Source organism: Coprobacter tertius (genome assembly GCF_024330105.1).
GTDB lineage: Bacteria > Bacteroidota > Bacteroidia > Bacteroidales > Coprobacteraceae > Coprobacter > Coprobacter tertius.
On sequence record NZ_JANDHW010000004.1, the window covers coordinates 57672 to 115342 of the forward strand.

Sequence of the window (57671 nt, forward strand, 5' to 3'; positions counted from 1 at the left end):
ATCTAAGATACAAGAATCGTTGAGAATGACCAAGGCAGACGCAATACTCATCAATGATAACGCTAATCTGTTTTATACTTCGGGCCGTGTATTCAGCGGTTATACTTATGTTTCCGCACGAGGTGAAATATATTTCTTCGTACGGCGTCCCGTAGGACTAAAAGGTGATAATGTTATTTATATTCGCAAACCCGAGGATATCCCCTCGGAAATGCAAAAACACGGAATCCCCTTACCCGAAAAACTCCTGCTCGAGGATGATTCCCTTACTTATAACGAAAGGCTAAGATTATCGGCTATTTTCCCAAACGCCGCAATCTCGAACGGTACCCCTCTAATAAGAAATGTAAGGACACTAAAAACTCCTTATGAACTAAAGCTTATAAGAGAATCGGGAACTAAACATGCGATGATGTATCACCGAATCCCGATGACCTACAAAGAAGGTATGTCAGACACCGAATTTTCAATAGAACTGGAACGATTGGCCAGACTACACGGTTCACTGGGAATTTTTCGTATTTTCGGATCCAGCATGGAAATTTACATGGGAAGTCTCATTGCCGGCGATAATGCCGACGTACCTTCACCTTACGATTTTGCCATGGGAGGTGCCGGTAACAGTACCTCACTTCCTGTCGGAAGCAGCGGTATGCTGATACGTCCCGGAATGACGGTAATGGTAGATATGGGTGGTAATTTCACCGGATATATGAGCGATATGACTCGCGTATTTTCATTGGGAGAAATTCCAGAGCTGGCACTAAATGCACATCAGGTAGCTTTAAATATAGAAAAAACCATAGCCGGAAAAGCAAAACCGGGTGTAGCGGCTAAAGACTTATATAATCTTGCCGTAGAAATGGCTGAACAGGCAGGGCTCTCTGAATATTTTATGGGACACCGCCAACAAGCAGGTTTTATAGGACATGGTATCGGTATAGAAATTAACGAACGACCGGTATTGGCTCCGCGTTCTAAAGATATCCTTCAGGAAAATATGGTATTTGCACTCGAGCCTAAATTTGTCATACCGCATGTAGGAGCAGTCGGGGTAGAAAATACATTTATCGTTACCCGAAACGGAGTAGAAAAAGTAACAAATTGTACCGAAGAAATCGTATCATTAGACTAAATAATCGATAAAAAATAACAGATTCAAAATATAACCGGTAATTTTCCTTATCGGCGAAAATAATTACCTTTGCCAGTTGAAAATACAAAAAATGTCTATGATACTCGATGAGAATTTACTGAAGAAGCATCTGAGAAATCCTATTTTTACACTTGTCTCCGAAACGGCCGATTCGATAAACAGGCCATGTTATGTAATCGGAGGATATGTAAGGGACATTTTTCTGAAACGAAACTCTAAAGATATCGATATCGTCACGGTTGGAAGCGGGATCGAATTGGCTTCGGCCATTGCAGAGCGCCTTGGGAAAAAAGCCTATTTATCGGTTTTTAAAAATTTCGGTACGGCCCAAATAAAATATAAAAATACAGAAGTAGAATTCGTAGGAGCCCGCAAAGAATCATATACACATGATTCTCGAAAACCGGTTGTAGAAAACGGATCCTTATGCGATGACCAGAATAGACGCGATTTTACAATAAACGCTTTAGCTATTTGTCTGAATAAAGATAAATTCGGAGAACTGATCGATCCCTTTCAAGGTATTGAAGATCTGCAAAATAAAATAATACGTACCCCTCTCGACCCGGATATTACCTTTAGCGACGACCCTCTGCGAATGATGCGAGCAATTCGCTTTGCAACCCAATTACAATTCTCGATCGAAGAAAAAACTTTCGATGCTATTTCAAGAAACAAAGAACGTATAAAAATTATCTCGAAAGAACGTATCATCGACGAACTTAATAAAATCATGCTTTCTGTCAAACCTTCGACCGGTTTTTTATTATTGGAAAAAACCGGTTTACTGGCACTGATATTCCCAGAGTTACATGCGCTAAAAGGGGTAGAATCTGTTGAAGGACGCGGACATAAAGATAATTTTTATCATACCCTTACCGTTATCGATAATGTAGCGTCAAAAAGCGATAATTTATGGCTTCGCTGGGCAGCTCTATTTCATGATATAGCCAAACCTGTAACAAAACGATACGACGAAAAACTCGGTTGGACATTTTACAATCATAACTTTATCGGCATGAAAATGCTACCTGGTATTTTCCGGAGGTTAAAGTTACCGCTAAACGATAAACTGAAATATGTACAGAAAATTGTGGAATTACACATGAGACCTATCGTTTTAGCAGAAGAAGAAGTTACTGACTCTGCCGTAAGAAGGCTTTTATTCGATGCCGGAGACAATATCGATGACCTTATGCTATTATGCGAAGCGGATATAACTTCTAAAAATCCGGAAAAAGTCAAGCGTTTTCTCACAAATTTCGCCCAAGTACGTAAAAAACTTAAAGAAATAGAAGAAAAAGATCGTATTCGTAATATGCAACCGCCTATAAGCGGAGAAGAAATCATGCAAATTTTCGCCCTTCCTCCCTGTCGTAAAGTCGGAGAAATAAAAAGTGCTATTAAAGATGCCATTCTCGATGGAATAATTCCTAACGAAAGAGAAGCTGCTTTGCGGTATATGATCAAAACAGCCGAAAGTATGGGATTGACTCTTAAAAATAATAGGAATTTATAAGATCCCGACATTACCCATAAATAGAAACGCATATCTATCGAGTTCTTCTTAAAGGCATCTGTTGCGATAATCTAAGACAACTGACCACCGCTGCCACAACGGCAAAAACAGCCCCTAATAACAGACTTGCGGATGTACCGCCCTGATGAGGGAAAAAGCTGAACAACAGTGCGACTAACGTCGCTCCCGAAGTCTGGCCCAACAACCGGGCCGTACCCATCATTCCACTGGCACCCCCGCTACGCTCGGTCGGTGCTGAAGACATAATAGTACTATTATTAGGAGTTTGAAACAAACCGAAGCCAGCACCGCATACAAGCATTCTCCATATAATATCCATATCGGAGGGGGACGAAACCGTAGCCAATAAATACAACCCGGTAGCGAATATCAACATACCGATGCATCCGAGAATACCGGCATGCATACGCTCGACCAAATATCCCGCCAAAGGAGCCGTAAACAGAGTCGCAACAGGCCAGGGAGTAAGAAGCAGCCCGGTTGCAACATCACTGCGCCCCAATGTATTTTGTAAAAAAAACGGCAAGGCAACCATTGCCAGCATTTGTGCTGTAAACGAACAGATCGATGTAATGATAGAAAGTGTAAAAATAGGTATTTTCAATAAATCGATCGGTAACAGGGGAATTTCAAGCTTCAATTGACGACGGATATAATAAGTTCCTACTATCGCCAGAAAAAATAGTTGTATCATCAGAAAATCTATTCTCTCATGGTGAGCAATACCTTCCATCGAATAGATCAATAATCCGAAAGTAAGCGCATTAGCAACCGCACTCGGAATATCAAACCGGTGAGCATGCCTTATTTCTCTTTTCGGTAAAAAAATAAGTCCCATAATAAGCGCCAATATCGCTACCGGAATATTTATAATAAAAAGCCAATGCCATGAAGCAAACGACAGGATTGCACTGGCAACTGAAGGCCCTGCAACAGCCGATACTGCAACAACCATCGCATTGATCCCCATCCCGCGTCCTAAATATTTTCGCGGATATATCATCCGCAACTGCGCGATATTGACACTTGCAATCGCCGATGCTCCAACTCCTTGCAAGACACGTGCGGTCGTCAACATCCAAAAAGTTGTAGACAGAGCACATATCAATGAAGTTACACAAAAAAGAGCCACTCCGGAAAGAAAAACAACCCGGTATCCGTAAATATCACCTAACGAAGAAAAGGAAAGCAAAGAAACTGTAATCGCCAACTGATATGCATTCATTACCCAGATCGTCGTAGAAGGAGAAGTCCCGAATTCGTGTGATAAAGTCGGTAAAACGATATTTACAATATTGGCATCGAGGACAGACATAACCAAAGCAATAGAAGCCGCAATTACAGCCCATAATCGTTTACGCCCCGGTAAACCATCATTTTCCTCTATTTTTATAACCGGATTTTTAAACATCTCGTGCGATTTATAAAAATCTGTGCAAAATTACCTTTTTTCAATCAATCCGGTATGTGATATGTGGTAAAAAAGTCCCCTAAAAGTGAAATTATATAAATAAAAAAATGTCAGAATAATATCTAATCTAAAAAGGCTCTTCATTACTCAATTATCATCCGAAATTATAAAATAAAAACCGACTTTTTCAAGCCGGTATTATCTTTAAATATATAGTAAAATCAAGCTCCCAGAACACGCTTTAACGTATTCACCTGATTATTCCACAATTCTATACTATCCTGTTTCTCCCCCTCTTCAGCAAAATCGGTGATTTCAAGAACAACATTTCCCGTAAGTTCAGCCACATTAATACGAAATTCAAAATATGTTTTCGTATCTTCATCATCCAACCAGTGAAAACGTATAAAGTTACCAACTCTGAATGTCGTTTGCATGGCCTGCTGAGGTGTCTTATTCCAGTAAAATGTATATAATTTTCCGTCAGCGACAACATCGTCGGCAAACCAATCGGCAAGCCCGTTAACAGTTCCGATATAAGTCCATAGTACCGAAGGAGATACATTATTTAAACTATATTCAACGATGTATTTTTCCTTTTTCATTCGTACAGATTTATAAGATTTATGTTCGTTTATGTAAAATCAAAAATTTATCGGCGGCTAATATATGTATTAAATTTATATCTTACATATCTTTATTTCATTTTTTAAAGCTCTAATTAGTTTTTTACGCTACAAAGCTTTGAGAAAAGAATTTACAATTCTGTATTATAGATCATTATCAAACAAGAAATAAAAACCGATATAAATTTATGTCCAAACGTTGCATTATTTAAAAAAGTATTATATCTTTGCACCGCATTTAAAACGATGGCGGGATAGCTCAGTTGGTTAGAGCGTCGGATTCATAACCCGGAGGTCACGAGTTCAACTCTCGTTCCCGCTACATAAAAGAAGAAATAATCAAAAGATTATTTCTTCTTTTTTATTATTGTGTTGTTGACATATTCTAATGAGGGTAAACAGTAAACATATCCTTATATAAAAAACGAAATCAAAGTTCTTTTTCCTCATCCGGTTCAGAACCCCCAAAAACGGCTGAACGCTTATAACTTCAAATATAATTGCCATATACTCCTTTACATAACAATTTGTACCCAAAGGATTATATGGCAATTAAAATTATCGATAAAAATCCGGTTATCTATAAAATATACAATTTATTATTCTCTTTCTTTGAGTATGAAACAGATAACTCCCGAATTTACCAATTCCTCATGCGTTATAAATCGGGAGGGTAATAGTTTGTTCCCTACTTGTACCTTATCGATATATATCGAATTCGGTGTCGGACGCACGATTTTTATCTCTATTTTGTCTTTCTTATAATAACGCGAATCCAAATGTATTGTTATTTTATCGAATGTCGGAGAAGTAATCGTATAACGTGGTAGCCCCGGACAATCGGGATAGAAACCCATCATACTGAAAACCGCCCAAGCAGACATTGTTCCGGTATCGTCGTTACCCGGAATTCCATCCGGCGTATTTTTGAAGTATTTTTTCAACAAACGATTTACCTCCCTATCGGTACGCCACCCCTCATCTTTAAATTGTGAGAACAAATACGGATATGCGATATCCGGTTCATTTGCGGGATCATACAGGTTTTCATCGAAGACCTTCTGCAATTTATTTACAAATGCCTTTTTACCTCCCATAAGTTTGGCAAGTCCAGGAATATCATGTGGAACATAAAATGTATAATTCCAAGCATTTCCTTCATGGAAACCGGGCGACGGTTCGAAATTTTCGCCTTCTTTCGGATCGAATGGTGAATAAAATTTTCCATCGGGCAATATAGGACGTAGGGTCCCGAATTTCTTATCGTAATAATGTTTATAGCCTAAAGAACGTTTATAAAATAAAACGGAATCGTCTTTTTTCCCCAAGTCAGCAGCCAGTCGCGACAAAGCAAAATCGGCAATATAATATTCGAGCGCATGCGATACCGAATTATCGTATTTCTCGGTAAGAGGAACATATCCTTTACTCATATAATCGTCATTATCAGGACGCATCAGATTCTCTTTTCCGGGAAGAGTCGCTGATTTATACATCGCCTCATAAGCAGTATTAATATCAAAATCACGCAAACCTCTCAACCATGTATCGGCAATAACCGGTATAGAAGGATCTCCTTCCATGGTGAGTGTTTCTCTCCCGTACAATTCCCATTTGGGTAACCAACCGTGCTCCTTATACATATCTATCATCGATCTTACCATATCGATCTGTTTCTCTGGATAAACCAGCGACAACAGCTGATGAACATTCCGGTAAGTATCCCAAAGTGAAAATACAGTATAACGATTGCCTTTTGTCGTTTTAATTTCTGCACTTTCCATCGCCGGATATTGCCCGTTTACATCCTGTAATGTATTAGGATGTATCAAGAGATGGTATAATCCGGTGTAGAAAATAGTTTTTTCATCTTCGGTCCCCCCTGTAACATCGATGCGAGATAGTTGCTTGTCCCACTCCAACATGGCTTTATAACGAACGTTTTCAAAATCGAAACCCGGTTGTTCTTTATCGAGGTTCTCCCGAGCATTCTCGATACTTACAAAAGAAACCCCTATTTGCACCTCTATCTGTTCATCCTTCTTTGTTTGATAAGTAAAAAAAGCCCCTACATCATCCCCCGCAATCTCTTTTGCATACCGGGTATAAATTTTATAACGACCGTTATCGGGATCCCACTGAGCTTCAGTTCCTGTCATCGCCCTTTGTTTTTTCCAGTATCCCAATTGCAGAGGTGTCTTATTCACACGCATTACAAAGTAAATTGGGAAAACGGCTTGCGGATTATAACAGAATGTTCCGAGTAATTTTACGCCTTCAATTTCCCGGTCATTCACTCGTCGCAACATAGCCCCGCTTTCATTGGTCAACCCCTCCCCTAAATTCATTAATATATGACTTTCTCCTTTCGGAAAAGTGAAACGGGCAATCGATGTACGACGAGTAGCCGAAACTTCTGTCTGAATATTATAATTTGTCAAATGATTAGAATAATAACCCGGCTCGGCTTTCTCATCGTTATATGCACTACCATACTTTTTATAATCTACCTCAAGGGTTCCAGAAATAGGCATAAGTAATAAACTTCCTAAATCGGGACATCCTACACCACTGAGATTTACATGAGAATAACCGGTAAAATATTTGTTATAGTATTCATACGGAGTAGACCACCATCGAGCATCTTTATCAAATTTATTAGTTTCAGAACCCATTACATTAAACGGAACGACAGACATCATACCATTAGGCAAAACGGCACCCGGATTTGTAGTACCGAAGTTTGTAGTACCGATAAACGGATTTACATAATGAAATCCCGATATCCCGATGTCCGAATCATTCCAAAAATCATCTGTTTCCTGCGCAACCAATAAAAAGGGACACAACAAAATCATCAAAAAAAACACAATTACTACTCTTCTCATATTGTAAATTATATATATGAATTTTCTTTTGTGAATTTCACAATTTCAGGAATATAACCGAATACCAACCCGGTAACCGTATCGGCACATCCGTAATAAACGGCAATTCTTCCCGTTTTCTCATCATGTAGAGCCGCACAAGGGAAAGTTACATTCGGGACATCACCCACACATTCATATATTTTCTGCGGAGAGATCAAATAAGGACCCGAACGGTATTTCACTTTCCAGGGTTCGTCAAGATCGAGCAATGCCGAACCAAAACTATAAACAAACCCATTACAAGAGTTCAGTACTCCATGATAAATAAGCAACCATCCTTCCGGTGTTTCTATGGGAGTGGGACCGGCTCCTATTTTAGTACATTGCCAGGCACTTTTCTCAAAAGGGGCCGGCGACATAACATGACGATGACGTCCCCAATAACACATATCCGGCGTTTCGCTGTAAAATATGTCACCAAACGGTGTATGACCGTTATCACTCGGACGACTCAGCATGGCAAATTTACCGTTTATTTTCCGTGGAAACAAAACTCCGTTACGATTAAATGGAATAAACGCATTCTCGAGCTGATGAAATGTTTCGAAATCGGTTGTCCAAGCTACCCCTATCGTAGGTCCGTGATAGCCATTACACCAAGTCACATAATATCGTCCTTCGATAAAACAAACACGAGGATCATATCCGTATACCCACTCTCCGATCTCAGGATCGTCACAACAAAATTTCAACGGTTGAGGGTTAATATTCCAATCGATACCGTTCTTACTAAAACCTACGTGCAGACGCATACGCCGGTTAGTATCATCACAACGAAATACTCCGGCAAAAACACCGTTAAACCTCACGACAGCACTATTGAAAATACTGTTAGATGTCGGCAATAAATTACGGGGAATAATAGGATTAGCCGAATAACGCCACATAACCTCTTTACATCCCTCAGGCCGCTCTTCCCACGGCATATTCATATTCTGACTCATAGCTTTATTATTTTTAGCAAATTGAATTATAATGTTATTTCATGCATTTTTTTTAGTAATCTCATCGTAAGTAAAAGGGACAAAATAGGTTATTAGAAAAGATGGTATAGTCGCAACCAATACAAAGATGAAAAATATCTTATACCCCAAAAGATCACTTATATACCCGCTGGCCATTCCCGGCAACATAACCCCGAGGTTCATTATCCCCGATGCAAATGCGTAATGAGCCATCTGGTGTTTTCCGGGAGCGATTTGCTGCATCATAAATAATGTAAGACCAACAAACCCGAAACCATACCCGAAATATTCGAAAACTATGCCGCTTCCGATAATCCATTCGGAAGAAGGCTGAAACATTGCGAAGAAAGTATAAACCATAAATGGAAAATTAAAAACACAACACAGAGAAAATAATGTTTTCTTTAATCCGAAATGGGAAATATAATAGCCTGCCAAAAGCGATCCCAATACAAATGCCGCAGCTCCAAACGTACCGTAATATAAGCCGATCTGTTGTTCGGTTAATCCTAATCCGCCCTCTCCCCGTGACGCTTTTAAAAATAAAGGCACAACCTTCATGACAAAACCTTCGGCAAAACGGTAGAGGATAATAAAAAAAACATAATAGATAATATGTTTTTTTCTAAAGAACTCTTTTATCACTTTCCATAAAGCCGCCAGTGTCTCTATTACCGTTTGGGTCCTCTGATGAGTTCCTCCTCCTGAAGGCAACATTTTGATATGGTACAAACCGAGTAATATCATCGTCGCTCCGATTATCATCATTATTATCATCCATGCCTTAACGTTCGCGTCATGATTTGCTGTCGCAGAAGAATCTGCCCCTCCTCCATAATGATTTATCAGAAAACCGGCCAAATACACTAAAAAACCCGTACCCACAATCTTCGCAATATTGTAAAAAGCACCTTGCCAGCCGATATATTTAGCCTGTTGCGATTTCGACAGCTCATTCATATACACGCCATCGCACGCAATATCATGAGTCGCTCCACTAAACGCTATTACTGCCAATAATACAATAGAAACAGCAAAATAATGAGGAAGATGCAATGAAAGTGCGACCAGACCAAATACAACGCCTGTTATAACTTGAGTGATAACGACAAAGAATTTTTTTGTTTTATACATTTCAAGGAAAGGACTCCACAAGGGTTTCAATGTCCAGGGCAGTATAATTAAAGAAGTCCAAAATGTAATTTGCGCATCGGAGGTACCGAGCCCTTTAAACATAAGTACCGTCACCATATTTAGTATAACAAACGGCAACCCCATTGCAAAATACGAAGAAGGAACCCAACTTACAGGGTTTCGTTTCAATTTATTCAATTTCATGAAAAATAACGATTGATCAAATTTTATTTATCCGTTCCCCATTCCGAGGGTTTATCTCCCATCTCCAAAACCAGAGTTCCTCCGTTTTCTATATCACGATGGCTAAAGAAGGGAATATCCAGCTCGGCCCCGTTCAAAAAAGCCTGCTGTACATATTTATTTTTCGCCGAATTATTATGTGTCCTTACCGTAAAGATTTTGCCTCCGGGTAAATGTATTTTCACCTCATCGAACAGAGGGCGGCCAATCGAATAAGTAGGATCACCCGGACAAACCTGATAAAAACCGATAGAATTAAGAATAAACCAAGCCGACATCTGCCCACAGTCTTCATTTCCTGACAGCCCATCGGGTTTTGCCGAATACTGACTTACAAAAACACTATCCACCAATTGCTGAGTTTTCCATGGATAACCTACATAATTATACAAGTGTATTATATGATGACTCGGTTCATTCCCATGCGCATACTGACCTATCAGTCCCGATATATCGGCTGATACCAAATTCCCGTCGATCTCGGAGCTGACCATAAATAATGAATCGAGTTTTCCGATAAATGCATCACGTCCTCCCATGAGTTTTACCAACCCGGGAATATCCTGTGGAACAAACCAGGTCCATTGCCAAGCAGTACCTTCACAATAATCGTCGTTACGATGATTCGACGATCGGGGATTGAAAGGTGTACGCCATTTGCCCTTATCGTCTAATCCTCTCATAAACCGAGTAGAAGGATCGAAATATTTTTTATACGCTTTAGAGAATTCATCGTATTTTTTATAATTAGTACTATCTCCCAACTGACCGGCTAACTGAGCGATACACCAATCATCATATGCATATTCCAAACCTTTAGCAACCGACTCATCCTCGAGATTACAAGGAATATACCCCTGTTTGTTTTTATAATATTTTGCCTTAGGCATAAGAAAAGGCAAGACCGGCTTAGGACAATGAATACCCGCCGTGTCATAAACAGCAGCACGCAAACACGCCTGATATGCTTTATACACATCAAAATCACGATATCCTTTCATATACGAATCCAAAATGAGCGATGCAGCATGATAGCCGATCATCGTTCCGGTATAATTCGAGGCCAAATCCCACATGGGGTAAATACCGCCTTCTTCCGACTTTTTGATCAGCGAGCGAATAAATGCTTCATTCCTTGCCGGGTCTATAATTGTCAGTAAAGGATGTAAAGCTCTGAAAGTATCCCACAGAGAGAAAACCGTATAAACCGGTTCTTCGGGTAACGTTTTATGTATTTTCAAATCCATCCCTAAATAACGGCCATCTACATCGGTAAAGAGATTCGGAGCTATAGCTGCATGATACATAGAGGTATAAAATATAGTCTTTTGCACACTGTCTTGTGTAGAAACTTCTATTTTAGAAAGGTAATTATTCCATTCTTTTTTAGCATCGGCCCTCACTTTGTCGAAATCCCAACCGGGGATTTCCGTTTCCACATTCTTTCGGGCTCCCTCACAATCTACAGCAGATATACCGATTTTCACCAAAACTTCTTCTGAATTTTTCGTCGTAAAACTCAATAAAACTTTCGAGCGCGCTTCCTTTTTATCTTTTCCGGGAACATATACCGAATCATTAAAGACCTCAAAAGTAAACGGTTTCGAAAACTTTGCATAAAAATTTATATATTGGTCGAAAGCCCAATAAGCAGTCTTTTTATGCCCTTGAATTTCTGTATCGCTAATAACTTCGATCTCCATATCTTCATTTTTCTGTCCCTGAAGACTATAATCAAGATCGACAATGAAGCCCGAATTATCACTCTTTGGAAACGTATATCGATGGATAGCCGAGCGTTTCGAAGAGGTAATTTCAGCCTTTACTCCGTATCGATCTAAAAAAACAGAATAATACCCGGGAATCGCTACTTCATTTTTATGGGAAAACCGAGAAGCATATGTCTTTTGCTGACTATTATCCGGTTCAGGATCTATGTGTTTCTCCCCTACGGTCGGCATCAGCAATATATCCCCGTAATCTCCGCAACCTGTTCCGCTTAAATGCGTATGGGAAAATCCGTTTATCGTAGTATCGGAATAATGATACCCCGAACAAGCATCCCACTGGTAAATACGTGTATCGGGACTAGGCTGTATCATACCGTAAGGTACTACGGCACCCGGGAAAGTATGTCCGTGCCCACCGGTACCGATAAAAGGATCTACATAACGAGAGTAATCGGAAGTGTATTTTTCCGTAGTATTACATGCGATTAATAATAATGCCTGAAGAGGCATCAATTTCAATAAAATGTGTTTCATAAAAAGATTATTGGCCTATATTCCAAGGCATAAAAAACATACTACCCAACTGTGTTATCAATTTAATAACCAGTATCAAATTCATCCAAAATCAATTGATAATTTTCCCGCACATGCCTAAAACCAAATTCATCAATATCGGGAAATCTTTTTCAGTCAAAAACTTTATGTTCGTATCACAATCAAAATAATTGTAATACCATTTATTCGCTATTAAATAATAACCGTTTTTACTATAATAATGCGATTTAAAAATACTACATCATTACATAACCCATCGTATTTTTATTATTTTTCATGAATAATTATAAAATATATACATATTATTTATTTCGATTAAAAATGAGATCAACAACAATAAAAAACGTCCTGCATATGATATGCAGGACGTTATAAAAGTATCGACCGTAAATTATTTTATTGTCTTTATTTTACCATACATAGGCGCTTGCGAAGAATTGAGAATAATCTGATATAAATAGATACCGGATAATCCGCTTTCTCCCTGTATAAATTGCAACCATTTTGCATAGGTCATAGATCCAGAATAAACGACACTTCCGTTTATATTATAAATATATACCCTGTTACCGGGAAATTCATCCAGTTTCCTGAAATCGGCATCATCGGTAACCGTTCCGTCGATTCCCAATATTTCAGTAGAAACCACATCGCTGTACTCAGACTCAGCTTCTCCTCCAAGTGCTTTCACCCGATAATAACGAGTCGCGTCTTCTTCCAAAGGATTAGTATCAAGATAGCTCATTTGGTTTGCATTCAATTTGGCTAATTCACCAAAACCCTCTGCAGCCTTTGTCGAAGACTCTACGACATAAGCATCATTAACAATCGAATAATCGCTCCATTGCAATAAAAGACCGTCGGTTTCTTCGGTCAGTTTAAGGCCAACCGGAGCCGTAGGGATATTTTTCAAAGTGCCTCTAAGCTCCCATTCAGATAAAGTTATCTTATTACCGAGACGAAGTTTAGAAATCGACAATTTAAATTTATTATAAGCAGCATCACCTACAGTAACATCATAACTTTTTTCCTCATATGCTTTACTGAAAATTTGACCACTTTGTGTATCCACTACTTTCCATTGTTCTCCATCTTCCGAAACCGACAATGTCCAATCAGCCGGAGGAGTAAGAGTTCCGCTACCACAGGTAAGGGAATATCCGCTAAGAATTACCGGTTTAACGGAAGAAAAAAAAATATCGAATGTTTCTCCTTCGCTAGTCCGAGTAGCCTCGTAAAAAGTCTTTTCATTTTTATCGAAAAGGTTTTCTACTCCGTTTTCGGCACTATTAGCATCGATCGAAGCAGAACCGGCTCCCCCTTCCATTACATTACCATCTGGATCTTTATAGTCGAATGGACATTCAGCCTGAGCTTTTGTCAACTGAAATTCCCATTCATCTTTCCAACCAAAAGCAACGGTAGCCTGACTTTTCAGATTTACTCCTGCAGCGGCACTGTAACAATGAATAAATTCACCCATATTCATATCACGAGTATAATCTCCGTTTTTCTGAGGAATCAGTTTCTTCATGTAAACAAAAAAATCGGCCAGTAATTTACTCCCCCCATACTGAGAATAAATAGGATAATAGAAATCACGGAACCAGTATATTCCGGGAGCCGGGGTAGAGCTATCGTTATTTTCCATCTGCATTTTTTTCCAACGCTCGGCCTGATCAGTAAGCCCACAACCTACATATACGTCATAATTAAATATTTCGGCATATTTACTATCTCCCCATACCACACGTTCGGGAGAACCATGTACATGCAACGATGCTCCTTCCATGATATGACCTATTTCATGTACCGGTAAATCGAGGTTATTACCGCCATAACTCTGCCATGCTTCATTGGTTCCGGCACCTGTACCTAAGTCAAGGATATTTTTATAATGATGGTCGGCACGACTCCAGGTAGAAGGATGTCCTCCGGAATACTTGCCGGCGTGAAAATATACTTCGAGACGCGGGTCACTATAATCCCCATAAACTTTTTTACAGTATCGCCAGATATCACCGAATACTTCTTTCGGCCAGGTAATCGACTTATCCATATCGTCGTCATAATAAATAGCAATGTCATCATCGTAATACTGTAATCTTAAAGTAGCTCTATGAACATCCCAGTCTTCATTTATAGTTTCCGCAGGAATGTTATTCATTGTCGTAGCATCTGTCGAAACCCAGTCAGACGAACCGATATCGTTTACCGCTTTAATACGGAAATAATAATGGGTTTCAGGAGTCAAACAAACAGCGCGATACCGAGTATTATCCCGATCGACGGTGGTAGACCAATCCCATGTTGCATTATCGGTCGACCGTTCGATAACAAAATAGTCTTCATTATCCGAAGCATCACTCCATGTTAAAATGATTTGATTACTCGAAGGCATAATCTGAACTTCTCCGTTACTACTCATTTCACTCAAGAATTTAAAATTTGAGGGAGTAGCAGGAACCGCGTCATTACGGGTAATTTCGCAATCAGCATACAATGTAAATTCCGCCATCTGCGTCATCGAACCACCGTTATTGCTTTTAATATTCAAACGATAATATTTATACGACTTCGTATTTGAGATAGCATAATGCAGTTTTGCCTTGCGCCCCGGGAATGCAATATAATTTCTCGAATCTAATTCGCTCCAAGTAGAATTATCATTTGAACCTTCCAAAACCCAATTTTTAGGATCACGTTCAGAAGCATCATTCCCCGATACAATAGAATACTGAGTTACAACGGCACCTTGAGGAAACTCATATTTTACCCAACCCGAATTTTTATTAAACAAATATTTCGTATCTACAGAACCATCAATCAGTTTAGAAGTATTTTCATTATTATTCAACCCGGCATATTGAGAGGTGATTTTTCCAGATACATCTGCCGTAATAGCACTCAAATTCGGTAACTTCAATGTTGCGACACCAACTGCATCCGAAGTTTCGGAAATACCGCCTTTACGACCTACAACACGATATAAGTATGGTGCAGAAGCACTTACTGTTTCATCGATATAAAATTCTGTTCCAGCCGGCACGATAGCGACTCTTTGGAATGTGGTTCCATCGCTCGAACGTTGTACCCAATACTCAGTCGCATCTTCGCTTCCAGTCCAGATAAGTTTAACACTATTCGGCGTAAAAGACCGTCCCTTTACACCCGTCGGAGCTGCGGCATCCGCAACCCCGTGAAACATCAGACATCCGAGAGCTATAACTCCGAATTTCCGATACGTATGTCTATTAAATTTCATAGAGCATCATTTAAAAGGTTAATATTTGTGGTTTTATCATACATACTCAAATCATCCGATTTACTACCGGACTAACATCATAAAAAAGAATCAGTATATTAGATGAGGATATCGAAAACAGAAGCACTTTAAAAAAATTTTAGATTATTTCTACGCTCTCAAACCATAATCTTACATATATAACTGAATTCTACAACAAATATACGGTATTTTTTATAATATCAAATTTTGGAAAAGATAAATCTTTCAAATTAAAACTATCAATAGTACTCTTGAAAGACATTTTAAAATAAAGGTGGCACAATTTTTATCATGCCACCCCATTAAAAACAACAAATGATCGGACTTACTAATTTGCCCCGATTTCCCAACCGGTATTTTGTACAAGCATAGAATTTATACTCAGTTCATCTTTCGGAATCGGGAATAAATAATGTTTTTTATTAAATACCCGTTTTTCGAATACGATATTATTAAAGAATAAAGGCGGATCATTATTTATATCCAAACCATGCATCTCGCCGCCTTCTCCACCTTTGTGATATGCAGGATAAACCCAATCGTCACCTGTAGCCATATCGGCAACGCACCAACGACGCACATCGAAGTAACGATGATTTTCAAAGGCCAACTCGATCGTACGTTCCCTCCTGATGCGATTACGTAATTCATCCTGATCTTTCGATATGGTTATACGCTCAAACCCATTGGCATCTGTACCTTCTCCATATTCAGGAATACCTGCACGTTCCCGGATATAATTAACATATTTGATGGCTTCATCCACATCACCACATTCATTCAACGCTTCGGCATAATTAAGGTAAATCTCCGCCAAACGCATCAGAATACATGCCCTGTCTCCAGATGTACTCCAATCTCCCAAAGGAGCTCCTTTACGTACCAAATAACCGGTAACTGAATAGTTATTCTGTCCTACGGCTTTTCCCGAATTACCATTATAATATAATGTCGTCGTTATTTCTTCAGGATCTGTTTTTAACCACACAGAATTATTAAAGGTTACATCGGCATAAAAACGCGGTTCTCGCTCAACCCACTGATTCAAAGTATTCACTTTAGCAAACACCCGTGAAGGAACAACCGGATCGGTGTACTTTTTACGAGACATAGATATTCCATTAATATATTCTTGATCTTCGGTTATACGTAATCCGTTTTTAGTATAATAAAGATCGACCATTTCTTGCGTCATCGACTTTCCGCAACCACCGCTATATCCCGGAGAGGGGGCACCGTTATGAAACGGAGTCAGGTCATACTGAAAAATAGATGTAGCATTATACAATCGATAAAATATAATCTCGGGATTATACAGATTATCTCCCCGAACAACTTCCCGATACGACATATATGCATCTATTTTCTTTCCCGATCCCGGCTGGTAATCTTTGCCATCGGTATCGATCCGATACAAGTCATAAACCGAAGGAACATATTCTTTAATAAAATCCCGCATTGCATCTCTTGCTATTTCCCATTTTTTCTGACTTTTTTCTTTGGGAAACAAATACTTGCCATCGTGATTTTTCATATTAGCGTACACATCGCTACCGCCATTATACAAAGGGCTGGCAGCATATAACAGAACCTGAGTACGCACAGCTAAAGCAATAGGTCTTGTAATACGTCCCAATGAATTATTATCGGCTACAACAGGAAGATCATCAGCAGCCATTTTCAATTGTTTCTCTATAAAATCAATGCATTCCTCCACACTGTTGCGCGGCAATTGCACTTCGCCAAATGTAGCATCGGGAGAGATTACCTTATCTCCTAAAATAACGACAGGACCATATATTTTAAATAAATTAAAATAATACATAGCTCTTAATGCCCGTGCTTCGGCTTTACGATACTGACGAGTAAGAGGAGGCATTTCTTTACATTTGTCCACATTTTCTATAAATATGCTGGCTCTCGAAATTCCTTTATAATATTCATCCCAAAATCTTTTGCATAAATCATGAGCGGGTTCGAGTCCTCCGCTATTTAAAACCTGAGATGCTACAAATCCCCACACATATTCGGCTTCACTCGATCCACCGGTCCACGCCCCCGAAGTATTAGCCCCCATACGTTGATTAAATTCGTCGGGAACGAATGAATATACGTTTGCAAGAAACTGTTCAGTCAACGTATTACTTTTAAATGTTGTCTCTAACGTAAGGTCGTCATTCGGAATCGTATCGAAAAAATCACTACAGGCGACCAGCGACATGACAGTTAAAGGTATTATCAGATATTTCTTAAATCGTTTCATTTATGATATATGTTTTTTTTAAGATTAGAAATTAAAGTTCAATCCGATAGAATAACTACTGATATTAGGATATGCTCCTCCGTTCGAAGTATTTAACTCGGGATCCCACAATTTAAATGGAGAAAAAGTAAACAGATTACTTCCCATTACATAAATACGAGCATTTTTTATCATAATCTTTTCCATCCATTTACGAGGTAAATTATATGAAATAGAAAGTTGTTTGAAACGTAAATAACTAATATCTTTTACCCACCAAGTACTGGGCTTAAAATTATTCACATTATGAGCATCACCTCCTCCCCATGCCAAACGAGGATAAAAAACATTCTGATTAGTAGGATCATCGGCAGACCATCGATCGGTTATATTCGAATATAGATTTCCTATACCGCCGTCACCGATAAAAGGTTGTATACTTTTACCGCTTAAAAGGACATCGGCACCGTGAGTTCCCTGAAATAAAGCCCCAATCGCAAAATTACCGATTTGTATATCTACTCCGAACCCATATACCAGATTAGGAACGCGTCCTCGCCCAATCTTGGTCACATCATTCTGATCTATGGCACCGTCATTATTCAAATCGGCATATTTTATATCCCCTATTCTCGAGGTTTCTCCGGGCTCTGACTCCCCGAACTGACGGGCATGTTGCTTTATTTCTTCCTCACTCGTAAAAAGACCTTCCGCAACATAACCGTATCTCGCCAATACATTACGCCCTCTTTTCTCCATCCAAGGATAAGGCTGTGTCGGCTGATCATCTTCGATAATTTTATCTTCATTTAAAGAAAGATTAGCACGAGCCGTAATTGCGACATTCTTAGCCAAACGTTGCGTATAATCCATAGATATTTCAACACCTTTATTGTCTACTACACCCAAATTGGCCCACGGCATCGAACTTAATCCGACAAACCCGGGAACAGCCGCACGCTCGAGAAATATCCCCGTACGATGCTCTTTATAAAAATCGAAAATAAAAGATAACTGATCGTTCAGGAACTTGAGATCGATACCTAAATCCTGTTTTCTCGAAACCGACCAGCGTATATCAGTACCGTAATCGGTTATGGCGATACCTTCCATCACTTTCTTTTCATTTCCGAAAGCATATCCGGTTTGTCCCGATTTTACGATTGTCAGATAACCGAAACGACGATTTCCGGCAACATCACTTCCCACCAAACCATTTGTGTATCTTACTTTCAGAAATGAGACATAAGGTTTTATCACTTTCCAGAAAGGTTCTTCAGATACAGCCCAGCCAGCTCCGAAGGCAGGGAAAAAGCCATACCTGTTTTTCGGTGAAAAATTTTCAGAAGCGTTATAACCGGCATTGAACTCCAAAAAATACCTGTCGAGAAAAGCATAAGTTACGCGCCCCGATATACCTCTGTTCTTATACGGTATAGCGGCGATAAAATCACCGGCATTCGCATCACGGTATGTTTTCAGATTAAATAAGAATAACGCTCCTACCCGATGATTCTTAGCAAAAACACGATCATAATTCAATGCCGTTTCAAAATAAAAACTACGGTTGCCGAATAATGCACGACTATATGACAACGTTGGCGGATTGGCCTCCCAGGTACGTACCAACTTTAAGTTGCCGCTTTCATCGTAAGGATTCAGCCATAATCCAGTGGCAGGATCGCGGCCCACATCAGACGAAAGATAATAGGTATTCGCCTCTTTCTGATTATATATATTCTGATTATTATTTACATCGAAAGCAATCATAGCGTATGCCTTCAGACCTTTACTCCATTTCCAATAATCGAAATCTTGCGTTACACGTAAATTAGAATTTACCTGATTCCGATATTCATTTTTATATCCGCGCTGAGTAATCTCACCATAAGGATTTCGCATTCCGTAATTAGTACTTATTCCCGGTACGGAACCATCGGGATATAAAACCGGGAAATCGACGGGAGTAACATCCATTGCCTGCACGAAAGCCTCTGTTGTACCTACATAAGGATAATTACCTTCAGAAAAATAACCGTAAACACCAATATCGACAGCTGTTTTGTCAGTAGCCTTCAGATTGATATTCGTCGTATAATTATACCGGGTAAAACTCATATCGGCATTATAATTTGCTAAGGCATCCGTCTTAGTCAATCCGGTCTCATTGTAATAAGACAAAGAAGCATAATATGAAGCATTCGGCACACCACCCCTTACATTTATATTGGCCCGGCGATTATGCCCCCAATCATTAAAGACTTCCTTCATCCAATCGACCGACGGATATAAATAGCTGTTGTACCTCGAAGGATCATCGTTAGGAATAAAACCGTTCGCTTTTTTTGTAGCGGTTATAAACTCAGGTGTATACTTAACGGCATCTCCTCCGGGGCTGCTATTTGCATACGCTTCATTAGCGGCTTCCATATAATCTATTCCATTAGCCAGACTTACCGTTTTGAAAAAACGCGTAAATCCTTCATAATAATCAATTGAAAACGAAGGTTTCCCCGGTTTTCCGGGCTTCGTTTTTATTATAATCACACCATTTGCACCACGTACTCCATAAACGGCCGTAGCTGAAGCATCTTTCAATACGGTAAACGATTCGATATCTTCAGGGTCGATATTCGAAAAAGACCGTTCAACACCATCTACCAATATGAGCGGACTTTGGTTCTGATTGGTAAATGTAGAAATACCCCGAATCCAAATATCAGAGTCGTCATGCCCCGGTTCACCGCTTTTCTGTATTACGACAACACCCGATAATCGTCCGGCAAGCGACGATGCAAGGTTACCCGCCGGAGTCTTCAGATCTTTTACTTTTAATTGAGACTGAGCTCCTACAGCTGCAATTTTTCGCTGTTCTCCGTAACCGACAACTACTACTTCATTTAGTTCAGAAATGTTTTCTTCAAGTACGATATCAAGTATTTGTTGTTTAGGTCCTACCTGTATTTCTTGCGTTTTATATCCCAAATAGGTAACCACCAATACCGGCCGGTCACTTTCCAGAACAATGTTATAAGTTCCGTCTACAGAAGTAACCGTATTGTTATTCGTTCCTTTTTCCTTTATATTCACTCCGATCATAATCTCGCCCTTCTCATCGGTCACACGTCCCGACAATCGTATATTCGCTGAAAAAGCCGCAACGGGCAAGAGCCATAAAATAATTATTACAAGGCATATCTGCCGGAGACTCCGTATCTTATTTTTGGAAATCATATTTTAATTCTAATTATTCAATATTATAGACACCTTATCCTCATACCCTTAAAGCTGATTCACAGGATATTACTACCCAACAACACACCTAAATCGATATGAAAATATAAATGAAAGTATTGCGGCCGGCACATTCTTATGATATTTAACCGAACATGCCGGCCGACTACTATTCTTATAAGTTAACAACTTTAAAGGTCATCGTTTTTCCGTTCTCAACAACACGTACTACATATATTCCTTTCGTTGGCAATTGTATACCCGTATCGGCTGACATTGCGGATGAGCCGGCAATTAATCTGCCGTTCAGGTCGAATACGACAATCTCGGCTTTTCCAATACCGGTTATAAACAATTTTCCGTTTTGAACATAAGGTACATACTCATTTTCGTCTGAATCAATATTTTCTATCCCCGAAATAATCTTTTTCTGTATCTGTAATGTCGGAAATTCGTTAGACTCGATTTTCCATACCGAAGAAAAATCCCACTCTAAAGCTTCATAAGTAGATTGTTTATAAAAACTGCTCAGATCCTTTTTGGCAGATTCACTCGGTTGATCATATCCGGGAACACTTTCGTCACCCACTGACAAAACCATATCCGAACGATATAAACTATTAGATATTACAGCTACATCACCTCTTGCGATCCACGGATTAGTCGTTCCTCCAGTTACCGAAGAAGCCAGCGAAACCACCCCGTACAATTCATTATTCCCGTCATACGAAAGACCGACCAAGCCTCCTGCATTTTTCTGCCAATCGGTAGTAGGTGCGGTTACGGTACCTGAAGAATATGACCGTTCTATTTTCGTTGATTGTATAACACCGGCTAAGCCTCCGACCTGTGCCATACGGGTTGACATCGTAGCCCGACAGTAACAATCTGAAATTGAGGAAGCACCTCCCGTATAAGTCATACCGACTATACCTCCGACATGGTCGTTTCCTTCAATAGTTCCGGTAACCCAAACCTGAGAGAATGTAGTACCAGTCGCGCCTCCGGAAACAGCAGCCACATCGGCATTTCCTATAATTTCAACATCGATCACACCCAGATTTTTAATGACTGCTCCGCTAGTATATCCGAAAAGTCCCACTTCATTTCCACCTGCATTATTATATTTCAAATTAATAATAGAATAACCGTTACCGTCTAATTTACCCTTGAAAGGATTTTGCTTATTCCCTATAGGAGTCCAAGAAGCGATAGAAGTAAGATCGATATTACAAGTTAATTTATAATCGCCCATCATATCCTCTGTTATATTCATCAAATCTTCCACCGAACTGATCTCTTTTTTCAACGATTCGCCATCTATCACTTCAATATCGAAATATGTCTCCGATTCCGTAATAAATTCGGTAGCATCTGTCGACGATTTCACTGTAGCAGTCCCAAATTGCAAATTATCACCTATTGTTCCGAAAAGGGCAAAATCAATCTCATCATAAGCATTATATTCAAGCCACATCGTTACAATCGTATTTTCCTGAGGTGTCTCAAAGTATATAGGCTGCCCCATCGATCCGTACCCTTTTATTTTCATTGAATTCCCTTTTACCAAACGCACCTTTTCTCGTGGTAAATTCAAAACAGATGCGGTTATAGGTGTTTTTTGCCATGCGAGAATAGGATAGATCACACCTTCACCCGCCATCTTCCAGATCGTAGTCATATCCCAATTCAACTGTGTCTCATAAAATTCAGAAGAATACACAAATTCTCGAGCTGTCGTTATACCGTTCAATCCTTCTGATATAGATTCCGGATCTTCAGGATCATAGCCCTGCAACGTACTCTCAGATTCCCCCCTCATTACATCATAACGGGCATAATTATTATTCAATGTAGCTTCCCTATTGTCTTTTGTAGCCAAAATACGACCTACATTTCTACCCAGCATAAAGGGTGAATGGCATATACAATTAGAAATCGTTTGCTCCACACCGTTATCGATCAACGAAACAATTCCGCCGGCATTCGAGGCTTGGGTTTTCACAATACCTGAATAAAAACATTTGTCGATGATGCCGTCTCCCATAGTTCCGGCAATACCTCCAGCCTGTGTCGAACGAGAAGTGACTTCTGCTGTCGCATAACAATTCTGCACGATCGTACTGCCTTCTCCGTTAGGTAAAATACCTCCGATGATCGAACCGACATGATCTCGCCCTTCGATATAACTATTTGCAACATAACATTCCGTGATTTTCGTATTCTCAGCCGCTCCGACCAAAGCTCCCACATTTACATCACCGATCAACTCTGCATTCTCTAAACCGAGTTTGCTGATAACCGCCCCTTTGGTCGATCCAAAGAGTCCGACATTACTTTTTTTCTCATCTCCAAAAGTTATCCCTTTTATTATATGGCCATTACCATTCAATATCCCCGAAAAACCTTCGATAGGTTCCCAAGGAGCATCCAAAACGATGTCTTCTTCAAGAGTATATTCACCTACAAGATCATAACGTATATTATTCAAATCTTCAGCTGTACGTATCGAAGAGGATACCGTAATTACGTTAAGATGATACTCCGACGAAGCCGGCATAACCAAACTATTACCTGCCGTAGAAGCTTTAATAACGGTTTTTCCTGCTTTTAAACATGAAATTTTACCTTCTGCATCTATCGTTGCTACTTCCGGATCCTCTGATGTATAAGTAACATCGAGTCCCATAACAGAATATGCTGTAACCGAAATATCGGTACCTGAAGAAACATTTCCCGGTTCTGTCGGTAACCCTACCACACGATCGATATTAAGAGCTTCTTCAGGTTGCCAAAGTAATACCGGATAATTACCGTCATTCATTCTCCAAACACTTTCATCCCAACCCAATATACTTTTATAAAAGGCTGAACTCTTCAACTCATCCATTGTTTTGCTCTCTCCCTGTGGCATATCAGAGCCTATCATCGCTTCTTCGTCGTCGATCTGCACCCCGTTAATCAGCATATTCTGCAATGCATAATTATTCATTAACTTATATGGCATACCTTTATCATTATCTCCCCGATTAGCTAAAATACGACGTGTAATTGTCCCCCCTTTCAAGTATGGAGATACAACTACTGAATTCGAAATGATATTCGCATCGTCGCCATAAACTTCCGATGCTTTATATATAAGAGAAACAATACCGCCCGTATTGGAATTGGGAGTAGAACATACGCCGGCAAAATATACATTATGTATTTCAACATCAGCCGCCAGTCCGAGAATACCTCCACATTGATAAGATACAGATACTACCTCTGCCGTAGAAAAACAATTAAAAATCATCGATTTTCCATTTCCTTCGGGATCGGTCGGATAGGTACCTCCTACAACTCCGCCAACATGGTCATAACCTTGTATATACCCAGTTGTATAACAACCCTCTATTGTTGAAGCAGTTGCCTTACCGATAATGGCGCCTACATCAGCGCGCCCTATAAAATATACATCTTCAAAACCGACGTTTTTGATCGTAGCATTTTGTGCTACTCCTATGAACCCGACGTTATTAGCAGTCTCATCACTAAACTTCAATCCTTTTATTATATGACCGTTCCCATCGAACGTACCTGTAAAAGGATCATCTGTCGTTCCCAGAGGAACCCAATCTTCGGAGAGAGAGAGATCCGCTACCAATTTATAACTTCCTTCCGGATTATCCATTATCGACTTTAATTGATCGACTGTCGAAATTTCAGTTTGTGCCCACAAAGGTTGAGACATAAAAGCACACAGAAGAATAAATAACATCTTCTTTACAGATCCGAAACGATAATAACACGATCCGGATAAAGTTTTTGTAACCTTACTCATGATATCAGATTTTAAAATTTGCAGATTTAAGATTTATTACCTTATTAATAATATATATTACTCTATCACAAGGACATAAAGATGCCCTGTATTCGTATCTATCTTCCCATAATCAATGTCAATAATTAATCGGGAAGCCTGCCCACCCCCCAATTTTTATTAGGAGTCTCTCCCATTTGGAGAATCAGAGTACCGCCTTTTAATAATTCCCGGGCCGGGAACCAGAAATTATTCAAGGGTTTACCATTCAAAATCGCACTTTGTACATATTTATTTTTTCTCGAAACATCTTTCGCCTCTATCGTAAATGTATTTCCTCTTCCGAAACGTTTGCCCAAATCGATCACCGCTTTACTGAACAACGGACTCGCTATTTCATATACAGGATCCACACGACAGCCTCCGTCAGTTTGGAAAAGTCCCAGAGAAGCCATAACCATCCAGGCACTCATCTGTCCTTGGTCCTCATCACCCAAATAAGCATTTCCAATTCCTTTTCCATAGTAACGGTCGATTACCGAACGACTCCATTTCTGCGTAAGCCAGGGTTCTCCTGCCCAATTGAACAGAAAAGCAAAATGCATCGACTGCTGATTTCCTTGTACAACCGGATAATCCCAATATTTATCATTAGGAGCATTATATCTTACAGACTCGCTTACCTGAAATCCCCAATCGAGCCTTTTTATAAACTTTTCACGCCCGATTATATCGATTAAAGCCGGTACATCCTGAGGGACAAAATAGCTGAGTTGCCAAGCATTCCCTTCTACATATTGAGCATTACGTCCACTCGTAAAAGGATCGAAAGGAGTTACAAAACATCCGTCACTATTTCTCAGCTGCGCATATCCACTATCAGGTTCGATCGCATTTTTCCACCAATATCCCCGATCGATAAATGTCTTATATTCATCCGGTTTATTTAATGATTTTGCAAACTGAGCTACCGTCCAGTCATCATAAGAATACTCGAGTGTATTTGAAAACCTTCCCAAATCGGCCGGCACAAACTTATATTTGAGATAGTGTTCCAAATCTCGGTTTCCGGCAAACCCACCATCTACTTTTCGAGCAGATGTCGTCTGCATCTTTTTCACCGCTTCAAAAGCCTTTTGTACATCGTAATCCCGTATTCCCATCTGATAGGCTCCTACGATAAGCGGAATTTCATGTTCGGCTACCATCACCGGCACATATTCCATTCCAGCCGGACCTTTTGCAAGCCATCCACCTGCATCATACATAGCTAATTGCGAATTCACCCAACGATTACTCCATTCGGGTACGACAAGATTCCAAAACTGATTCAGGTTCCAGAAAGTATTCCAGAAAGCGTCGCAACCCAAAGCAACGTGATCGGGATTATCAAATTTGCGTATTCTCTCACCGGCATCCCGCCACTCGCCATTTACGTCACTCCAAATATTTCGACTACATATCGAACGATACATATTGTTATAAAAACGTTTCTTTTCAGAAAAATCATTCGATTCTACTTTTACCCGTTCCAACAAATCATTCCATACATTCAGTTGATTGTTTCTTACCGCATCGAAACTCCAGTTAAACGGTTGGGTTATTTCAGTTTCAAGATTTAAAGAAGCATTCTCTACACTCACCAGAGACACGCCTGTACGTAGCTGGACGACAGGATTTTTTTTCACATCAAATTCCACATACAAACCGGCCGATTTCAAATTATTTCCCGCAAACTCTTTGCCTTCGGTTACGATATCATTCAACCATCCTCCGGTTTTGATAATCGGGCGATCAAACTCAATTACAAAAAACAACGTATAGTCCTGATCGGCATCTGCTCCCCAAACTCCTTTAGATAATTGATGCGAATATCCTTCGATGCGATAATCCGAAACTTGCTTCACCTGCAACTCGAGAACTTCATATCCATACTCCGCCGGTATTTTAAAATCGATCATAACCCGGCCATTTCCTCCGTCTTTAGGGTAAGTATACCGTTGAAACCCACAGCGAGTAGTCGCCGTTAATTCTGCAAGAATATCGTAATCGGTTAGCTTTACCTTATAATAGCCGATAGGAGCTTCTTCAGAAGATCGATCGATACGAGATCGATAGCCGTCCGGATCATTCTCTTTTCCTATCCGAGTAACCAATTTCCCATTTGTCGGGAACAGTCCTAATCCGGCCATAGTCCATTCATGTATATGACTGAAGGTTCCGATCGATTCTATCGAAGGTTGATATCCCGATTGCCAACCGGGATTCTGATTATCGGGACTCAGTTTTACCATACTGAAAGGCATCCAAGGCCCGGGGGCAATCATCCATCTCGAATGAGCCGACCCCATTCTCGTATCTATATAATCTGCAGCAGTTTGAATGCTCTGAGGAGACCGAAGAACCATCCCCTCCTGATATAATTCCCTATTTACATAAACGGCATATTTACTGTTTTTCTGTTTTTTTACAGCAGGCATCGGTACTTCATAAATATAACGACCAGTATCGGGCCTTTCCTCAAAAATATTTTTTCCATCCAGATATACCTGTAATAACGGCTTACCCGAAAGATGTTCTATATCTACAAGCAAAGGTTGAAATCGTTTCTTCGATACTTTTAGCTCATAATCTGCCGGAGAAATATTCCTAACAAACAGATTCTCGGCAGTCATCATTTTTAAGCCTTCGGGAACTTCCAACTCGATGTTATCGAACATAATCCATGAACCTTCCCAAATCGTAAGAGTAATTTCATTTCCTCCCTTTTTCAATTTTTCTACCGGAAAAGATATTTTGATTTCGGAACCGGCACCTTCAACCGGACCCTTCTTTAATGTTTCTTCTGTTCCTTTACCAATAACAACACCATTATATATCTGCTCCCCATTAAGCAAAACTTTCAATACTGGCGCATTATTCCGGGCTGCATCCGTAGTACGAACGATCAAGTTGGCGATACCCTCACTTTTAGTTTCTCTAATTCCAAAAAGTATATTCATATCATTTATTCTGATACCGGCCATTCCTCCTGTTCCTCCCCATACATCACGAGGCCCAGGAAGAACATAAGGAAATGATTCGCTTTCCTGTGAATAACCAACAAGAAAATATCGGTCTTCATACCCAAAATCATTTGCTAAAAATTCATTATATTTATCGGGAGCTAAAGCAAATTCTGCAGAAGAATTATTTTTTACACCTATATTCCATAATGTTTTTATGCCTGCATTTACCAGACAAGAATACAGAATACCACAAACCAATAAAACCGATCGCATTTTCATGATATTTAAATTAAGTTGCATCATCTTCCTCTTTACTCTCATTATAATTTCTATACCGTATCTACTACTCTTCATCAGATCATACAATAATATGTACCCGAAAAAATTAATATGTTCAAACATTGCAAATATATTATTTTTTTATTACACACAAAAAATAATTACAAAATATTTTCTATATTTTTTATAACGCACTATATTTCAGTATATTATTATCTAATATATAAAATATACAATTGTACAAACAAATGAATTTAGAAGAAATTGGAAGTTTAATTGAAAAAAAAAATAGAAACCCTAATATTTAAGAATAAAAAAAAAATCAATTACTATAAATAATTTATATTTAGACAAATAAATATCAATTACTTTTTAATCATCTGACTCGAAACAGCATTCTATAAAAGATTAGCATCTTCTCACAGACTATGTTCACACATAAAAAAAACTCCATATAATTCTATTATTTATATGGAGTGAAAAGATCGAGCAGTCAGTCCCTCAAGCATTCAATTATATAGGTAAAGCTATCGGCTCGATAATAGCCTAAATTATATTCCACCGGATTATTATTAACATCATAAACAAATCTCTTACGCAACAACACCGGATCTCCCACTTTAATTTCGAGCTTCTCCGACAGAAAGGAATCAGCAACTAATGCACTTATCTCTTCTTTAGACTTATTTAATATTACTCCTTTATCTTTCTCTATAATATCATATAAAGGACGAGTAAAATCCTCATCTCCAGTAAGCTTTAAAGACGGGTTAAAATAAGAAATAAAATATACGAAAGGGAAATTAACTTTGCCCCGTAACCGTTCGAGAACTAATAACTTTTGCTCAGGAGAAACTTCAAAAAGAGAGCAAACCTCTTCACTGGGATACTTACGTCCGATATATAATTCGAAATTACAAACTTCTATTCCCAAAGCCTTCATTTCTTGAGAAAAACTCATCCAGTTTTTAGCGCTGCTCAATACACCCTTTTTCACAACTCGGGTGCCGAATCCTTTTTTACGAACCAACAAACCCTCAAATACCAATTTATTAATGGCTTGGCGTAATGTATTGCGGGAAATATTCAATTGTGCCGATAATTCTATTTCATTGGGCAATAATTTTCCCTTCTGATATTCCTCTTTTTCGATAAGTTTGCGCAACAAACTTTCTGCCTGCAAATGCAAAGGAGTAGAACTATTGTGATCAATATTCAGATTCATAACACATTACATTAAATATATTTATCAATCATTTGTTTAGTACATATCACTGAACAAAGGTTCCTTATCTGATTATACAGAAAGTTTAAACCTCTGCAAAGATATATATTCTCACTTTTAAAACAAAATATTTTGATTAATAGATTTTGTTCGTATATTTGCACAATCTATCAAATGTACATACATATAAAATAAAAACTATGATACGTAAATCAAATTACGATAAATTCCCGGCTACAAAAGTAGATGGTATTCTTATTCGTGGATGGGAAAACATAATAGATGAGTTACAAAAAAATATAAACACCGGAAATTACACCATTGTTTTCGACTGTTATACGGGAATTTACGAGAATGAAATTATACGGGAATTAAACAAATTATCTCCCGAATTATTCATAAATACACGCGATCTTTTTAAAACGCAAGAAGAAATATACGCAATGACACGCCCTTTTATGACAGAAGATGTACTTTTCGGACATTTAAGCTGTCTGGGTATAAACGATTACTTCGATACCGGGAAACTCGATACCGCCCGGGAAAAAGTACATAAAACAAATTCTTTAAACATTATATTCGGTACGGGAGCCTATTATGCAATTCCAAAAGCCGACCTTATTATATATGCCGATATGGCCCGTTGGGAAATACAACAACGGTTCAGAAAGCACGAAGTAAACGCATTGGGAATCGATAACCGTGCCGATGCCGTTTCTCTACAATATAAAAGAGGATACTTCAACGACTGGAAAATATGTGATGAATATAAGCGGTCATTATACGATAAAATAGATTTTTGGGTAGATACGCACATTGCAGACGATCCCAAAATGATCGATAAAAAAACTTTTTTTAATGGAATCGAATCTACCGTCGAAAAACCTTTCAGAGTCGTACCGTTCTTCGATCCTGCTCCCTGGGGCGGTAAATGGATGATAGACGTCTGCGACCTTCCGAATAACAAGCCCAATTACGGATGGTGTTTCGATTGCGTTCCCGAAGAAAATAGCCTTTACCTGAACATAGATGGAATAAATTTCGAGATGCCATCGGTAAATGTAGTATATCTCGAAAGCAGGAAATTATTAGGTGAAGCCGTAGAGGCACGATTCGGAAAAGAATTTCCCATCCGTTTCGATTTTCTCGATACAATCGGGGGTGGAAATTTGAGTTTACAGGTACATCCTACCACTCAATTCGCACACGAAGCATTCGGAATACACTACACTCAAGACGAAAGCTATTATCTTCTCGATGCCGAAGAAGATGCATGCGTTTATCTGGGAATAAAAAACGATATCGATCCCGAAAATATGATCGACAGTCTTAAAACTGCACAAAAAGGAGATTCTATTTTCCAAACAGAAAAATATATAAACAAATTTCCAGCCCGTAAACACGATCATTTTTTAATTCCTGGAGGAACAATTCACTGTTCGGGTGCAAATTCTATGGTTTTAGAGATCAGTTCTACGCCAAATTTATTTACCTTTAAGCTCTGGGACTGGGAAAGACTCGGACTCGACGGAAAACCTCGTCCGATTAACATCGAACGGGGTGAAAAAGTGATCGATTTTTCCCGCGATACGGCTTATGTGAAAAACAATCTCGTAAACCAGATCACAGAGATCGCTAAAGGAGACGGATGGAAAGAGGAAAAAACAGGATTACACCCTAACGAATTTATAGAAACCCGTCGTCATTGGTTTACCAAACAAACTCCTCATCATACCGGAAACAGCGTTAATGTGCTGAATCTGGTAGAAGGAGAAGAAGTCATCGTGGAAAGTCCCCGCAAAAAATTCGAGCCATTTATCGTACATTATGCCGAAACATTCATTATTCCTGCGCATATCGGAGAATACACCATTACACCGCACGGAGTATCGAAAGGTAAAATGTGTGCTACGATAAAGGCCAGTGTAAGGATATGAACCACAAAAAACTATAACTATGTACAATTACGACGAACGCATTGTGATGACTCTCGATGCAGGCGGCACAAATTTCGTTTTTTCAGCCATACAAGCCAATCGGGAAGTCGTTACCCCCATCACATTACCGTCTCATGCAAATAATCTTCAAGAATGTCTCAAAACTCTTGTCGAAGGATTCGAATCGGTAATCAAACTTTTACCGACTCCACCCGTAGCAATCAGTTTCGCCTTCCCTGGCCCCGCAGATTATGTCAACGGAGTAATAGGAGACTTGCCCAATTTCCCCTCTTTCCGCGGCGGTATTGCTCTGGGACCGTATTTACGATCTCGGTTTAATATTCCTGTTTACATCAATAATGACGGCAATCTATTCGCTTATGGTGAAGCACTGGCAGGCGCATTGCCTTCTTTGAATAAAAAGATAGAAGAAGCCGGGTACAAACGCAGATACCGTAACCTACTGGGTATCACACTCGGAACAGGTTTCGGAGGAGGTGCCGTTATCAATAATATATTGTTAACCGGAGATAACGGATGCGGCGGAGATGTATGGATCTTCAGAAATAAAAAATATAAAAATATGATTGCCGAAGAAAGCGTAAGCATACGAGCAGTCATAAGAGTTTATGAAGAAAAAACCGGGGAAAAACATCCGGGAATTACCCCTAAAGACATCTTCGACATCGCTGAAGGAACTCAAAAAGGAGACCAAAACGCAGCCAAAGAAAGCTTTGCCGAATTAGGAGAAATTGCCGGTGACGTTATTGCACAGGCCGATTCTATCGTGGACGGAATCGTTGTCATCGGTGGGGGGCTTACCGGAGCATCCCGGTATATTATGCCCTCTTTAGTAAAAGAAATGCAACAAAGATTTTCAACATTTGCTGGCGACAGTTTTCCTCGTATGCAAACTTCGGTTTATAATCTCGACGATCCTGAAGAAGCCGAACGTTTTCTCGAGTTGAAAGAAAACACGGTAAAAATTCCTGGTGGAAAAGAATCCGTACCTTATCTCCAAGATATGCGCATCGGTGTTATTACCTCTGAAATAGGAACGAGCAGGGCTATTTCTTTAGGAGCATACGCTTTTGCCCTTTCCAGCATAGACGCAGAAGAAAAATAAAAAATACCGTTTTTATTATAATACAAAAAAAGGAATCCTTCGGGATTCCTTTTTTTGTATTATAATTTCTCAGAAGATTACTTGATAACACCCAAGTGTTTTCCAACACGAATAAATGCGTCGATACAAGTATCGAGTTCTTCTTTTTTATGTGCAGCAGACAGCTGAACACGGATACGAGCTTGTCCTTGAGGAACAACAGGATAATAGAAGCCGGTCACATAGATTCCTTCTTCGAGCATTTCGGCAGCAAAAGTCTGCGATAATTTAGCATCATACAGCATAATAGCACAAATAGCCGATTGTGTCGGTTTAATATCGAAGCCTGCCGCCATCATCTTCTCACGGAAATAAGTCACATTATTTACCAAAATAGTATGCAACTCATCACTTTCGTCAAGCATCTTAAACATTTCTATACCGGCTCCTACTACTGCGGGAGGCAATGAATTAGAAAACAGATAGGGACGAGAGCGCTGACGCAACATATCGATGATTTCTTTACGTCCGGTCGTAAAACCACCGACAGCACCACCGAATGCTTTGCCTAATGTACCGGTATATATATCGATACGGCCATAAACATCGAACTGTTCGCTTACACCATGACCGGTTTTACCGACAACACCAGCCGAATGGCATTCATCTACCATAACCAATGCATCGTATTTTTCAGCCAAGTCACAAATTTTATCCATGGGAGCTACATTTCCATCCATAGAGAAAACTCCGTCGGTAACAATGATGCGGAAACGTTGAGCCTGAGCTTCTTTCAAACAACGCTCGAGATCATTCATATCGGCATTTGCATAACGATATCGTTTTGCTTTGCAAAGACGCACACCATCGATAATAGAAGCGTGATTCAACGAATCGGAGATAATAGCGTCTTCTTCGGTGAAGAGAGGCTCGAATACGCCCCCGTTAGCATCAAAACAAGCCGCATATAAAATCGTATCTTCCGTTTTAAAATAACGGGAAACCGCAGCTTCGAGTTCTTTGTGGATATCTTGTGTACCACAGATAAAGCGAACCGAAGACATACCGTATCCTCTCTTATCCATCATTTCCTTCGCCGCTTTTATAAGACGGGGATTATCGGACAAACCCAGATAATTGTTCGCGCAAAAATTCAACACTGTTCCTTTACGCTCAGCTACCTGTATGGCAGAACTTTGGGGGGTAATTATCGTACGCTCATTCTTGTAAAGACCGTTTTCCTTAATCGACCCGAGTTCAGCCGAAAGGTGTTCTTTCATTTTTCCAAACATAAGATACTGGTATTAAAGATTCTTTAATTTTAAATGTTTTATCATATCTACCGTCATAGAAGACAGGTCGTACTCGGGCTTCCATCCCCATTCTTCACGGGCACAGGTATCATCGAGTGAGTTAGGCCACGAATCGGCAATACTCTGACGCAAAGCATCTATTCGGTATTCCATTTCAAATGTAGGAAAATGTTTTTTAATTTCAGCATAAATCATCTCCGGATCAAAACTCATCGAAGCGATATTGAACGAATTCCGGTGTATCAGCTTAGCAGGATCGGCTTCCATCAGCATAACGATCGCATGCAAAGCATCGGGCATATACATCATATCCATAAACGTGCCGGCCTTAACAGGAGTATAAAATTTCTCTCCTTTCACAGCCGAATAATAAATATCGACAGCATAATCGGTCGTTCCACCTCCCGGAGGTGTCACATAGGAAATAAGTCCTGGGAAACGTACCGAACGCGTATCTACACCAAAACGATGGAAATAATAATCGCTCAACAGTTCACAGGTTACTTTACTCACCCCATAAATCGTTTGTGGACGCTGTATCGTATCCTGCGGAGTTTTATCTTTGGGTGAAGACGGTCCGAAAGCTCCGATAGAACTGGGTGTAAATACCGCACAATTCTTTTCACGGGCAATTTCGAGTAAGTTCAACACTCCGTTTATCTGTATGTTCCATGCCAATACGGGACGTTGTTCGGCTTGAGCCGACAAAATCGCCGCCAGGTTAAAAATACTATCGATGTGGTATTTATCGACAATTGCCGCAATTTGTTTAGTATTCAAAACATCGGCTTCTTCCAGAGGCCCACCATCACGTAAACATTCTGGGATGGAAATTCCGGCAATGTGTCCGGCTACCACATTGTCACCACCATAGAGAGAGCGCAGTTTTACGGTCAACTCAGATCCGATCTGGCCTGTGGCTCCAATTACAAGTATCTTCTTCATTTTACCAAGTTTAAGGATATTATTATCCTGTTTCTTTTATTATTATTTGTTTTTTGTGTAAAGCAATGTTTCACCGGAGTTACTCAACGATGGGGGGACACAACCATCCGATACACCACGTTTGAGATTTGGAGTAGAACTCATTACAAAACGTATCTTCGCACCGTCTTTTATATCGTCGTAAGTAAAATACGATCTATCGAGTTCCTTTCCATTCAGGAATACTTTATCTACATATACATTCTTTTCCGACCAATTTTCGGTAGTCACTTCTACTACCTTTCCATTGCTCATTCTCATCGTAACAGCCTCGAGTGCCGGAGAACCGATATTATAGACATTGCTGGATGGCGCTACCGGATAGAATCCCATACAGTTAAAGATATACCAAGCCGACATTTGCCCGCAATCGTCATTACCACTCAAAGATCCGGGTTCATTACCATAGAAATTATCAACAATCGTACGTACCCATTTCTGGCATTTCCACGGTTGTTTCAAGTAATTATACAAATACGTAATCTGATGACAGGGTTCGTTGCCATGCCAATAAGCACCTATACGCCCCTGTATATCATGTGCACCGGGAATATCGTCGGGCAACTCCATTATAAACATAGAATCGAGTCGGGCGGCAAAATGTTCTTCTCCCATCGCATTGATATATCCCTGTACATCATGAGGTACATACCAAGTATACTGCATTGTAAATCCTTCGGTAATATCTCCCCAACCGTTTACAGAACCAGGGCCCTGATAAGCTATCGGAGCAAATGGTGTACGCCATTCACCTTTACTATCTCGGCCTCTCATATATTTAGAAACCGGGTCGATCAGATTCTGATAGGAAAGAGAACGATTCAAGAAATATTCATAATCTTCCTTCTTACCCAATTTTTTAGCAGCTTGTGCGATACAATAGTCGTCATAAGCATATTCGAGTGTTTTCGAAACAGATTCTTTTTCTTTATCGAAAGGAACCCATCCCAAAGAATCATACTCGGGAAGACAATCGTAATTAGGATTCATGGCTGTACGTTTCATCGCTTCGTATGCCCTTTCATAATCAAATCCTTTTACGTCTTTCATAATCATATCAGCCAATACCGATACCGAATGATAACCGATCATACACCAAGTTTCGTTTCCGTAGAACGACCAAATCGGCAACATATGTTCAACGCTTTTATCGTAATGCGCGAGCATAGAATTGGCAATATCGGCGTTTACCCCCTGCTGTACCAGATTAAATAACGGATGTAAAGCACGATAAGTATCCCATAAAGAGAATACCGTCATATTGGTAAAGCCTTCGGCCGTATCGATATTCTTATCGAGTGCACGATACCGATTATCAGAATCCTGGAATATAAAGGGATGCTGGAATGCATGATAAACCGAAGTATAAAATGTTTCTTTCTGTTTTTTATTTCCTTTTATCGAGAATTTATTCAATTCTTTATTCCAAAGTTTTTCCCCTTTTGCCTTCAGCGATTCGAAATTCTCACCGTCGAGCTCTTTCATATTTGCCAAAGCAGAAGCTGTACTTACTCCCGAAATCGCAGTTTTCACATACACCGGTTCTTTATCGTCGGTCTTAAACCGCATCCAGAATTTTACATTCTTACCCCAAGTTTCTTTCGAACTGCGGAAACGATTGGTATTATAAATCACCGGAGAATTATTCAACATTATACCGGCCTGATCCAAAGGTTTAGAGAATACTGCTGCAAAATAAATGTGGCGTTCCGGCCCCCATCCTTTTACCAATTTATAACCGGTAATCGTTGAGTCGTTTTCGATACGCACATTCGCCCATTCACAAGATTGCCACAGTGTATGGTTAAGATCGATCATAATAAAAGAACTATCGCTCTGCGGATACGTAAAACGGAATATACCGCTACGTAACCCCGAAGTCATTTCGGCTTTTACACCATAATCGAGTAAATCTACCCCATAATAATTGGGGGAAGCCCATTCCTTGTCATGTGAATAACGGGAACGATATCCCGAATCGGGATTTTCATGTGTACCCGGAGTAAACTTAATCTCCCCTGTTCCCGGAACAAAAAGGAAGTCCCCCAAATCGGGGATTCCCGTTCCGCTCAAATGAGAAAGACTAAAACCGAGTAAAGTCATGTGATTATACTTATAACCCGAAGCGGCATCGTAATAATCGAAATCGGTATCGGGGCTCATTTGTATTCCTCCAAAGGGAATCTGTGAACCAGGATAAACATTCCCGAAACCAGAAGTACCGATCATGGGATTTACATATTGTATCAAGTCTTCTTCAGCCGCAGCCGTTTCGGTTCCCCGAGTTCCGGTACAGGCACTCAACAAAAGCACCTGAGCACCGATAATTATATGTCTAAATTTAAATAGCACCATAATTTCATAAATGAGTGTTATCAATCAGATTAAATATCGCCCATCGCTTTCTGGTATTCGTTCCAGAGATTTTCTACAGTATATTTCTCGTTATCTCCGAAAATATGCTTAAAAGCTCCCTCGAACGACCAAGGTATCACCTCAAGAGCCGAGCGATTAAATTTACGCAAAAAATTCTTATCTTTATTCTCTGCAATCCAATTCAAGAAAAAACCTGTCGTACGGTATCCGCTGGTCCAGGTTCCGCCTTTAGGACGATCTTTCGCAGTAAAACATCCATTGGCTACACGTACGGCATCAGCCATACCCTCAATGAATGCCCAGTATATTCCATGATCACCATAGGTACCACATCCCTTTGGTTCGAGTTGATACGCATGCGTCAATTCATGATAAAGTACACCACGGGTTTCATAGTCTAACTTAGCCGTATCGTTATTAGCGAAGCTTTTTTCGATCCAGCGTGTACTGTAAACAATTCCGATCGTCTTGCCCGATCCGCTTTTTGCAGAAATACCGTCATAATCTTTCAAAGTATATATGATCGTTTCGAGCTTGGGAATACTATCTTTGGGCGAGAAATAAAGTGTCTGCAATACCCGTTTGGCATTCTCGGTTATATAAGACGAAGGATCGGGGATAATGTGTTTATATATTTCAGAACCGGCCGTATTAGGCGACACATCCCGAAAATCGACATTCCCTACAAAATATTTACGCCACTGCTTCTCGATAGGAGCCGGTTTATGAATATCTTTTTTTTCTTTATTTTTTGCCATTGCCGGTGTCATCAACATAAGGCAAAGCATCATCGACACTATTTTTTTCATATATTCTGGTTTTTGAAGGTTAAAACTTTCCATCGGTCATAGAATACGGTTTCGTTTCAGATGAGATCCCTCTTTTCTTATTCGGTTTAGACGACATCTCGAAAACGATTTCACCGCCATTCATAAGGTCTTCATGAGAAAGATACATTTTATCGTAATTCTTTCCATTGAGTTTTACGCTCTTCACGTAACGATTTTTATCACTAACTTTAGGAGCTTTTATTTCGAAAATTTTGCCATTACCCAATTTCACTTTCATATAAGGTAAATATGGGGCTCCGAGTACATATTCATCCGAACCCGGGCATACCGGATAAAATCCCATTGCCGTAAAGATATACCATGCAGACATCTGTCCGCAATCATCATTGCCACATAAACCGTCGATATTATTTTTATACATGCGATTCATAATTTCTCTCACCCAATATTGAGTTTTCCAGGGTTGAGAACTCCATGCATACAAATAGGCAATGTGATGACTCGGTTCATTTCCATGTACATAGTTACCGATTAGCCCTTCTTTTGTCACATCTTCGGTATTTTCATAATATTTTGCAGGCAGTTCCATTACAAACAATGAATCGAGATTGCTGATAAATTTTTTATCACCGCCCATTGCAGTAATCAATCCGTTTACATCATGAGGAACATAGAAAGAATAATTCCATGAATTACCTTCGATAAAACCTTCTCCATGTGTATTTAACAAACTGAAATTCTTTTTCCACTCGCCATTTTTATATTTAGGACGAGCCCAGCCCAAATCCCGATCGAATACGTTACGATAATTCAATGCTCTTTTTGCATATTCATCGGCCACTTTCTTATTCCCGGCTTTTTGTGCCATCTGATATATCGTCCAGTCGTCATATGCATATTCAAGCGTTACCGACACGGCACTACCATTACGATCGAAAGGGACATAACCATATTGCATATAATCTTTTACCCCCTCATAATAAGGAAGAGTAGAACTGCTTACCATTGCCTCGATAGCTTTCGAAGCATCTACATTTCCTCCTTTTACATAAGTATCTGCCAAAACAGGAACCGCATGATAACCGATCATACACCAGTTTTCGTTCCCCATCAAAGACCATACCGGAAGAGCCTTGTGTACACTTTGTTCATAATGTTTCAGCATAGACTCTACCATATCGGCGTTACGCTGCGGATGAAGTACATTAAATAAAGGATGCAAGGCACGATAGGTATCCCACAAAGAGAAAATAGTATAGTTGGTAAAACCGTCGGCCTGATGAATATTATGATCGAGACCACGATATTGGCCATCTACATCCATATAAATAGAAGGGTTAATCATTGTATGATACAACGAAGTATACAACATCGCCAACTGGTCGTTATTTCCTTCAGCTTCGATCAGATCGAGATCTTCTTCCCATTTAGCTTTAGTACGTTCAGCCAATTGATCGAAATCAAGCCCGGCTGTTTCCGCTTTCAAATTTTTCAGAGCACCGTCGGTACTTACTGCCGAAAGAGCGACTTTCAATTCCAATGATTCTTTGTCGGCCATATCGAAATCGAAATAAGCGACTACCTTACGGCCTGCAATTTCAGGGAAATTATGATTCAAATCGAATTTACGCAAAAAACCACTGTACAACACCCTTTCTTTATCTACATATCCATAATTTTTGATAGGCTTAGATAAAGAAATCGCAAAATAAGTATAATTGGTACGAGCCCAACCGTTAGTAATACGATATCCTGTAATCAGCGTATCATTTTCTACACGTATAGTCGACCATAGAGTTTTTCCATCATAATTATATATACCATGTATCAGGTCGAGAATAATATGTGCATCTTTGCCTTTATTAAAAGTATATTTATGCACACCAACCCGCTCGGTTGCCGTCAACTGAGCTTTAATATCATAATCGTCTAAAACGACTTCATAATATCCGGGAGTACATTTTTCGGTATCATGAGAATAGTTAGACCGATAGCCATTTTCGGGATGATCGCTCGTACCCGGATTCAACATCAGTTTTCCTACCGTAGGCATAATCAGTACATCTCCTAAATCGGAGTGACCCGTACCGCTCAAATGAGTATGGCTGAATCCTACGATCGTTTTATCACGATGTTGATAACCGGCACAATACTCATACACTTTTTTCTGATAAGCTCCATTCACATTTTGCGGAATCGTATCGGTATCCGGACTCAACTGTACAATACCGAAAGGAGCACATGCTCCCGGGAAAGTATGCCCCATACCGTTCGTCCCGATAATGGGGTTTACATAATCTGTAAGTCCAGACTGTGCAAATAATGCACAGCTGAACATACAGAGAGATGATAATATTAAACGTTTCATTTCTTGCACTTTAAATTAAGGAATAAATGTAATGACGCACTGTAAAAATTTATTTCTCGTTAGATAATGAATACGGGAAATCTTCTGCATTTATACCTCGGTTGTAATTAGGCTTACTATCCATCACTACTTTTATCTTAGCGCCTTTCTGAAGGTCGTAATAGTTAAGATAATTTTTGGTATAATTTTTTCCGTTATATTTCATACTCTTGATGTAACGATTTTCCTTGCTTACCTCAGGTGCGGAAATTTCAATCGTCTTTCCGTTTTCGAGATGAATTTTTGCATTTTTAAAATAAGGAGCACCGATTACATACTCATCCGAAGCAGGACATACAGGATAGAATCCGAGAGCCGTAAATACATACCATGCAGAAGTCTGTCCGTTATCTTCATCACCACAATATCCGTCGGGAGTAGCAAAATAAAAACGATCCATAACTTCACGCAACCAATACTGAGCTTTCCAAGGTTCACCGGCATAATTATACAAATAAATCATGTGCTGGATAGGTTGGTTACCATGTGCATAGTTACCCATATTCATAATTTCCATCTCACGTATTTCATGAATTACACCGCCATAATAGCTGTCATCGAAAATAGGAGGCAAACTAAAAATAGTATCGAGCATAGCGACAAAGCGGTTTTTACCACCCATCAAGTCAACTAAACCTTGAATATCATGAAATACCGACCATGAATAATGCCAGCTATTTCCCTCTGTAAATACACCACCCCATTTGAAAGGATTGAACGGAGTTTCGAAACTGCCGTCAGCATTTTTACCTCTCATGAGGCTGGTTTCTTTATCGAAAAGATTTTTATAATTCAAACTACGTTTTTTATAAAGTTCGATTTCTTCGGCCGGACGATTAAGTTTTTTAGCCACCTGATAGATACACCAATCATCATAAGCATACTCGAGCGTACGGGCAGCACTTTCATTGATTCCCACATTACAGGGAACATAACCCAATTTATTATAATAATCGTATCCCATACGACCGGTCGAGCCTACACGAGGATGTACATGGTTAGCACCGTACACCATGCCTTCGTATAATTTATTGTAATCAACCTTCGTAATACCTTTCAACAGAGGATCGGCCACAACCGATGCAGAGTTATTACCTACCATACAACCACGATGACCAGGGCTTGCCCATTCCGGGAAGAAACCGCTTTCAAGATAGGTATTCAAAAGTCCTTCCTGCATTTGTTCCGCCATAGTCGGATATACCAAATTCACAAACGGGAAAAGACAACGGAAGGTATCCCAAAAACCAGTATCTGTAAACAAATGTCCCGGCAATACTTTTCCGTTATACGGACTGTAATGTACTACATTTCCTTGTGCATCGATCTCATGGAACATACGGGGGAAAAGAACAGAACGATAAAAACAAGAATAGAATGTGCGCAAATGATCTACATTATCGCTTTCTACTTCTACACGGCTCAATACATCATTCCAACGATCTTTAGCCGCCATTTTTACCTGGTCGAAAGACTGATTTCCAATCTCTTTCAGATTCAGTTCAGCCTGCTCGGGACTGATAAAAGAAGAAGCGACCTTAGCATGTACTTTCTCTCCTCTTTTGGTAGAAAACCCGATTGCGGCCCCTACATGATAATCACTCAACTCCGTTTTTCCATCAACTACAGAATACTGACGAGGTTTACCACGTTCTTCACGAGTAGCACTCCATACTTTTTCAACTTCGAAAGGTTTGTCGAAAACAATTACAAAATAATTTTTGAAATTTTGAGGAACACCCCCGCTGTTACGAGTAGTATAACCTACGATTTTATTTTCTTCGGGAATAATTTTCACATAGGATCCACGATCGAAAGCATCTACTACTACATAAGATTTATCTTTCTCGGGGAAAGTAAAACGAAAATAAGCACAACGTTCGGTAGGTGCTATTTCGGTCGTCATATCATACTCAGAAAGATATACACTGTAATAATACGGCTTAGCGACTTCGGCTTTATGAGAAAACCACGAAGCACGATCATTTTCATTAATCTTAAGTTCGCCGGTAACTGGCATTATAGAAAACTGTCCGTAATCATTGATCCACGGACTCGGCTGATGAGTCTGTTTAAATCCTCTGATCTTATCAGATGCATACGTATATGCCCATCCATCACCCATACGTCCGGTTTGAGGCATCCAAAAATTCATTCCCCAGGGAAGGGCAATGGCGGGATATGTATTACCATTCGATAACGATATTTTAGAATCGGTACCCATTAACGGATTTACATAATCTACTACATTTTTTTTCTCTGCAGCCCTGGCAAAACCTACACATCCCAGGAAAATCAACAAGGTTAATTCTAGCTTAAATCGGTTCATTCGTCTTAGATTTTATATAGTTACTATTATAGACGACATTTACTCATAAAAACCTTCACACAAAATAAGATTTTACCTTAAAAATATACCCTCTATTCCGATGTTCCTGTTTTTATTTCATAAATATCAATCGTTATTTACCTTTATTTAATTAATAATCATTCTTTTACAATCTGTATATATGACCACACCATCTCTGACCGATGATAATTGATATAAGTAAACTCCCGCCGGAAGAGTGGTATTCCACCGATACGTATTCAGGCCGGCCTGAACCGCACTAAATTCCATTTCGGCCTGACGACGACCAGAGATATCCCATACCGTAAGTCTTACCGGAAGATTACCGTCGGGCACTGTATATTCTATACTGGCACTTCCCGCAACAACCGGATTCGGATATATCCCCTTCAGAACAAAATCTTTATCGACATCAGCGGGAATAATACTTTGAATATCGGAATTACCATATACTTTAAACTCGTATATACGAGCAGCATTATTCATACGATCGGCTTTCGTTATCAATAAACGTACTTTTTTTGCTAAGAAAGGTTCGACACTGCGGATCGTATGATTATCATAATTATCTACAACAGCATCTACATCAATCCAGCCGGAAGGGGTATATTTTTGTAACGCAAAATCGCTGGTAATGTATCTCGAACTTTCACTTCCGGCATGCAAAACCTCCCATTCACAAATATAGGCCTCTTCTTCCAACTCCACTTCGAGCCATTTATCATCCGATCCCGTAGCACACCATTTGGTAAACACATCGTTATCGACAGCATAAGCAGCTTGTTCTGAATCATTTACTTGCCCTGAAGCCAATACTCCTCTTATTTTTAACTCTTTCCCGCATCTTTCCTCTTCACCTGAATCATTCAAACTCACCTTAGGGATATCCATCAATTCTACGGCAGGTTTTGTATCTTCATTGGCATTATCAGATACGGTAGCAGCAAATATAACAATATTTTCATCATCTGGCAATTGCAACTCACACTCTCCCTGTGGCAAAGATATAACATACTTGTAAATATACACAAAATCATACGACTCATTTTTATCTGTAGCACCATTATGACGGTGTGTACAAGTAGCAGCAATACGATCGGTTTTAAAATAACCTGTCGTAAATTCACCCGCAACCTGAGCTACGAATTTTGTAAAATATTGTATGTCGATATCCTGAGACTGTCCGTTTAAAATAAAACGAGCTGTTTTTCCAGCATTGTCACCGGTAGCTGCCAACAAATACAAATAAGAGCTGTTTCCATTAGAATTAAAATGCAATGTTTGTCCTTTACAAGCAACAGCATTGTTTTCTCCGTCAGTTGTAGGCCCCATTGTAAAACGTACACCTTCAGATTCCAATTCGGCAGGAATAAGTTCTGCTGGATACGATAAGCCGGAACCACAAAAATCTCCATCCGATTTATTATTATCGGTACTGATTACATCCACATTATAATCGAGTGTAACGGGATACGATTCGGGAGTTTGTAATACCGGAACGTCATTCCCTGAAGCAGCTAACTTCACGGCAAATGTCTTAGGCTTGAATTTAGTAGTGGAAAAAGTAAGTTTATTTCCTTCGAATACAGCTGCACCGATTGTTTCTTCCACTCCATTTGTTTCTTCTGCGGAAATAATGTTTGCCGGGAAAATAATTTCTACATTATCGGCATCTTTACCGGCCAATTCATATATACGAACAATATATTCGTCACGATCTTCTCCTTTCTTAAATGCTCTGATAGCAACCTGATCGGTATTTACCGACGCCATAGATATTTCGTCATCGGTACCGGAATGTACCGGAGCAACAAACGTCAGCATCGGCTGATTAAGACTAGCAGCCTCCCACTGCGTATCAGCATTACTCCAGTTATTTTTATGACCATATATCGAATAGGTAAAACGATGATAACCCTGGTCCTGATATTTCTGGTATCCGTATCCTCCCTCATTAGGAGAATGAATCAGAGTAAGACGTATCGTATTATCGTTAGTTTTATCCCAACCATATTTACAATCGTTGAGAACAGAAACACCATAACTTCCCGATGTCCCGGTAAGGTCTGCCCACTGATGACCGGATACTTCATAAAGTTTGTCGTTCATATTCCCCCTTTCTATAGCGCCTAAACCAAGATCGAATGTAGCTTTAGGATTCGATTCGGTAAAACTGAAAGTTGCTTTTAATAAAGTGGTCAATTCATGCCATTCTACTTCGTTTTCACAATCGATACGTTCGGTTTCTCCTGCATTATACACACGTATATATTGAATAAAAATAGAATTATTCTTGGTGCGTTCAACTTTTAATGTCGAACGTAACGGTCCGTTTTCTGCAACCGAAACTTTTACATTTTCATCTACATAACCCAAAGTTGCATCCTCCAACAAATCTTCATACAGGATTTCCCAAGAAGGAAATGTAGAGTTATTATTTACAGCATCGGTCGACAATCGTAAACGCACGGGAGAATCGAGCAATTCTTTATTCGAACTTTTCTTATCAATTATAGATGAAATATCTCCGTTAGCATCTAAAGAAACAATGTACTTGTCATTTTCTATCTTATCCTGAGATACTTGTGCTGTAGCGATTGATTCCGCGACATCCGACATTTCTGCATGATACACTTTCATCCCCAACGAAGGAACGTCTGCCAGAAAAAGAAACGTAAGCTTCCCATTCTCGAATTCGACAATTTGTGAAAGAACGCTATTTCCTTCTGCATCTTTCACGACTACACTTTCAGGACGAGAGGCGGCATCTATCGTTACAGTCGCCACTTCATTACGACGTTTCGATAATGGATTAAAAACAACAATAGGAGTCCCCACCCCTTCGGTATTCAACGTGCGGGTAACCGCACCAACACTGTTCAATAACACATTAGAGAACTGATTCTGTGCAATCGCTTCATCATTCCAGGTATAAGTATATGCTTTTGGAATAGAGGTTCCTGTAAGATCATCATGAAAATGATGCCAAAGAACCCGTGTCCAAGCATCAGTAAGTTTATCCGAATCATAAGATTTACCACCTAACCAATCGGCCATCACCGAACTTTTTTCAGCAGCTTCTGCCAAAAGTTCATTTTTTCGATTCCAGCGTTTTATCGTAGATTGAGACGTATAACAACCGACACCATGCTGTTTCATAACCAGTTCGTTTTCCCAAACCGGCAAATTCGAAACAGCTGTCGGGTTTTCGAGTAAATCATTAAAAAACTGGTCACTCGATGCCGATATAACTTTCACCAGACCGTTTGCTGCTACATTTTTTTGCAACCATTGTAGAGATTGCTCATCCGGAGCTCCGCCCCGGTCACTTCTAGGACCATAATAACGCGGATACCACGATAATCCGTATTTCTTTTTATTATCGTTTATTTTATTAATGATCTCTTGATCATTTGTCAGATCTTTCCAAAAATAACTTTGTTCATCATATGCTCCCATATTCAGCAAAGCCGGGATTTGTGATCCATCTACTCCTTGCCACATACAAATATCATAAGGAATCCCATAAGCACTTCCCCATGTCAATTTTTGGGTATGAAAGCCAACAATACCGCAATGAGCGGCAACCGAAGGTAAATTATAACCGAATCCGAAACAATCAGGCAACATAATATCCCGATTGTACATATCCCCGAACTCCCTCTTATAAAAAGATTGTCCGAAGAGAAAATTCCTGATCAGCGATTCAGACGAGGGAACATTTACATCACCTGCATCCACCGAGAAACCACTGACACGCCATCGCCCATCGGCAACATATTTTTTTAATCTCTGGTATTCTTCAGGATAATACTCTTTTGTCCATTGATATTTTATAGACCCCTCGAAATTAAATATATAATCGGGGTATTTTTCTAACAGATCGAGATTATCATGTACGGTATTCCATAAATATTCATCGATCGTTTGTTTTACCGTCCAGTTCCATTGTGTATCGAGATGCGAGTCGGCGACCAAATACAATTTGTTTTGTGCCTGCATTGCGGGCACAAAACAAATTATAAAGGAAAACAGACAGGCAAAACCTGTGTATCTTCTCATGAGTTTATTATTTAATAATTACTGTTTCTCTAACCGGAGCTGTTCCGTTACCTAAATCCAGAACTACAATATAAATACCGGTCTGTAAAATCGATCCTGTAGAAATCGCATTCCATTCGTTACCGGTATGATGACGGTCGTAAACCAATATCCCGGCCGGATTATAAAGTTTTACACGATTATCAGGATACTTACTCAAGTCATAAAGTAATTCAGAAGCAGACTTTACCGTAATATCTTCGATACCCAATTCCTCGGTATTTACATGAGCAACATTCGTATAATCCGATACATTTTCTGCATTTACCGAACGTAAGCGGTAATAATAATCCCCCGATGCAAGATTCTCATCGAGATAAGACAGATTTATCGGATCTATATCTGCTATCTTCGTAAACGATGCCCCATCCGTAGAACGTTCCAATTCAAAATGATCTACACTATTAAATGGAGCACTCCAATCGATATAAGCAGTTTTCTCATCTTTCATCCGAACTTTTAAATCCGTTGGATTTATCGGATAGAATTTCCCCCACAATTCTAATTCGGCGATACCGACAGAGTTCATTATCTTCGACTTTATGCTAAGCTTAAATTGAGAATATGAAACTGTACCCGGCAAATCAACCGTTATACCATTTTCAGTATAAACCGGAGAAGTCTGTTCATCTATAGCCACCCAATTTTCACCATCATTAGAACCGTATAATACCCAGCTTTTAGGCTGATAACCTAAACTGGAGTCTACATATACCGTATATTTACTAAGAATAGCCGAGTTTTCGTCATTTTTATAAATGATATCGATATTTTCCGACTTAGTAACACGATAAACGGTCGAGGTATTTCCATCGGTCAAATAAGAAATATTGTTAGCTTCCGGTTCAGAAGTAAGTGTTCCTCCGGCCTTCAGTATATTGGTTTCTTCATCGGGTTCGGCATAGGTTAACTGAGGATAGTCACGTTGTGCCTGTAATAAAGACATTTCCATTTTATCCGTCCATCCGAACGCATCCTTCGCAAATCCTTTCACACTTTCTCCGGCCGCAGCACTCATAAAATGAATCAATTCTCCGATTGTACCGTTACCTTGTAACTCCATATTTTTCTGCTTGTAATTCTTTCCTAAAATATCGAAGAAAGTACGATATACTTCCCACCCCCCATATTTAGCATAAATCGGATACATAAAACCGGCATACCATTCAGAACCTGCATTGGGGAAATCAGCATAATGCGATCCTTTGGTCATATACTCTTCATGCCAGCTTTTAGCACGTTCGGGATTCATAATAGAGAATACTGCATATTGAAATATTTCGGCATATTTACTATCGCCCCATACGGCATAGAAAGGAGAATTTTTCCTTCCCGAACCAATACCTTCCACAATATGAAATACCTCATGAGTAAGTACATCATATTTAAATCCTCCAGTTTCGGCACGAGTCCAGTCCCAATCTTTATTAATGGTAACATGTACGATATTACGATATTTCTGATCATGATCACGATAGTGGAACAAACGGCCCAAGCCTCCCCCATCGGGGGTTTCATGAAGAACAATAAATAATCTGGGATCACTGAAAATTTCTGCACCACCCATCAATTGTTTCATCGTCTGCCACATTTTGGTAAACGGTTCATAAGTCCATTCTACATTACCGCCATCTGCCAAAATATTATCATCATCCGGTAAATAAATACCAATATCATCATTACTATATACTTTCGTCAAATTTCCTTCAGGATTACCATCGAACACAAAATCGGGCCAAGTATCGGGCCATTCGTCGCCTTCGGTGGTTGTCGTAACGACATTGGAGAAGTCCGAATCACCTTCATCATTTACAGCACAAACCCGGAAATAATAAGTAGTATTAGGTTGTAAATGATAAGGATACCACGCAGTCGTATTATCCGGTGTCTCATAAACTCTATCGAGTGCCGTCCAATCTTCACCATTTAATGATTGTTCTACACGGAACGAAGTTTCATTATTGGAATTATCTTCCCAGGTAAGCTGAAGGTGATTAAATGTACGCGGATTAAGTACCAGATTGGTAGGAGCCTCCGGTTTAGATACCGGAATCGCAATCGGATCGATATCGGCATATAACCCCCATTCGGCTAACTGCGTAATATTTGCACCTTGATTATCGGTTATGCTGAGACGATAATATTTGTATGCTTTATCGTTATCGATCGTATATACATTAGTTTGAAAGCGGCCACCGAAATACTGATCGGTCTTCTGGTCGATAGTAAACCAGGCGGTTCCGTTTTCCGAAGCTTCGAGCGACCAAGCTTTCGGATCACGTTCTTGCGCGTCATTTGCCGAAGTTATCGTATATTGACAAACGACAAAAGGCTCCTGAAGGTTTACTCTTACCCAGGTATCTTTAGTACGCGACAAATATTTGGTAAACTTATCACCATCCATTACCATTTCCACTCCTTCAGCTCCTGTCGTACCATTCTTATCGGTTACAGAATAGGTACGGCCGTAAGTAACCGACGTTTTCAGTTCGACCTCTCGTGTACGTATCGGTTCGGAAAGAGCATAATTAGAGTAAATTCCACCATTACCGACTGCACGTACTCTATACATACAACCGATACCAGCCGAAATATCGGAATCTTTAAAAGTCGTAACATCAGCCGATACCGACCCTAATTTTACGTAATTTTCAGAATCGTAAGAACGTTCGATTTCGAAACTATCTTCATTATCCGAATTATCCCTCCATGCAATCGTAACAGTCCCATCTTCTTCAGAACGGGCTCTTACATCAGAAGGAACAGCCGGAATCTTTTTTTCTTCGCCATAAACGCGCCATTCGTTCAGTTGGCAACTATTTCCGCTTTTAACAGAAGAAACCGTTAAACGAAAATAAATATATGGTTGTCCGTCACTCGACGGAATGAATTCTCTTGTTTGATTTGCAGTAAAAGACTGGAAAGACAAAGAATGTAATGTTTTCCATTCGTTACCGTCTTTTGAAACTTCAAGTTTCCAGGCAGTAGGATATGTTTTAGTATCATTCGATGATGTTATCGAATATTTTTTTACTTCAACCGCTTTCGGAGATTGAAAAACAATTTGAGTAGATGTAGGGAAAGTATAAGTCGTCGACAGATCATTATCTGTAAGATTAGCGAGATTTGTAGATACCGACGATATCATCGTTCCTCCTTCTAAAGAGAAAATATCAGTCAGATCATCAGCCGCCCATAACGAAACCGGGAACAGCATCAGTATCGCCATCATCAATTTCAAGTGTAAGTTTCTTTTCATAGTAATTTTCTTAAAGATTAATACCTTATAATAAAAATATTAATAAACAAATAAGGTGCTGAAAAATTCAGCGCCTTATTTGTTATTATTCATATCCGATTATTCAGACATCCATCCGGTATTCTGTCTCATCAACGGATTACGGTTGATATCAGCCTGCGGAATCGGGAAGAGATTCATACGTTCGCTGTAACTACGGGTTTCGAACGGTTTTTTAATATAGAAACCATCGTATTCTGCACGGTCATAAGAAAGGCCATAAGTATCGCCTCCTTCACCACCTCTATGATACGTCGGATATACCCAACCATCACCTTGAGCCATTCCGGCAACTTTCCAACGACGAACATCGAAGTAACGTTGATTATCGAATGCCAATTCGATCGTACGTTCGCGACGGATTACATTCATTATAGAAGTATAGTCCTTATCGATCTGTATGCAAGTTAATCCACGAGCATCTGTTGTACCTGCAGTAAAGCTATAACCCGGGATTCCGGCACGTGCACGTATCATGTTTACATAATCGATCGCTGTTTGATATTGATCGGATACTCCAGAACTAGCCTGAGGAGCGATACCCCGATTCTGACATTCCGCTAAAGTTTCAGCATAGTTCAGATAAATTTCCGGCAGACGGATCAAAATGATATTACCTTCAGCGGCAGTCCATGCTTTAGATGTAGCAGCTTTACGTACAACATATCCGGTACGAGAATAGTCATTCGATGCAGCATCCATACCTGAATTACCATCACGAGCCAAACCTGTATAAATCGTAGCATCAGTAGCTAACCATTTCTGATTGTTGAAAGTAATGTCGGCATAAAAACGAGCTTCACGGTCATAATATTGAGCCAAGACGTCTTTACCGGTTCTGGCAGCAATATATGTTCTTCCCGTAATCGGGTCATTATATCCTTCACCATATTTAAGATAATCATAAATATCGTCTCCCAAATCGGTATTCAAAGGATAATCGGGATATGTACCGTCAGCAATCCAATCATCGATACGACGACCATCTTTCATAAAGTACAAATCTACCATTTCCTGAGTAGCATCTTTACCGGTACCACCTTTATAGCTACCGCTTGCACCTTTATGATAAGGAGTCATATCATAATAGAATACACTATGAGCACCATCCTTACGATAAAGAATCATTTCAGAGTTAGGCGTTACAGATTCCCAATATACAGCAGAACGAACCGAATTATACGGATCGACTTTCTTCATATCCGTTACAGCTTCACCATTGGCATCCAAAGTAACGAGTTTATAATTGGTATACGTTTTCAGGAAATCACCGGCATAATTACGGGCTTTTTCCCATTTCGTATTATCTTCTGTCTGCGGGAATAATTGTTTTCCGTCGGCATTAACCAATGATCTGTAAAATGAATTACCATTGAACAGGGGACTGGCTGCATATAACCAAAGTTGTGAACGAACAGCATCTACAATATCACGGTTGATATGACCTACCAAAATAGGGGTAAATTCACCACCGCTATGAGCGACACTGAGATTACCGCGTACAGCAGCCAACTCACTATCGATAAAGCTGATACATTCGTCAACGCTATTTCTGGGTAAATTCATTTCCTCATTCGTAGCATCGGCAGGATATACCTTGTCGAGGATTACGAAAGGTCCGTATATTTTGAAAATCCAGAAATAATAGATAGCACGCAATGCTCTGGCCTCATTATAATACTGAACTTTCAGTTCATCGGTAAGTTCCGGATTTTTATTTACGTTTTCCATAAAGATACCTGCTTTAGCAATACCTTTATAGTATTCGATCCACCAACGGTTAACCCAACCTGAAGTTGCATTTACCGCACCATTATTCACCTCATTCGAGTTTACACCCGACCAGGTAAATTCAGCTTCACTACTGGCTGCAGTCCATACACCCACTGTACTACCACCTTGACGTTGGTTATGTTCATCGGGAATGTACGAATATACATTAGCCAGGAATTTTTCTGTCAATTCTTTGCTTTGGAAAACCGACTCAAGGGTCATACGTTCACCGGGAACCGTGTCGAAATAATCGTTACACGAAGCGGTAACCAGTAACAATCCTGAAAGCAAGGCTACTTTTATCTTGTTTTTCATTTTGTCAATATTCTTTATTAATTAAAAATTAAAGCTTAACCCTACTGAATAAGTTCTTACATTAGGATAGCTGACACCATTATTAGTATTCAACTCGGGATCCCACAAATCAAACTTCGACCAGGTAAGCAAGTTCGTTCCCATAACATATACACGAGCACCGCTTACACGAGTTCCATCGAACCATTTTTTCGGGAAATAATAAGAAATATTCACCTGTTTCAAACGTAAGAAACTTACATCACGTTTCCACCAAGTACTTGTTTTGAAGTTGTTCTGATTTGAGAAATCAGAAGAACCATAGCCTAAACGAGGATAGAATACATTCTGGTTAGTAGGATCATCTTCACTCCAACGATCTCCGATATTTGCATAAAGGTTACCTTTACCACCATCACCCTGGAACGGCATAATACTTGAACCGCTCAGATTACGGTCTGCTTTAGCTACACCCTGGAACAATACACTCAAAGAAAGATTTCCAATTCTCAGGTCACCACCAAAACCATAATACATCTTAGGCACATCACCGCGACCGATTTTTACCTGGTCGTATTCGTCGATAACACCGTCCCCGTTCATATCTTTATATTTGATATCACCAGGGCTCAATTTACGGGGTTCTCCTGCGGTTTCACCGAACTGCAAAGGAGATGCTTCGATTTCTTCCATGCTGGTGAAAAGACCTTCAGCAACGTATCCCCAACGGGCCAATACGTTAGAACCTTTTCTATCTAACCAAGGATATGCGGGAGGAGCATCGTCATTTTCGATGATCTTATCTTCATTCCAAGTAAAGTTACCACGTACCGTTAATGTTATATCTTTAGTAATGGGCTGAGTATAGTCCATAGAAAGTTCATAACCATGGTTTTCAACAATACCGAGGTTACCCATCGGCAGGTTATTCAAACCGATATAGTCAGGAACAGAAATTCTCTGCAAGAAAATTCCCTCACGACGTTCGTGGAAATAATCGAATACGAATGACAAATTATCATTCAAGAATTTAAGATCGACACCAAAGTCTCTCTTACGGGAAGTCGACCATTTTACATTAACACCGTAATCTGAAATAGCGACACCTGATTTCGAGGTAGAACCCCATCTATAACCAGCGTTACCATCTGTCATAAGAGTCATGTATCCGAAACGACGAGAACCAATAACGTCACTACCTACTTTACCGTCGGTATAACGGAATTTCAGGAACGATACGTACGGTCTGATAGGATCCCAAAAACGTTCGTTAGAGGGTACCCAACCCACACCGACTGCCGGGAAGAAACCGAAACGATTGCTGGGTGCGAAGTTTTCAGAACCGTTATAACCCATATTAAGTTCCAAGAAATAACGGTCGTCATATGAATAAGTCGCACGAGCAGCGATACCCTGGTTCTTATAAGGAACAGATGCGATCAGATCGCCAACATCGGTATATCTGAGTTCTTTTGTATTAAAAAGGAACATAGCCCCTACTCTGTGTTTACGAGCAAATACCCGATCATAGTTTAAAGCAGCTTCGAAATAGAAAGTACGGTTACCATTTTGTCCATTACCATATCCTAAAGTAGGATTACCACTTTCATAAGTACGAACCAGGTTCAGCGTACCGTCCTCGTTATAAGGATTAACCCATAAACCATTTTCATCTTTTGAAGAATTGATAAAGAATGTACTTTCACGTTTGGTATAACTTGCAGTATGACCAGAAGTTACGTCAAAAGCAGCCAAAGCATATACTTTAAGTCCCTTACTCCAGTTCCAGAAATCGAGGTCCTGAGTAAGTTTGATATTCATATTTACTTTTGTCGTATATTCTTCTTTATATCCACGACGAGTCAAATCAGACCACGGGTTACGATAGTCACCGTTCGACTGAGTTCCCGGAACAGAACCATCGGGGTATTCTTTAGCATAAGCTACCGGACTTACATCCATTGCCTGAGCGAAAATATTTCCCGAACCTTCTGCAGGATAATGACCGTTTGCAAAATATCCCTGAACGCCCACATTGATCAAAGTCTTATCTGTAGCCTTCAAGTCAACATTCGATACAAAGTTATAACGACGATATTTCATCGTAACGTCATAAGATTCGATATCACCTTTATTGGTAAGACCGCTTTCATCATAGTAAGACAACGAAACATAGTATGTCGCATTGGGCACACCACCACGTACACTCATATTCAAACGACGATTATGTCCCCAGTCTTTATACAGTTCATCGATCCAGTCAACATTAGGATAAAGATATTTGTTATACAGGTGAGGATTATCGTTGGGTATAAGACCATATGCTTTTTTAGTAGCTTCGATATATCCCGGTTTAAACAACACAGGACCTCCTGAGTTCTGAGAGGCTTCATTGGCAGCATCCATATATTGGAAACCATCGGCCATGTCAGGAACATAAGTCAACTGAGTAAAACCTTCATAATAATCGAGAGAGAATTGCGGTTTACCCACTTTACCCGGTTTTGTTTGGATAAGGATAACACCGTTAGCACCACGCACACCATAAACAGCCGTAGCAGATGCATCTTTTAAAACCGTGAAAGACTCGATGTCGTTAACGTCGATCTGAGAGAAATCACGTTCTACACCATCCACAAGAATCAACGGTTTAGAGTTCTGGTTAGTAAAAGTAGAGATACCACGAATCCAGATATCCGAATCATCGTGTCCCGGTTCACCGGTACGCTGTACCGATACCACACCCGAAAGACGACCTGCCAGAGAAGAACTCAAGTTAGCAGCCGGCATTTTCATATCGCCTACTTTCAATTGTGATTGCGAACCTACGGCAGCGATTTTACGTTGCTCGCCATAACCTACGACAACGACTTCATTCATAGCCGTTACATTCTCTTCAAGAACGATATCTAAAAGAGTCTGATTCGGCTTAATTTTAATTTCCTGTGGTTTAAATCCGATATACGTTACCGAAATCACAGGATTAGCACCTTGGAGCACAATGTTATAAGTACCGTTCACGTCGGTAATTACCGCATTGTTCGTACCTTTTTCGGTTACTGTTACACCAATCATCAGTTCACCTTTGGTGTCGGTAACACGACCTGTTAATTTTTGCGCTGCTTCGACAAACGATATTGAGGCAAAAAGCATCATGAATACCGCAAAAAGTTTAATCGAATGCAACTTCAAATGAATTTGTTTCATGCATTTTCACATTTAAATAATTAATATTTAATGAGATAATTCTAAAAGAGAGTTAAGTAAATAATTAGTATTAGATTTCGATTTCATGGAAAAAAGAAATAATAGCCGCCGTTTTACCAACGGCTATTATCTCTATTATTAATAATTATAAATTCAGCACTTTTTCGGTATAAGCTTTACCGTTTTCTACAATACGCACAATGTAAATTCCTGTTGTCGGCAAAGACAAGGTTGCAATTCCATCCTGACCAACTGTTTGTTTAATCAACTGACCGTTGGTATTGTACAGACTTACATCAGCTTTGTCGATACCGGTTATCGTTACAATACCGCCATTTACTACGATCTTGTAAGCAGATTCCGCTACATTATCTTCGATACCGGAAGGATCCCAGGGTTTCTGAACTTTAAGAGTCGGATAAGAAACTCCTTCCTCTATCGTCCATACATTATCGAAATCCCATCCCATTTCTACATAAGTAGTTTGCTTGTAGAATTCTTCAGAAGCACGAGCATCAGATTCACTTACTCTGGGATATCCGGCAAAATCGGTAGATTGTTCGTAGTTAGGATTACCTACTTCTCCGGAAACAGAATTGAAGGTTGCAGCCATATCGTAACGACACTTATTGAATTCTTTCAATACAGAACCTGTTCCGTCAGCAGTTACAATAAAGCGTCCAGCCAGACCGGCTTCGATGTTAGCCATTACTGCCAATCCATTCATAGTCGTAAGATCGCTACTTCCTTCTGAAGCTTTGGTTTCATCCATACCCAAAATACCACCGGCACGGTTAAACCAGCTTGCTGTAGAAATAGATCTTACCTGACCGGCAACATACGAGTTCTTGAATGTAGTAGCCATACATACACCGGCCAAACCACCACCTTGGTAATTATCGGTATTCATATCGCCATTGAAGTAGCAGTTTTCGATTGTAGATCTTACCGATTTACCCACTATACCGCCCACATGGTCGTTACCGTTTACACTACCTGTAACATAACACTGAGAGATAAGATCACCTTCAGACCAACCTACGATACCACCGACATCCTGACCCTTTGCAGAGAAATTAAGATCGGTAACTCCTAAATTAGTAATAGTAGCTCTTCTGGTTACATTAAATAAACCGCCTTTCTTATTAGGACTTCCCGTATAGATACATTTAATATTACGTATCTGATGTCCCTGGCCATCAAATGTTCCGGTGAAAGGATTATCTTCTGTACCGATACCTGTGAATGTAACACCGGTCATATCGATATCATTCATCAGTTTATAATTACCTACAACAAAATTCTGAGCGGCAACTAAATCCTGAGGAGTTCTAATTTCACGGTTAGCTCCATCTTCGAGATAAACTGTTACCGTGAATGATTTACCGACTGTTTTAACATCTGTTCCTTCTACTGCTCCATTACCATAATCATCAGCTTCCGGTGTAAATGTAACAACAGTCATTTCAGACGGATTTCTCGTTACGTTCAAGAATAATTCATGAGCATCGTTTACAACACCGTCAGTACGGAATAAATTGCTATCAAAGCTATATTTTACATTCTGTCCGTTAGAACCATAAATATGAGTAAGTGTAGTCGAAGGAAGAACACCTACAATAAGGTCAACATTGTCAGGAGCACCGATTACATGTACATCAATCGGAGTATTCTGCCATTTCAGCACCGGATACAAACCATTTACCATTTTCCAGGTATTCGTCATATCCCAGCCAGCAGCTTCAGCATAGAATGTTTCATCTTTTGCAAAACTTACCTCTTCCAATGGATTTCCATGTTCAGTATTGTCTCCCATTTCCTCTACACTCGGAGTTGTAAGGCTGTTCAAATCTTTACCATAAGCTGTGGTAGGCAATGAGTAACAATTTATCACCTGAGCAGTTTTAGTTTCACCGCCGAATACAACCATACGCTTACCGTTACCAGCGATCAGATAAGGAGAAAGACAAAGGCTGTTTTCAATACGTGCATATGTGTTTTCTTTATCAACCAGGCAAGCAACACCTCCGACATTAGAACCCGGACATCTTGCAATACCACTGAAATAAGAATTTTCTATTACAGCAGCAATCATCGTACCCATCAGACCGGCAGCCTGATATTGTCTTGAATAAACTTCCGAATTAGAATAACAGTCGGTCATAAGAGTGTTAACGATTTGACTCTGAGGATCGAGACAATCATCCATAGTACCACCAATAATAGCAGCAACATGGTCGCGACCTTCTACATAACTGTTACCTACATAACATTGCGATACAGTAGTACCAGCTGCACGTCCGACGATAACACCGGTATTTGCATTACCGTTAACGTTTGCATTTTCAAAACCTAATTTTTCGATTGTA

At 39.7% G+C, this 57671-nt stretch carries 27 protein-coding genes and 1 tRNA gene (2 of these 28 cut by a window edge); 5 read left to right on the top strand and 23 right to left on the bottom strand.

All coding sequences use genetic code 11. The features are described from left to right. Nucleotides 1-1135 carry the 3' portion of a M24 family metallopeptidase gene (locus NMU02_RS05200; RefSeq protein WP_255026301.1) on the top strand. The gene continues 41 nt to the left of window position 1, outside the view, so 1135 of the gene's 1176 nt are visible here — the last part of the coding sequence; its start codon lies off the left edge, out of view; it ends in the stop codon at nucleotides 1133-1135. Nucleotides 1136-1232: 97 nt separating this feature from the next. Then, nucleotides 1233-2675 carry a CCA tRNA nucleotidyltransferase gene (locus NMU02_RS05205; RefSeq protein WP_255026575.1) on the top strand — a complete coding sequence of 481 codons (1443 nt, stop codon included), beginning with the start codon at nucleotides 1233-1235 and terminating at the stop codon, nucleotides 2673-2675. Nucleotides 2676-2709: 34 nt separating this feature from the next. Here NMU02_RS05205 and NMU02_RS05210 read toward each other — a convergent pair whose 3' ends face one another. Both NMU02_RS05210 and NMU02_RS05215 read right to left on the bottom strand, forming a co-directional pair. Beyond that, complete coding sequence (locus tag NMU02_RS05210) at nucleotides 2710-4107, bottom strand: MFS transporter (protein WP_255026302.1); 1398 nt, start codon at nucleotides 4105-4107, stop codon at nucleotides 2710-2712. A gap of 221 nt (nucleotides 4108-4328) precedes the next feature. Next, complete coding sequence (locus tag NMU02_RS05215) at nucleotides 4329-4712, bottom strand: START-like domain-containing protein (protein ID WP_255026303.1); 384 nt, start codon at nucleotides 4710-4712, stop codon at nucleotides 4329-4331. Between the two features lie 269 nt (nucleotides 4713-4981). On the opposite strand from NMU02_RS05215, the gene NMU02_RS05220 reads away from it, so the two are divergent. Continuing rightward, a tRNA-Met gene (locus tag NMU02_RS05220) sits at nucleotides 4982-5055 on the top strand. Nucleotides 5056-5332: 277 nt separating this feature from the next. Here the strand turns inward: NMU02_RS05220 and NMU02_RS05225 are convergent. From NMU02_RS05225 to NMU02_RS05270, 10 genes are all read right to left on the bottom strand, one after another. Beyond that, nucleotides 5333-7621: a GH92 family glycosyl hydrolase gene (locus NMU02_RS05225; protein ID WP_255026310.1), complete on the bottom strand. Its 2289-nt coding sequence runs from the start codon at nucleotides 7619-7621 to the stop codon at nucleotides 5333-5335. 8 nt (nucleotides 7622-7629) lie between these two features. Beyond that, nucleotides 7630-8607 carry a glycoside hydrolase family 130 protein gene (locus tag NMU02_RS05230; RefSeq protein ID WP_255026312.1) on the bottom strand — a complete coding sequence of 326 codons (978 nt, stop codon included), beginning with the start codon at nucleotides 8605-8607 and terminating at the stop codon, nucleotides 7630-7632. A 39-nt stretch (nucleotides 8608-8646) separates the two neighbouring features. Further along, entirely contained in the window at nucleotides 8647-9966 is a 1320-nt protein-coding gene (locus NMU02_RS05235; protein ID WP_255026314.1) for an MFS transporter, read from the bottom strand. Nucleotides 9967-9989: 23 nt separating this feature from the next. Next, the gene (locus NMU02_RS05240; protein ID WP_435522019.1) at nucleotides 9990-12245 is read right to left on the bottom strand and encodes a GH92 family glycosyl hydrolase; all 2256 of its coding nucleotides are present in this window, start codon (nucleotides 12243-12245) and stop codon (nucleotides 9990-9992) included. A gap of 436 nt (nucleotides 12246-12681) precedes the next feature. Then, nucleotides 12682-15555, bottom strand: coding sequence for a fibronectin type III domain-containing protein (locus NMU02_RS05245; RefSeq protein ID WP_255026316.1), 2874 nt, complete (start codon nucleotides 15553-15555; stop codon nucleotides 12682-12684). A gap of 349 nt (nucleotides 15556-15904) precedes the next feature. Then, on the bottom strand, nucleotides 15905-17839 hold the full coding sequence (locus NMU02_RS05250) for a RagB/SusD family nutrient uptake outer membrane protein (RefSeq protein WP_255026317.1): 1935 nt from the start codon (nucleotides 17837-17839) through the stop codon (nucleotides 15905-15907). 24 nt (nucleotides 17840-17863) lie between these two features. Continuing rightward, the gene (locus NMU02_RS05255; RefSeq protein ID WP_255026319.1) at nucleotides 17864-21052 is read right to left on the bottom strand and encodes a SusC/RagA family TonB-linked outer membrane protein; all 3189 of its coding nucleotides are present in this window, start codon (nucleotides 21050-21052) and stop codon (nucleotides 17864-17866) included. Nucleotides 21053-21227: 175 nt separating this feature from the next. Then, a complete protein-coding gene (locus tag NMU02_RS05260; RefSeq protein ID WP_255026321.1) occupies nucleotides 21228-24875 on the bottom strand; it encodes an immunoglobulin-like domain-containing protein in 3648 nt (1215 codons plus the stop codon). Nucleotides 24876-25000: 125 nt separating this feature from the next. Then, nucleotides 25001-28216 carry a GH92 family glycosyl hydrolase gene (locus NMU02_RS05265; protein ID WP_255026323.1) on the bottom strand — a complete coding sequence of 1072 codons (3216 nt, stop codon included), beginning with the start codon at nucleotides 28214-28216 and terminating at the stop codon, nucleotides 25001-25003. A 418-nt stretch (nucleotides 28217-28634) separates the two neighbouring features. After that, entirely contained in the window at nucleotides 28635-29360 is a 726-nt protein-coding gene (locus NMU02_RS05270) for a GntR family transcriptional regulator (protein WP_255026577.1), read from the bottom strand. A 209-nt stretch (nucleotides 29361-29569) separates the two neighbouring features. Here NMU02_RS05270 and NMU02_RS05275 point away from each other — a divergent pair, with 209 nt between their 5' ends. Then, a complete protein-coding gene (locus tag NMU02_RS05275) occupies nucleotides 29570-31303 on the top strand; it encodes a class I mannose-6-phosphate isomerase (RefSeq protein WP_255026580.1) in 1734 nt (577 codons plus the stop codon). Nucleotides 31304-31322: 19 nt separating this feature from the next. Next, nucleotides 31323-32429, top strand: coding sequence for an ROK family protein (locus NMU02_RS05280; RefSeq protein ID WP_255026324.1), 1107 nt, complete (start codon nucleotides 31323-31325; stop codon nucleotides 32427-32429). Between the two features lie 77 nt (nucleotides 32430-32506). Here the strand turns inward: NMU02_RS05280 and kbl are convergent, their stop codons facing one another. The 11 genes from kbl to NMU02_RS05335 all read right to left on the bottom strand — a co-directional run. Further along, on the bottom strand, nucleotides 32507-33700 hold the full coding sequence (gene kbl / locus NMU02_RS05285; RefSeq protein WP_255026325.1) for a glycine C-acetyltransferase: 1194 nt from the start codon (nucleotides 33698-33700) through the stop codon (nucleotides 32507-32509). Nucleotides 33701-33712: 12 nt separating this feature from the next. Further along, entirely contained in the window at nucleotides 33713-34666 is a 954-nt protein-coding gene (locus NMU02_RS05290) for an NAD-dependent epimerase/dehydratase family protein (RefSeq protein WP_255026327.1), read from the bottom strand. Between the two features lie 42 nt (nucleotides 34667-34708). Then, on the bottom strand, nucleotides 34709-37060 hold the full coding sequence (locus tag NMU02_RS05295; protein WP_255026328.1) for a GH92 family glycosyl hydrolase: 2352 nt from the start codon (nucleotides 37058-37060) through the stop codon (nucleotides 34709-34711). Between the two features lie 29 nt (nucleotides 37061-37089). Beyond that, the gene (locus tag NMU02_RS05300) at nucleotides 37090-37890 is read right to left on the bottom strand and encodes a basic secretory protein-like protein (protein WP_435522013.1); all 801 of its coding nucleotides are present in this window, start codon (nucleotides 37888-37890) and stop codon (nucleotides 37090-37092) included. A gap of 19 nt (nucleotides 37891-37909) precedes the next feature. Further along, complete coding sequence (locus NMU02_RS05305; RefSeq protein ID WP_255026329.1) at nucleotides 37910-40240, bottom strand: GH92 family glycosyl hydrolase; 2331 nt, start codon at nucleotides 40238-40240, stop codon at nucleotides 37910-37912. Between the two features lie 49 nt (nucleotides 40241-40289). After that, on the bottom strand, nucleotides 40290-42608 hold the full coding sequence (locus tag NMU02_RS05310; protein WP_255026331.1) for a GH92 family glycosyl hydrolase: 2319 nt from the start codon (nucleotides 42606-42608) through the stop codon (nucleotides 40290-40292). A gap of 147 nt (nucleotides 42609-42755) precedes the next feature. Then, nucleotides 42756-46691, bottom strand: coding sequence for a beta-sandwich domain-containing protein (locus NMU02_RS05315; protein ID WP_255026332.1), 3936 nt, complete (start codon nucleotides 46689-46691; stop codon nucleotides 42756-42758). Nucleotides 46692-46698: 7 nt separating this feature from the next. Beyond that, the gene (locus NMU02_RS05320; RefSeq protein WP_255026333.1) at nucleotides 46699-49989 is read right to left on the bottom strand and encodes a discoidin domain-containing protein; all 3291 of its coding nucleotides are present in this window, start codon (nucleotides 49987-49989) and stop codon (nucleotides 46699-46701) included. A 99-nt stretch (nucleotides 49990-50088) separates the two neighbouring features. After that, nucleotides 50089-52116, bottom strand: coding sequence for a RagB/SusD family nutrient uptake outer membrane protein (locus tag NMU02_RS05325; protein ID WP_255026334.1), 2028 nt, complete (start codon nucleotides 52114-52116; stop codon nucleotides 50089-50091). A 21-nt stretch (nucleotides 52117-52137) separates the two neighbouring features. After that, on the bottom strand, nucleotides 52138-55302 hold the full coding sequence (locus NMU02_RS05330) for a SusC/RagA family TonB-linked outer membrane protein (protein ID WP_255026335.1): 3165 nt from the start codon (nucleotides 55300-55302) through the stop codon (nucleotides 52138-52140). Nucleotides 55303-55447: 145 nt separating this feature from the next. Continuing rightward, nucleotides 55448-57671: the 3' portion of a GLUG motif-containing protein gene (locus tag NMU02_RS05335; protein WP_255026336.1), read on the bottom strand. Its footprint extends 1505 nt past the window's final position; the window shows 2224 of its 3729 coding nt (coding positions 1506-3729); the start codon falls outside the window, past its right edge; it ends in the stop codon at nucleotides 55448-55450.

Bases quoted from the DNA above. Each gene is read 5' to 3' on its own strand.
- NMU02_RS05205 (WP_255026575.1), top strand. From the start codon at position 1,233: ATGATACTCGATGAGAATTTACTGAAGAAGCATCTGAGAAATCCTATT.
- NMU02_RS05210 (WP_255026302.1), bottom strand. From the start codon at position 4,107: ATGTTTAAAAATCCGGTTATAAAAATAGAGGAAAATGATGGTTTACCG.
- NMU02_RS05215 (WP_255026303.1), bottom strand. From the start codon at position 4,712: ATGAAAAAGGAAAAATACATCGTTGAATATAGTTTAAATAATGTATCT.
- NMU02_RS05225 (WP_255026310.1), bottom strand. From the start codon at position 7,621: ATGAGAAGAGTAGTAATTGTGTTTTTTTTGATGATTTTGTTGTGTCCC.
- NMU02_RS05230 (WP_255026312.1), bottom strand. From the start codon at position 8,607: ATGAGTCAGAATATGAATATGCCGTGGGAAGAGCGGCCTGAGGGATGT.
- NMU02_RS05235 (WP_255026314.1), bottom strand. From the start codon at position 9,966: ATGAAATTGAATAAATTGAAACGAAACCCTGTAAGTTGGGTTCCTTCT.
- NMU02_RS05240 (WP_435522019.1), bottom strand. From the start codon at position 12,245: ATGCCTCTTCAGGCATTATTATTAATCGCATGTAATACTACGGAAAAA.
- NMU02_RS05245 (WP_255026316.1), bottom strand. From the start codon at position 15,555: ATGAAATTTAATAGACATACGTATCGGAAATTCGGAGTTATAGCTCTC.
- NMU02_RS05250 (WP_255026317.1), bottom strand. From the start codon at position 17,839: ATGAAACGATTTAAGAAATATCTGATAATACCTTTAACTGTCATGTCG.
- NMU02_RS05255 (WP_255026319.1), bottom strand. From the start codon at position 21,052: ATGATTTCCAAAAATAAGATACGGAGTCTCCGGCAGATATGCCTTGTA.
- NMU02_RS05260 (WP_255026321.1), bottom strand. From the start codon at position 24,875: ATGAGTAAGGTTACAAAAACTTTATCCGGATCGTGTTATTATCGTTTC.
- NMU02_RS05265 (WP_255026323.1), bottom strand. From the start codon at position 28,216: ATGAAGAGTAGTAGATACGGTATAGAAATTATAATGAGAGTAAAGAGG.
- NMU02_RS05280 (WP_255026324.1), top strand. From the start codon at position 31,323: ATGTACAATTACGACGAACGCATTGTGATGACTCTCGATGCAGGCGGC.
- kbl (WP_255026325.1), bottom strand. From the start codon at position 33,700: ATGTTTGGAAAAATGAAAGAACACCTTTCGGCTGAACTCGGGTCGATT.
- NMU02_RS05290 (WP_255026327.1), bottom strand. From the start codon at position 34,666: ATGAAGAAGATACTTGTAATTGGAGCCACAGGCCAGATCGGATCTGAG.
- NMU02_RS05295 (WP_255026328.1), bottom strand. From the start codon at position 37,060: ATGGTGCTATTTAAATTTAGACATATAATTATCGGTGCTCAGGTGCTT.
- NMU02_RS05300 (WP_435522013.1), bottom strand. From the start codon at position 37,890: ATGAAAAAAATAGTGTCGATGATGCTTTGCCTTATGTTGATGACACCG.
- NMU02_RS05305 (WP_255026329.1), bottom strand. From the start codon at position 40,240: ATGAAACGTTTAATATTATCATCTCTCTGTATGTTCAGCTGTGCATTA.
- NMU02_RS05310 (WP_255026331.1), bottom strand. From the start codon at position 42,608: ATGAACCGATTTAAGCTAGAATTAACCTTGTTGATTTTCCTGGGATGT.
- NMU02_RS05315 (WP_255026332.1), bottom strand. From the start codon at position 46,691: ATGAGAAGATACACAGGTTTTGCCTGTCTGTTTTCCTTTATAATTTGT.
- NMU02_RS05320 (WP_255026333.1), bottom strand. From the start codon at position 49,989: ATGAAAAGAAACTTACACTTGAAATTGATGATGGCGATACTGATGCTG.
- NMU02_RS05325 (WP_255026334.1), bottom strand. From the start codon at position 52,116: ATGAAAAACAAGATAAAAGTAGCCTTGCTTTCAGGATTGTTACTGGTT.
- NMU02_RS05330 (WP_255026335.1), bottom strand. From the start codon at position 55,302: ATGAAACAAATTCATTTGAAGTTGCATTCGATTAAACTTTTTGCGGTA.